The sequence below is a fragment of the Kitasatospora sp. NEAU-CNBT7 genome, assembly GCF_057220535.1.
In genome coordinates this window covers 56,974-114,502 of the sequence record NZ_JBXQQB010000013.1, presented here as the reverse complement: position 1 = coordinate 114,502, position 57,529 = coordinate 56,974, and the positions used below count along the sequence as shown (strand labels likewise).

The following is a 57,529-nucleotide window of genomic DNA, read 5'->3' as shown; positions in this document are numbered from 1 at the left end:
CGGCGGCACTGGCCGCACATTCGCCGATCGGCCATCCTGACCTCCACGTCCACCTAGGCCCAGGTGGACCCGCACTGCGTGCAGCCCCACCGGCCGTCCTGAGTCTGGTAGGTGGCACCGGACCCGCACATCGGGCATGACCGTGCCGCCGATTCGTCCTTCTTCACCGGCAGATTACCCGGGGCGACCGGGCCGTGGGACTGGTTCGACACAGCAGCAGGACCTTCGAGCAGGCTCGCGCTCATAGCGGTTCTCCTCCGAGAGACGGGCTGAGATGCGCCGGCCGGGCACCACCCACACAACTGCCTCGGCCCCGGCCGTGGAACTGTCTCCGGCTCACCTCGCACACCGTGTGCGCGCCTCGCACACGCCGTGCGCTCCCTGCCACGAACCGGCCACTCTCGGTAGCGTGGGACGCATGGCGGCGCCCACCTTCCAGGCCCGGCGACTCGGAGCGGTCATCCGCGGTGCCCGAGCAGCCGAACGCATGACCCAAGCCCAACTCGGCGCTCTGTGCGGCTACTCGTCGTCCGCCGTCAGCCGGCTCGAAGCCGGTACCCTTCGGCCGGGCCGCGACGTCCTGCTCCAGATCGCCGCCGCGCTGCGCCTGGATCCCGCACAACTGGGCGTCACGCTCGCCGCTTCCGACCACCGGCGACACCCAGCCGATACGCTGGCACGGGATGTGACACCTGCTCAGGAGGACGACGTGCTACGCAGGGAACTCCTCACCGGCATGGCCGGCCTGGGCGCAGCGATGTTCACCGGTGCCACGGCCTCGGCCGCGGGCCCGGACCCGGCCGCTGCGCTCGAACACGCCCTCTACACCCCCGCGCCGACCGGGCCCGCCACCAGGCAGCACCTCACCCAGCTCCTCACCGCGGCCCGCCGGGACTTCACCGCCGCCCGCTACACCCGCCTCGGGCAGATCCTCCCCGCCTCGTCGCCACCGCCGAGGCCACCCGCGACACCAGCACCGGCCAGGCCGGCGAGGATGCGCACGCCGCCACTGCTCGCGTCTATGTCCTGGCCACCGAACTCGCCGTCAAGCAGCACGCGGACATCGCCTGGGCCACCGCCGACCGGGCCCTCATCTCCGCACGCGCCAGCGGCCGGGCCGCCGTCATCGGTGAAGCCGCCCGCGTCCTCGCGATCGCCATGCGCCGGGCCGGCCGCCCCGGCGCCGCCGCCGACCTCCTGCGCCGTACCGCCACCAGCCTCACCGCCGAGGCGGAGGCCGACGTCGGTCCCGCGGCTCGCAGTGTCGCCGCGACACTCCTGCTGACCGCGGCATACACCGCCGCGTGCAGCGGGCAACGCTCGGACGCCCTGGACCTGATGGCCGGCGCCGAGGAAGCCGTCCACGGCCTCCCGGCTGCCGAGCCGGGGACGCAGTTGTTCACCGTCGACGCCACCACCGCGCAGGTCGACCTGTACTGGATCGGGGTGCACACAGTCCTCGGCACCCCCGACGAAGGCGTACGGTACGCGGCGCGCATCGACCCCCGGTCCCTGCCCACCGCGGAACGGCGCGCCCGCCTCGCCACCGACACCGCGCGGATGTGGCACCGGCTCGGCGACCCGCAGCGGACCTTCGCCGCGCTGCGCGCCGTCGAGCAGGCCGCGCCCGAGGAGGTCCGCCGACCGGCGCTCCGGGCGATGACCGCCGACCTGCTCTACAGCTCGGCCCCGTTGCCCGGGGTGCGGGACTTCGCGCGCCGCAGTGGGGCACCGGCCGGAGCCTGACCGCCCGGGCCCGGAGGATTGATTCCGGGAGGAGCCGCCGCAGGGTGCTGCCCGCCGCGCCGACCGGGCCGGGCCGCTCCGGGTCAGACCTTGCGGTCGTAGGCCACGGTGACCGGTGCGTGGTCGGACCAGCGTTCGGGGTGGGTGGCGGCGCGTTCGACGCGGGCCTCGGCGGCCATGGCGGCCAGGCCCGGGGTGGCCATCTGGTAGTCGATGCGCCAGCCGGCGTCGTTGTCGAAGGCGCGGCCGCGGTAGGACCACCAGGAGTACGGGCCGGGCTGGTCGGGGTGGAGGGCGCGGACCACGTCGACGTAGCCGGTCTCGTCGAGGACCCGGGTCAGCCAGGCGCGTTCCTCGGGGAGGAAGCCGGCGTTCTTCTGGTTGGTCTTCCAGTTCTTGAGGTCGTCCTCGCGGTGGGCGATGTTCCAGTCGCCGCAGACCAGCACCTCGCGCCCCTCGGCGGCGGCGTCGGCCCGCAGCCGGGCGAGGTGGACGATGAACTCCGCCATGAAGCGTTCCTTCTCGTCCTGGCGGTCGGTGCCGACCTCGCCGGACGGGAGGTAGAGGCTGGCGACGGTCAGCCCCGGCAGGTCGATCTGTGCGTACCTGCCCGAACCGTCGAACTCCTCGGAGCCGAATCCGATCACGGTCCGGTCCGGGACCCGCCGCGAGAGCACGGCGACGCCCGCCCGGCCCTTGGCGGCGGCCGGCGCCCACACCGCGTGCCAGCCCTCGAGCTCCAGCACCTCGGCGGGGATCTGCCCGGGCTCGGCCCGGACCTCCTGGAGGCACACCACCTCGGCCTTGGTGGCGGCCAGCCACTCGACCAGGCCCTTCTTGGCGGCGGCCCGGATCCCGTTCACGTTCACTGTCGATACCACGATCACCCCGCGAGGGTACCGGACCGACGCGAACGACCCGGGCCCCTTCCGGGGGGCGGACGGCCCCCCGCCGGGCCCCGTCATTGGTCTTGACCATCTCGCGCGGCAAGCCCTAGGGTCACTTACTGCAAAGACCTTTAATAAAGAAGGACGGATAAAGCCCGCCCTCCCCACCTGCCGAAACACCGGGGAGGCCAGGGCGGCACTCCTTCAGGGTGGAGGACACGGTGGCTCAAGCGGTGGCTCAAGGACAGCTCGCGGCGGTGCCGGAGCCGAAGTACTGGCACCTTCGCACGGTGCTGGTCCGCACCATCGACGCCGAGTTCTCCACCGGCCAGATCCTGCCCAACGAGCGCGAGCTCGCGGCCCGCTTCGGCGTGGCCCGGGCCACCCTGCGCCAGGCCCTCGACCAGCTGGAGCTGGAGGGCCGGCTGGTCCGCCGCCGCGGCATCGGCACCCTGATCGCCGCCCCGCGCGCCGCCGTCCCGGTCAACAGCAGCGAGGAGGGCTGGCCCGGCACCGCCCGCACCCAGTCCTGGCGCGTCATCGACTGCGCGAGCGCCCCCGCGCCCACCCAGCTGGCCGCGGCGCTCGGCGTCGCCGAGGGCGCGCTCGTGCACACCGTGCGCCGGGTGCGGATGCTCCAGGGCATCGCCGTGGCCACCGAATCCCTGCACGTGCCGGACTCCGCGGTGCCGCGCCTGCCCGCGCTGCCGCACCTGGTCGGCGCCACCGGCGAGGCCGACCGGGCCCGTTCGGTGCTGCGCCAGCTGGAACGGCTCGGGGTCGACGGCGAGTCCCGCTCGGTCGAGCTGGGCGTGGCCGAGGCCGAGCAGGCCGCACTGCTGGAGCGCCCGCCGGGCACCCCGGTGCTGGTGGTCACCACCCAGTACGCGGCCGGCGGCCGGCTGGTCGCGCTGGCCGTCTCCACCTACCGCGCCGACACCTGCAAGCTCACCTTCGGCGAGACCGGCCTGGTCGAGGTCACCCCGGTCCAGTCGGAGACCCCGGTCCGCTCCGCCTCCTGACCGCCCGAAGCCACCCGCGGCCGCCCGGGGCCACCCGCAGCGACCCGACCCAGGCACACCGCCCCGTTCCGGACCGATCCGGGACGGGGCGCCGCCGTACCCGGGCCCGCCCGCGGCGGCAGCCGGTTCAGCGCCCCGGACCGGCCGGCGGGTCGACCGCGAACAGCTGCTCCTCGACGTGGTCCAGCGCCACCCGCAGCGCCCCCATCGCCACCACCTCCGTGCCCAGCGCGGCCGGCGCCACCTCGGGCGCCCGCAGGGTGAACAGCGCCAGCTGCTCGCGCAGCGGCTCCAGCACCCCGTCCAGCCCGGCCGCCCACCCGCCGACCACCACCAGCTGTGGGTCCAGCGCCAGCACCAGCGCCGCCACGTCGTGCACCAGCCGCCGCAGGAACCGGTCGGTGGCCACCTGCGCCACCTCGTCACCCTCGCGCGCGAGGCGCAGCACCCGGGCCACCGCGGCCTCGTCCAGCGGATCCAGCGGCTTGCCGGTGGTGGACAGCAGCCGCTCCGGGGTGGCCTCCTGCCCGAGCAGGTGCAGCGCGCCGATCTCGCCGGCCGCGCCGCCGTACCCGCGGTGCAGCCGGCCGTTGATCAGCGACCCGGCGCCGGGGCTGAGCCCCGCCATCACGAACACCACATCGCCCTTGCCGACCGCCGCGCCCTTCCAGTGCTCCGCGATGGCGGCCAGGTTGGCGTCGTTCTCGATCACCACCGGGCAGCGGAACGAGCGGCGCAGCCGCGCCCCGATGTCCAGCCCCGTCCAGCCGGGCATCGCGGTGCCGAGCTGCACGGTGCCCTCGCGGTCGACGATGCCGGGGGTGCCGACGGCCACCGCCCACAGGCTGTCCCGGGAGATCCCCGCCTTGCGCAGCACCTCGGCGACCATCGTGCGGACCAGCCCGAGGCGTTCCTCCGCCTCCAGCGTCTCGTCCACCGGCCGGGCGTGCGTCCCCTGCACCTCGCCCGCCAGGTCGGCCAGCACGATCCGGACGTCGTGGACCCCGATCTCCACGCCCAGCACGTGCCCGGCCTCGGCCCGGAACCGGAACCAGCGCGCCGGGCGGCCCCGCTGACGGCCGCTCTCCTGGCTGTGCTCGACCTCGGCGACCAGCCCGGCCTCGAGCAGCCCCTCGATCACACCCTCCACCGTCGGCCGGGACAGGCCCGTGTCGCCGACCAGCTGGGTGAGCGTCACCGACTGCCCGTCCCGCAGCGCGCGCAGGGTGACCGCCGCGTTGATCCGACGCAGCAGCGAGGAGTCCCCTCCGGTGAGCCGATCCGCCAAGTCGCTGCCCTTCCGCTTCGCGCGACAGCCTTGGCGCGCGGTGCCGAGTGCGCGGTCCGCCCCGGTGCGGTGGTGTCGCTGCCGGGGATGCCGCGGGAGTCCGCCCCCGGCATGCACGGCACGGCGGCACGGCACGCCCGGAGGCACAGCCGGGAGCCTACTCGGCGGCCCTCCGGCCCGCGAGCGTTTCCGCAGCTCATAACGGCTTCGGTATCGAACCGGTAGGTATCCCGTGATCGCTCTGTGAGGTCGGGGACGCTCAGGGTGACCCCCCGGGCGGGCTCCGCGCCCGCCGCTCCCGGCCCGCGCGGGGCGGCTGACGACCGGCGGGACGTACGGGACCGATCCGTGGGACGGACGGGACCGTACGGGACCGGGCGGCGGCGGCACCGGGGAGCGCGGCGGAAACCGCGTTGCCACCCTCCCGGCCCCGAAACCACAATCGCGACCATGCCCCGAACCTCCGACGACCACCCGGGCGCGGAACCCGTCGCGCCCGGCACCGCCGCAGCCGCCGCCGTCGCCGTCGACCGGCTGCTCGCCGAACTCGACCCGCTCCCGCACCCGCTGCGCCTGCGTCACCTGGCCCGCGCGGCCCACGCCCTCGCCACCGACGGCGGCCTGCCCGCCGCGCTGGCCGAACTCGGCCGCCGGGGCCGGTACGGGCGACGGCTCGCCGCACTGGCCGCCGCCGACGGCCGCTGCACCCCGTACCTGGCCGGGCGGCTGGCCGACCCCGACGACGTGGTGCGCCGCTACGCCCGCCGGGCCCTGCGGCGGCCGGAGTTCCCGCCGGCCGCGATCGAGGCCGCGTTCCGGGACGCCCCGGCGCTGGTCCGCACCGAACTGGCCGGCGCCCTGCTCGCCGCCGGCCGGCCCGCCACGGCCGACCGGCTGGTGCAGCAGGTGCGCGAGTGGTGGGGAGAGCGCGACGCGGCCCGGCTGCTGCCCGCCTGCTCGCCGGAGGCCGCCGCCCGGCTGCTGCCCGGGCTGGCCCACGCCGTCCACCACTGGGGCCGGCTGGGCCGCTACCAGCCGCAGGCCGTCCTCGCCCTCGCCGAACGCGAACTCGCCGACCTGCCCGCCACCCTGAGGTCCAGGTGGTGGGAGCAGCGCGTCCACGGCGTCGCCGCCGCCTGCGCCGCCGACCCCCACCGGGTGCTCACCCTGCTCGAACGGTACGGCCCCGGCCCGCTCGCCGGACCGTTCCGGCGGCAGCTCGCCACCCTCGCCGCGGCCGACGCCGAACGCACCGTCCGCCTCCTGACCGGCCTTCACCCCGCCGCCGGCCTGCTCCCGCTGCACCTGGAGCCCGCGGCGCTGCGCAGGCTGGCCGCGGCCGACCCGCCGTCCCTGCCCGCCCTCGGCCGCCGGTGGCTGGACCACCCCGCCCGGCTGGCCGCGCTGCTCAGCGCGCTGCCCCCGCACCGGCGGGCCGCCTGCTACGACGCCGTGACCGCGGACGCCGGACCCGACGGTCCGCACCGCACCGCGCAGGTCCTGGCCACCCTGCCGTCCGAGCGCCGCCACGCCGAGGCCCGCCGCCAGCTGGCCCGGGCCGGCGCCGGGTCCTGGTCGGCGGCCGAGCGGCTGGCGACGCTGGCCCTGCTCCCGGCCGGCGAGGCCGGGCCCGAACTGCTGGCCGCCTCGCGGGCACCCGAGCCGGCGACCCGTGCGGCGGCCTGGCGCGGCCTGGCCGCCAACGCCGGGTACGCGCGTGACGACGACGCCCGCCGAACGCTCCTCGCGGACCTGGCCGCCCGGCTGCCCGACGAGCGCGACCGGCCCCGGACGGCGGCCCTGGAGGCGCTGGTACGCCTCGCCCGCGGCGCGGCGCCGTTCACCGCCGCGGACACCGGCCCGCTCGACCGCATCACCCGGGACGCCCTGGCGGCCCCGGACAGCTCCGACGCCTGCCGTACCGCGCTGCGGGACCTCGCCGTCACGGTGATCGCGGCCGGCACGGTGGTCGCCGCCAGGCCGGTGACCGCGGCCGGCACCCCGGCGGGCGGGCGGGCCGCGCCGGGCGGGGAGCCGCCCGGCTGGGCCGTCCGTACGCTCACCGAGCTCGCCGGGCGCCCCGGCCCGGACGGCCTCGGACGCCTCGACCGCGCCCTGCGCCGCGGCCAGGAACAGCTGCTCCTCACGGCCCTGCGGCCCCGGCCGGAGACCGCCCCCGGGCAACGGCTGCTGTTCGCGCTCACCGAGGCCCTCGGCCGCCGCGCCCACCGGCTGCCCGAACTCCAGGAGCTGCTGGCGGCGGCGCTGCGCGACGGCGACGACGCGACGTTCCGGGCCGCCGCGCCGCGGTGGCTGGCGGCCCCGGCCACCCGGTCCGGGCGCGTCGCCGAGCTGCTCGCCCGGGAGCCGTCCGCGCTCGTGCTGCCCGGGGTCCTGGTGGAGGTCACCGCCCGCCGCACCGACCTGCTGGACCCGCTGCTCGGCGACACCCCGCCCGTCGGACGGTTCCTCCCGGACCCCGCCCGCAGGCCGCTCCCCGGCCCCCGCCACGCCGACCGCCTGTCGCCCCGCCAGCAGCGGGCCGCCGTCCGCCTCGCCCGGACCGTCGCCGAGGACGTCTCCCGGCCGCCGGCCGAACGGGCCGACGCCCTGCGCACCGCCGCGGCCTGCCCCGACCACGGCCGCGCCCTCCTGCTGGAGTTCGCCGGATCCTCGGACCTGATGCGGCCCGGGACCGCGCTCGCGGGGATCGCCCTGGCCGAGCTCGCCGCGGCCGCCGACCCGACCGCCGCCCTCGCCGCGCTGGCCGCCCACACCGACGACCGGGCGCGGGCCCGGACCGCCGGGCACGCGGCCGACCGGATCGCCGCCCGCACACCGGCGGGCCAACTCAACGACACGCTGGCCGAGTTGACAGCAGCGATCGGCCAGGACGAGATCGCCGCCCGCACGCACGCGGTCCGGCTGCAGGCCCGCTACCTGCCGCCGGACCGCGCGGCCGCCGCGCTGGCCGCCGCCTACCGCGTACCCGGCCAGCACCCGGACGTCCGGAGCCTGATCGTGCGCCGGGCCGTCGGACTGCTCGGCAGCGCGCCGGTCCGGGACCTGCTCGCGGAGGCCGCCACCACCGGGACCCCCCGGGTCCGGCTGGCGCTGGCCACCGACGACCCGCTCGGCCTGCCCGAGACCCACCGGCCGTCCTACGCCCGGCTGGTGGCCGGGCTGGCCGGCGGGCGACCCGACGAGGAGGGCGACGGCGTCCGCCGCGCCGCGGTCCGGGCCATGCGGCACTGGGCCGGCTACGCGCCGGAGACCGCCGACGTCGTCCGACAGACGGTCACCGACCTGTCCCGTAGGTCGGGTTGGCAGTCCGCCGCGCTCGTCCTCGGCGGCCTCGCCGACTCCGGACAGCCGCATCCGCTCGGTGGCGCCGCCCTCGGCAGCCTCCTGCAGCGCACCCTTGCCGAGCTGGCCGCCGCCGCCCTGGCCACGGGCCGCCCGGAGGACACCGGCCGCGACCTGCCCGCCCTGCGCCGCCTCGACCACCTGGTCGAGCAGGGGATCCACCGTCCCGAGATCCTCACCGCCGCCGCCGACCACCTCGCGCACGACCCCGAACTCCTGCCCGCACGCGTCACCTTGCTCCGCCGGGCCGTCGACCCGCACGCGCCGCTCCCCGACCTGACCCGCGCCCTGGCCGCGCTGGCCGCCGCCCACGACGACCGTCCGGCGCTGGCCGCCGAGAGCGCCCGTCAACTCGCCGCCCACCTGGGCCACCACACCCCCTGGCCCGATCCGGACACCGTGCTCGCCGCGGCCGAGCAGCTCACCGCCGACGGCGGACTCGCCGCGGGCCTGCTGGCGACCGCCCTGATCGAGGCCTGCGCGACCGCCTGCGGCCCGTCGCCGCGCTGGCGTGCCGCCCTGGACGCGCTGCGCCGCCACCCCGTCCCCGACGTCCGCTTCGCGGCCAGGAAGGTGTACGCCGCCGCCGACTGACCCGCCCGGCCCGCCCGTCGGCCGCCCGCAACCGCGCGAACGGCCCACGGCCGGGCCGTATGCTGCGGAGATGCCGAACGAGCTTCGCACCTCCCCCCGGATCGACGCAGCGATGTCCGAAGCGGCGGTGTCCGACGCGGCGCAGTCCGACGCGGCCTTCGTCCGGGCGCACACCCGCCCGACCCCCGTCCCGTTCGTCCCCGAGGTCGGCCTGCACATGGCCGACGACGCCATCGCGCTGTGGGAGACCACCGAGTCGGCACGCGGCGAGATCGGTCTGCCGCCACCGTTCTGGGCCTTCGCCTGGGCGGGCGGCGTCGCGGTCGCCCGGTACGTGCTCGACCACCCCGAGCTGGTGGCCGGGCGCACCGTGATCGACCTGGCCGCCGGGTCGGGGCTGATCGGCATCGCCGCCGCACTGCGCGGCGCGCGGTCGGTCCGCGCCGCCGAGATCGACGCCTACGCCGTCGCCGCGATCGGCATCAACGCCGAGGCCAACGGGGTCACGGTCGACGCGGCCGTCGAGGACCTGCTCGACGGCGACGGCGGCCCGGCCGAGGTGGTGCTCGCGGGGGACGTCTTCTACGAGCGGGCGATGGCCGCCCGGTTCCTGCCCTTCCTGGAACGCGCCCGGGCCAGGGGGGCCGTCGTGATCGTCGGCGACCCGGGCCGCGCCTACCTGCCCCGGGAACGCTTCACCGCACTGGCCGCCTACCAGGTCCCGGTGGTGGCCGACCTGGAGGACACCGCCCTCAAGGCCACCACCGTCTGGCAGCTCGCCGCCGCCCGCTGACACCTTCCGCCGCCCGCTGACACCCTCCGCCGCCACCCGTCGCCCGCGCCGTCCGGATGGTGGAATTCCCCGGGCGGCGGGGGTCCGGGCCGGTAGACAGTGCGGCATGGCCGACACCGTGATCCGTACCGCCGTCCCCGACGACGTCCCCGCGCTGCTGGCGTTCTGGGCCCGGGCCGCCGAGGGCACCAGCATCAGCGACGACCCGGCCGGGGTGGCCGCTCTCATCACCCGCGACCCGCAGGCGCTGCTGGTCGCCGAACACGACGGCGCCCTGGCCGGCACGGTCATCGCCGGGTTCGACGGGTGGCGCTGCCACCTCTACCGCCTCGCCGTCGACCCGGACCGGCGCCGCCGGGGCATCGGCGCGGCGCTGCTCGCCGCCGCCGAGACCCGGTTCGAGGCGCTCGGCGGGCGGCGCGCCGACGCGATGGTCCTCGACCACAACGAACTCGGCCGCACCGCCTGGCGGGCCGCCGGGTACCACCCCGAGGAGCAGTGGAGCCGCTGGGTCAAGCCCCTCGGCTGAGAGCTGCCGCCGAACGGGCCGTCACTGGACGACCAGGGTGCCGTGCATGTTCGGGTGGATGGTGCAGATGTAGGCGTAACTGCCGGGCTGGGACGGCGCGGTGATGGTGGCGGAGTCGCCGGGGCTCAGAACGCCGGTGTCGAAGCCGCCGCCCGCGCTGGCGCTCAGCGTGTGCGAGGTGGAGTCCTGGTTGGTCACCGTGATCCGGGCGCCGGGCCCGACGGTGAGCGGCGTCGGGCTGAACGCGAAGTCCTTGATGGTGATGGACGCCGACCCGACCGGCCCCGAGGACGACGCGGAAGCCGACGCGGAGCCCGAGGCGGAACCCGAGGCCGAGGCGGACGCCGAGCCGGACCCGGACGCCGAGGAACTCGGTCCGGACGAGCCCGTGGAACTCGCCGGAGCGCTGGCGGAACCGGACGTGGTGGTCGAACTCTTGCTGCTGGAACAGGCGGCCAGCAGCAGCGCCGCCGCCCCGCCGCCGAAGCCCAGCAACAGCTGCCGCCGGGAGCGGATGGCATCCCCGATCATCGGACCTCGCTTCGTCACGTCCACCCGACCGGAACGGGTGGTGGACGGCCAGCGTCCGCCAGAACGGCCCGTCGGCCACGCGTACACACCCGGCCGGGCCGCACCGGTCACCGGGACGGCCGAGCCGACCGGCCGCACCCACGGGCGCCGGACCGGGGGACGGCCGGGCCGGGGAGACCGGCCGCCCCACCGGGGATCGCGGCGCCGCACGGACGGCGGGGACAGGGGGACCCCACCGGCCGCGCGGCACGAGACGGGCCACCCGGCCACCGCCGGTGCCTGCGTCTCACCTCCTTCAGCGCCGCGCCGCACGGCAGTGTCACACCCTGGCGAAAGATTTTTTCGAGCATCGCGGAGACCGGGCGGGAGCCGGCCATGGGGGGCGGGAGAAGGCGGCGACCGGCGAGGGCGGGCAGGCTGCGGAGCGGTTCGGTGCGGCGACGGGAGCGGGGCCGGGTCGGGTGGTGACGGCACGCCGCGGGCCCGCCCGGATGTGCGCGGCACGTTCGGGCCCGGCGCGGTGACGCCCGCGAGGTCGCCGCTGCCGCCGCGCGGAACGGGCTCCGCAATCGGCGCGGTCACCCCCCCGGCTCGGCCGCCACCGGGCACGGCACGGCATGGCCGTAGCCGCGCCGGATGCCCGCCGCAGGCGGCGGCACCGGCGCCGTGCCGCCGGCCTCCCGCCGGCCGTGGCTACGGCAGCGGCGGGACGAACCGGGCGGTGAAGGACAGGACGTCCCAGGCGCCGCCGAGTTCAGGCGCGAGGGCGGCGTGGGCCAGGGTGCGGAACGGGGCGCCGCCCTCGGCCGCCGCGCCCTGGGGGACGGCGCCGAGCAGGGGCGCCCCGGCGACGGCGGGCAGGTCGGCGAGGTTGCAACGGGCGGCGAGGTCGGGGTCGGTGGGCCAGGAGCCGACCACCACACCGCGGACGGCGAGCCCCCGGGCGGACAGTGCCTCCGCGGTGAGCGCCGTGGTGTTGAGGGTGCCGAGACCCGCCGCGGCGACCACCAGCACCTCGACGTCCAGGCCGAGCGCCCGGGTGGCGAGGGCCATGTCCGCCAGCGTGTGCCCGGCCTCGTCGTAGCGGACCAGCAGCCCGCCGGCGCCCTCGACCAGCACCGTGCCGTGGCCGTCGGCGAGACCGGCCACGGCGTCGGCGACCTCGCGCGGGGCCAGCGTGCCGAGGCCGGCCCGGCGGGCGGCGGTGTCGGGGGCGAGCGGTTCCGGGTAGCGGGCCAGTTCGCGGACGGTGACCTGCGGTCCGGCCAGCCGCTGCACCTCGGCCGCGTCGCCGGGCTCGCCGGGTGCGACGCCGGTCTGCCCGGGCTTCAGGACGGCGACCCGGGGCCCGGCCAGGGCGGCGACGGCCGCGGTGACCACGGTCTTGCCGACCTCGGTACCGGTGCCGGTGATGAACAGGACGCTCATCCGGCCACCGCCGCAGCGGTCACGGCGGCCGTGATCCGGGCCAGGTCCGCGTCGTCGGTGACGTACGGCGGCATGGTGTAGACGAGGTCGCGGAACGGCCGCAGCCAGACGCCCTCGCGGGCCGCGGCCTCGGTCGCGGCCCGCATGTCGACCGGGTGGTCGAGCTGGACGACCCCGATCGCCCCGAGCACCCGGACGTCCCGGACCCCGGGGGCTCCGGACGCCCCGGCCAGGCCGTCGCGCAGCCCGGTCTCGATCCGCTTGACCTCCACCCGCCAGTCCTGGCCGAGCAGCAGGTCGATGGAGGCGCCGGCGACCGCGGCGGCCAGCGGGTTGCCCATGAACGTCGGGCCGTGGGCCAGCACCGGCACCTCGCCGCGGCTGATGCCGTCGGCGACCCTGCCCGTGCACAGGGTGGCGGCCATCGTCAGGTAGCCGCCGGTGAGCGCCTTGCCCAGGCACAGCACGTCCGGCGCGATCTGCGCGTGGTCCGCGGCGAACAGCTCGCCGGTGCGGCCGAAGCCGGTGGCGATCTCGTCGAGGATCAGCAGCACGTCGTGGCGGTCGCACAGGTCGCGCAGCAGCCGCAGGTACGCGGGGGAGTGGAAGCGCATCCCGCCCGCGCCCTGCACCACCGGCTCGACGATCACGGCGGCCAGTTCACCGGCGTGACGCTCGATCAGGCCGGCCAGGTCGGCCGCGTACGCCTCGTCGAGCGGGGCGTCGAAGCCGGCCGGCGGCTCCGCCGCGAACACCTGGTCGGGCAGCACCCCGCCCCACAGGTGGTGCATCCCGCCCTCGGGGTCGCACACCGACATCGGGTGGAAGGTGTCGCCGTGGTAGCCGCCGCGCCAGGTCAGCAGGCGGCGCTTGGCCGGTCGGCCGAGCGACTTCCAGTACTGCAGGCACATCTTCATGGCGACCTCGACCGCCACCGACCCGGAGTCGGCCAGGAAGACGTGCTGCAGCGGCTCGGGGGTGATCTCCACCAGCCGCTCGGCCAGCCGTACGGCGGGCTCGTGGGTGAGCCCGCCGAACATCACGTGGCTCATCCGGCCGAGCTGGTCACGCACCGCCTCGTCCAGCACCGGGTGCCGGTAGCCGTGGATCGCCGCCCACCAGGACGACATCCCGTCGATCAGCTCCCGCTGCCCGCCGGCCTCCTCGGCCAGCCGCAGCCGGACGCCCGACGCGGACTCCACCAGGTACGGGGTGCTGGTGCCCGGCATCGGACCGTACGGGTGCCAGACGTGCGCCCGGTCGAGGCCGAGGAGCTGCTGTGCGTGGGTCGCGGGTGCGTGTGTCACCGGTCCGGGCCTCAGGCGTTCGGGGCCAGCTCGGTGCCGGCGCCGCGGCGGCGGACCTTCACCAGGTCGCTGCGCAGCTCGCCGTTGCCGTCGGTCTCGGTGGCGGCGACGGGCTCGGCGGCCTCGGCGGGCGCGTCGTGGGCGTGGCCGCCGCAGGGGCCGCAGCCGCCGCCGGTGCCGCAGGAGCCGGCCGCCGGGTCGGCGGTGGCGGCCGAACCGCAGCCGCCGGTGACCTGCGAGCGGTGCTGCGGCAGGGTCACCTCGCCGGCGCCCTCGACGGTGAAGCCGGCGTCCTTGATCATGTCGAGGTCGGCCTGGCCGGCCTGGCCCTCGCTGGTCAGGTAGTCGCCGAGGAAGATGGAGTTGGCGATGTGCAGGCCGAGCGGCTGCATCGAGCGCAGGTGGACCTCGCGGCCGCCGGCGATCCGCACCTCGATGTCGGGGCAGACGAACCGGACCATCGCCAGGATCCGCAGGCAGCGCTGCGGGGTGAGGTTCCACTCCTCCGCCAGCGGGGTGCCCTCGAACGGGATCAGGAAGTTGACCGGCACCGAGTCCGGGTCCAGCTCGCGCAGCGCGTACACCACGTCGACCAGGTCCTCGTCGCTCTCGCCCATGCCCGCGATCAGGCCGGAGCAGGCCGAAAGGCCCGCGCCGTGCGCCTTGTTCACGGTGTCCACCCGGTCCGCGTAGGTGTGGGTGGTGGTGATCTCGCCGTACGTGCCCTCGGAGGTGTTGAGGTTGTGGTTGTACGCGTCGGCGCCGGCCGCGCGCAGCCGCTCGGCCTGGTTGTCGGAGAGCAGGCCGAGGCAGGCGCAGATCTCGACGTTCTCGTTGGCGCCCTTGATGGCCGAGATGGTGTCGGCGACCCGGTCGATGTCCCGGTCCGTCGGGCCGCGGCCGCTGGCCACCAGGCAGACCCGCTTGGCGCCGCCGGCCAGGCCCGCGGCGGCCGCCTCGGCGGCCTGATCGGGCTTGAGCCAGGTGTACTTGAGGATCTCCGCCTTCGAGCCGAGCCGCTGCGAACAGTAGGAGCAGTCCTCGGGGCACAGGCCGCTCTTGAGGTTCACCAGGTAGTTGAGCTTGACCCGGCGGCCGAACCACTGCCGGCGGACCCGCCCGGCGGCTGCGACCACGTCCAGCAGCTCGTCGTCGGTGGTGGCGAGGACGGCCAGGGCTTCCTCGCGGGTGGGGAGTTCCCGGCGCAGGCCCTTGGCGGTGAGGGTGTCGAGCAGATCCATGGGCCTGATCCTGCCTGGGGGACCTCGCGTTTCGCCAGAGGGAACCCGCCAGAAGATCCGCTCCGGGGTGTGCGAGTTGTCACAGTGCGGATGCCGCGCGTAGTGGCGGGCGTCACGTGGGTGCCGCCCGGCCCGGCGCCCAGCACACGGACAGGGCGTGCGGGCCCGATCGCGCGCCGCCGATCCGGGCCCATGATCCGATCAGAATTCCGGACTGCTTAGAATCTGCGCCATGACCACGCAGGGGGAGCCCACCCCGCCACCGGCAGCCCACCAGCACCAACCGGCACCCGCCCACAGCCGGGGACCGCGGGTGACCCCGCGCCGGATCCTGCTCTGGGTGGTCCTCGCCGGACTCGCCGCCGGCGGCAGCTGGGTGGTCACCCGGCCGAACCCCGGCGACCTGGTACCCGGCCTCGGCCCGACCAGCACCAAGCCCAGCAGCGGCCCGCCGGTGCCCGGGGTGCTGCCCGCCCCGCCGCAGACCGAGGCCCAGTCCTTCACCGCCGAACGGTACTTCCCCGCCCAGCGCGCCCTCGACCTCGACGGCTACAAGGCCCGCCGCTCCAACGCCGGCCAGGGCGCCGACTGCACCGACACCGTCCAGGACAAGGCCCACGACCCGCTGCGCGACACCGGCTGCCAGGGCTATCTGCTGGTCGCCTTCACCCGCCTCGACCAGCAGGTCACCAGCAGCGTCACGGTGCTGCGCTACGCCGACGAGGCCAGCGCCCGCAAGGCCGAGGCCGCGGTCCGTGAGGGCGCCGCCGCCCTGCTCTTCCTCCCGCCGGAGGGCACCGCCCCCGCCACCGTGCCCGGCCCGTCGGCCTCGGCCGCCAAACAGCCGGTCACCACCCGCAAGGTGGCGGTCGTCGGCCACTACCTCACGGTCACCGTCTCCCGCTTCGCCGACCAGCGCACCGCCGTACCCGAGACGGACCATGCGCTCGACGAGGCCACCCGGAACGTCAGCTACACCGCCGGTCTGCCCTTCGTCTGGATGTGACCCCAGGCCCGTGACCGCAGGCCCCTACGGCGACGGCCGGGCCCCGGACCACCGCGGTCCGGGGCCCGGCCGTCGCCGTCCGGGCGGCGCTCAGCCGTCCAGCCGGTCGACCGCCGTGACCCGCAGCACCGCCCGGCCCTCCTCGTCGGAGCCGTACAGGTCGACCTCCGCGCTGATGCCCCAGTCGTGGTGCTTCTCCGGGTCCTCGAAGATCTGCCGGACCCGCCAGGAACCCTCCTCCGGGTCCTCCTCGATCAGCAGCATCCGCGGCCCGCGGGCGTCCGGCCCGGTGCCCAGGTCGTCGTACTCCTCCCAGTACCCGTCCATCGCGTCCGCCCAGCGGTCGGCGTCCCAGCCGTACTCGCCGTCCAGCTCGCCGAGTTCGCGGTAGTTCTCCAGCGCGGCCAGCTCCACCCGGCGGAACATCTCGTTGCGCACCAGCACCCGGAAGGCACGGGCGTTGGCGGTCACCGGGGCCGGCTTGTCGTCGAGGCGCACCTCGGGGGCCTGCGGGTCGGTCGGGTTGGCCAGCTGCTCCCACTCGTCCAGCAGCGAGGAGTCGACCTGGCGGACCAGCTCGCCGAGCCAGGCGATGACGTCCTTGAGGTCGTCCGTCTTGATGTCCTCGGGGACGGTCTGCTCCAGCGCCTTGAACGCGCCCGCCAGGTAGCGCAGCACGATGCCCTCGGTGCGCGCCAGGTCGTAGTGGCCGACGTAGTCGGTGAAGGTCATCGCCCGCTCGTACAGGTCGCGGACCACCGACTTCGGCTGCAGCGGGTGGTCGCCGATCCACGGGTGCGCCCGCCGGTAGACGTCGTACGCGTGGCCGAGCAGCTCCTCCAGCGGCTTCGGGTAGGTGATCTCCTGGAGCCGCTCCATCCGCTCCTCGTACTCGACGCCGTCCCGCTTCATCTCGCCGATCGCCTCGCCGCGCGCCTTGTTCTGCTGCGAGGCGAGGATCTGCCGCGGGTCGTCGAGCGTCGCCTCGACCACCGAGACCACGTCCATCGCGTACGAGGGCGAGGTCGGGTCGAGCAGTTCGAAGGCGGCCAGCGCGAAGGTGGAGAGCGCCTGGTTGAGCGCGAAGTTCTCCTGGAGGTCCATGGTGAGGCGGACGATCCGGCCCTCGGCGTCCGGCTCCGGCAGCCGCTCCACCACGCCGCCGTCCAGCAGCGAACGGTAGATCGCGATGGCGCTGCGGATGTGGCGGCGCTGGGCGGAGCGCTCCTCGTGGTTGTCGGTGAGCAGCTTGCGCATCGCCTCGAAGGCGTTGCCCGGGCGGCCGATCACCGAGAGCAGCATCGCGTGGCTGACCTTGAACCGGGAGACCAGCGGCTCCGGATCGGCGGCGATCAGCTTCTCGAAGCCCTCCTCGGTCCAGCCGACGAAACCTTCCGGCGCCTTCTTCCGGACCACCTTGCGCTTCTTCTTCGGGTCGTCACCGGCCTTGGCGACGGCCTTCTCGTTCTCGATCACGTGCTCGGGCGCCTGCGCGACCACCTGGCCGACGGTGTCGAACCCGGCCCGGCCGGCCCGCCCGGCGATCTGGTGGAACTCCCGCGCCCGCAGGGTCCGCACCCGGATGCCGTCGTACTTGGACAGCGCCGTGAACAGCACCGTGCGGATCGGCACGTTGACGCCGACGCCCAGGGTGTCCGTCCCGCAGATCACCTTCAGCAGACCGGCCTGCGCGAGCCGCTCCACCAGCCGGCGGTACTTGGGCAGCATGCCGGCGTGGTGCACCCCGATGCCGTGCCGCACGTACCGGGACAGGTTCCGGCCGAACTTGGTGGTGAAGCGGAAGCCGCCGATCAGTGCGGCGATGGCGTCCTTCTCCTCCTTCGAGCACATGTTGATGCTCATCAGGGACTGCGCCCGCTCCACCGCCTCCTTCTGCGTGAAGTGCACCACGTAGACCGGCGCCTGACCGGTCTTCAGCAGCTCCTCCAGGGTGTCGTGCAGGGTGGTGCGGCGGTACTCGTAGAACAGCGGCACCGGGCGGGTCGCCGAGCGGACCACCGCGGTCGGGCGGCCGGTACGGCGGGTCAGGTCCTCCTCGAAGCGGCGGACGTCGCCGAGCGTCGCCGACATCAGCAGGAACTGCACGTGCGGCAGCTCCAGGATCGGGATCTGCCAGGCCCAGCCGCGGTCCGGCTCCGCGTAGAAGTGGAACTCGTCCATCACCACCTGGCCGATGTCGGCCCGCTCGCCGTCGCGCAGCGCGATGTTGGCCAGCACCTCGGCGGTGCAGCAGATGATCGGCGCGGTCGGGTTGACGCTGGCGTCGCCCGTCATCATGCCGACCTGGTCGGTGCCGAAGATCTTGCACAGGTCGAAGAACTTCTCCGAGACCAGCGCCTTGATCGGCGCGGTGTAGAAGGTCCGCTTGCCCTCGGCCAGCGCGGCGAAGTGCGCGCCCGCCGCCACCAGGCTCTTCCCGGAGCCGGTCGGGGTCGCCAGGATGACGTTGTTCCCGGAGACCAGCTCGATCAGCGCCTCCTCCTGGGCCGGGTACAGCGTGATACCGCGCTCGGCCGTCCATTCGGCGAAGGTCTCGTAGAGGGCGTCGGGCGTGGCGGGCTTCGGCATCAGGTCCAGGAGGGTCACCGGCCTATCTTGCCTGCTCGGGATCACCCCGGGCAAAGCCTGGACGCGCCCGGGCGGCCGGGCGCGCGGGCACCCCGGAGGTCAGGCGGGCCGCCAGCCGCCGGGCTCGACACCGCCGGGGACGGCCGACGCGGGACCGTACGGCTCCCGGGTCAGCACGAAGCTCCCCAGGTCGAGGTGGACCGGTGAGCCGTCGGCGGCCCGGACCACCCGCAGCGTCTCCCCGGCGTAGTAGCCGTCCAGGCCGGTCCAGGTGCCGTCCGGCCCGGGCCGGAAACGGCTGCCGGGGCCGCCCGGCGCGGCCATCGGCACCAGCTCCAGCGCCCGCTCGGCGCGCAGCCGCAGGGTGAAGCCCTGGGGACCCCAGTACCAGGGGCCGGTCAGGGCCAGCAGCGCCTCGTCGAGGTCGGCCAGCGGCCGCCAGGGGCGCGGCATCGGCGGCTCGTGCTCCGCCACGATGGCGATCAGGTCGGCGGCGAGCGCGGCCGGGCCCGGCGTGCCCGAGGTGGAGTTGGCGAGCGCGACGGCGGCCACCCCCTCCCGCTCGCCGACCCACAGGCCCGCCCGGAATCCCGGCATCGAACCGGTGTGCCCGAACAGCAGGCCCCCGTCGCGGCGGCGCAGCTGCAGCCCGAGGCCGTACCCGGCGCTCCAGTCCTCCTCCGGGGGCGCGGCCGGGCGGCGCATCTCGGCGACGGTCTCCGGGACCAGGACCCGCGGGTCGCCGTCCGCCAGGAACGCCGCCCAGCGGGCCAGGTCGGCGGCGGTCGACCAGAGCTGACCGGCCGGGGCCATCCGGCCGGTGTCGGTGAGCGGCTCGGGCAGCATCACGTCCGCCCAGGGGTGCACGGCGAAGCCACCCGCGTGCGGCGCCCGCGGCAGCAGACCGGTACGGGTCAGGCCGAGCGGCTCGAGCACCTCCCGCGCCAGTACGTCGCCCCAGGGCGCGCCGCGCAGCCGCTCCACCAGGGCGCCCAGCAGCGCGTAACCGGGGTTGGAGTAGTGGAAGCGGCGGCCGCGGGGGTGCCGCAGCGGCTGTTCGTCCAGCAGGTCGGCCAGCTCCGGGCGGAGCGTGCCCTCGGTCCGCTCCCACCAGGGGCCGGGGGTCTCGGCGGCCAGCCCCGCGGTGTGCGAGAGCAGCTGCGCGACGGTGGCCCCACCGGCGCCGGTGCCCGGCAGGTGCCGCTCCAGCGGGTCGGCGAGGTCGAGCAGTCCCTCGTCGCGCAGCCGCAGTACCAGGACGGCGGCGAAGGTCTTGCTGATCGAACCGATCCGGTACTGCACGTCCGGGGTGGGCGCATGGTCGTCGATCATGCTCCGGGCGCCGGTCCACACCGTCCGCCCGTCCCGCACCACGGCGCCCACCAGGGACGGGGTGCGGCCCTCCGCCTGGGCCGTGGCCAGCCGGTGCAGCAGCGCGCGGCGGGTGGCGGGCAGCAGGTCGTCCGGCTGGTCGGTCATACGCACCTCGGTGTCTCGGACTGGTCGGCCGCGCCGGTGCCAGGACACCGGCGAGGCCAACCTAGCCGCGGCCGTGCGGGTGCGCCCCCGGATTTCCGCCGAAGCCGGTGGGGGGAAGGTGCCCCGGGGGCCGCTCGGGGCCCGCGCCGGCCTCCCGCCGGGCCCGCTCCGAGCGGGCCCGCTCGGCGGCCGCGGGCAACGAGCGGCGCCCCTGGCGCATCCGGTCCCGGATGCTCCCCGCCATCCTGGCGACCGTCTCGGCGCTGGAGCGCCGGCCGTCGCCGACGTCCTCCCGGGGCAGGTCGAACACCGTCCCGCTGGGCAGGCACCAGGTGCAGTTGGCCTCCTCGTCCAGCAGCCAGCCGTCCTCGCACCGGTCCGAGACCTCGCAGTCGGGCAACTCCACCAGCTGCACCGCGATGTCGTCGGCCCGCTCCAGCAGCTCGGGCGCGGACAGGTGGGCGAACCGCTGGTACCAGCGCCGTTCGATCCGCTCCCGCAACTGCTCCGGGGTGCGCCGGCCGAGCTGGCGGACCACCGTGTTGCGGGCCGTGTGCGGGATGCCCCCGCGGCGGTCCAGCGCGATGCGCAGCGGCCGGGGGTAGTGACGGGTGACCCAGTCCACGGGGTTCGAGCCCGGGCCGACGTACGGGGTGGTCATGGTGTGCCTCCGGCGGTGATGCTGCCATCCATGGTCGCAGGGGCGCGGCCGTTCGCGACACCGTCACCCGGCCGGGGGGAGTACGGTCGGCCGGGGTCAGGGGCCGGTGAGGACGACGAGCCGGCGGGTCGCCCGGGTCATCGCGACGTAGTGGTCGACCGCGCCTTCGACGCCCTCGCCGAAGGACTCCGGGTCGATCAGCACGACCAGGTCGAACTCCAGCCCCTTCGACAGCTCCGGGGTCAGCAGGCGGACCCGGGGATCGGCCGGGAGGCCGTCCGGAGCCGCGCCGGCGGCGGCGATCACGCAGGCGGTGCCCTCGGCGTGCTCGGCGAGCCAGCCGTCGAGGATCCCGTCCAGCTCGGAGCGGGTGCCGCGGTGGACCGGGATGCCGCTGCTGCGGATGGAGACGGGCACGTTGGCGTCCGGGAGCGCGGCTCGGACGACCGGCTCGGCCTGGGTCATGATCTCCTGCGGGGTGCGGTAGTTGACGCTCAGCGAGGCCACCTCGATCCGGTCGAAGCCGACCCGGGTCAGCCGCTCCCGCCACGACTCGGTGAAGCCGTGCCGGGCCTGGGCGCGGTCCCCGACGATGGTGAAGCTCCGGGACGGGCAGCGGAGCAGCAGCATCTGCCACTCGGCGTCGGTCAGTTCCTGGGCCTCGTCGACGACGATGTGGGCGAACGGCCCGGTCAGCGGGTCCGCCTCGGCGTCCGGCCGTGTGCCGTCGTCGACCAGGGCGTCCCGCAGGTCCTGGCCGCGCAGCATGGTCACGGCGCCCTCGCCGTCGTCGTCGGCCGCGATCACGCTGTCGATGACGTGGGCCATCCGTTCGCGTTCGGCGGCGACGGCGGCCCGCCGGCGGCGTCGGCGCGCGGACGCCTGCGGGTCGCCGAGCCGCTGCCGGGCGGCGTCCAGGAGCGGCAGGTCGGACACCGTCCAGGCGTGGGCGTCCGCCCGCTGCAGCGCGCGGACCTGGTCGGGGGTTAGCCAGGGCGCGCACCTGCGCAGGTAGGCGGGTACCGACCAGAGGTCGCCGACCAGGTCGGTGGGCTCCAGCATCGGCCAGGCGCGGTGGAGCGCCCCGATCAGCTCCCGGTTCTGCAGCAGGGACCTGCGCAGCAGGTGGGGCGGCGCCTCGCTGTCGTCCTTGTCCGCCAGGATGGTGAGCAGTTCCTCGAGGACCTGGTCGCGCGCCTCGTTGTGCGGGGTGCCCGGTTCGGGGGCGGCGAACGCGGCGGCCCAGTCGTCGGCGTCCAGCCGGAGGTCGGACCAGTGGGTCTCGACCGTCATCCCCTCGGTGGGCGGCTCCTCGTAGAGCCCGACGGCCGGTTCGACGGCCTTCACCAGCTCCGCGGACGCCTTCAGCCGGGCCACCAGGGGGTCGGACTCGACGGCCGCGGAGGGCCCCTCGGCGACCAGGTCGCGCACGGTGCAGGTCCGTACGCCGTCCTCGCCGAGGCTGGGCAGGACGTCCGAAACGTAGTCCAGGTACGGCTGGTGCGGGCCGACGAACAGCACGCCGCCCCGGCGGTGGCCGAGCCGGGGGTCGGAGTGGAGGAGGTAGGCGGAGCGGTGCAGGGCGACGACGGTCTTCCCGGTGCCCGGGCCGCCGTCGACGACGAGGGCGCCGCGGGAGCCCGCCCGGATGACGGCGTCCTGGTCGGACTGGACGGTGGCGAGCACATCGCGCATCCGGGCCGAACGGTCGGCGCCGAGGCTCGCGATGAAGGCGGACTGGTCGTCGAGGGCGGCGTGCCCTTCCAGCGCGTCGGCGGTGAACACCTCGTCCCAGTAGTCGCCGACCCGGCCGCCGGTCCAGCGGTACCTGCGGCGGCTGGCCAGGCCCCGCGGGTCGGCGTGGGTCGCGGCGAAGAACGGTTCGGCCGCGGGGGAGCGCCAGTCGGTGAGCAGCCGGCGTCCCGCGCTGTCGGTCAGGCCGAGCCGGCCGATGTACAGCGGCTCGGGGCTGTCGGCGCCGACGATGCGTCCGAGGCACAGGTCCAGGCCGAAGCGGCGCAGGGCGCGCAGCCGGCCGGTCAGCCGGTGGATCTCGGCGTCGCGGTCCATCGCCTCCCGGCCGGCGCCGCCGGGTGTGCGGCGGGTGGCGTCGAGGTGGTCGGACAGGTCGGCGATCGTCGCGGCGAGGCTCTGTGCGACGGCCGCGAAGTGCCGTTCGTCGTCGGCGATCAGGGCCGGGTCGGCCTTGGCACGCAGCCGCTCGGGCAGGTCGAACGCGCTGGTGTCGGTAGCGGCGGCAGGTACGTCTGAGGACAGGAACGCAGGCACTTCGTCGATCTCCCCGTATCCGCGGTTTCCGGCTTCGGCCAGCGATTCTGCGGTACACCGGGGGCCTTGCCGCAAGGCCCCCGGTGCGCTATCCGTTAGGAGTGGCAAGGAGTGGGTTTCGCTCCTTGCCTTTCGTGTGCGCGGCCTTTCGTTTGCGTGGCCTTCGCGTTCAGGGCCTTTCGTGTGCGCGGCCTTTGGTGTCCGCGCCGTTCGGGGCCGCCCGGTGTGCTCAGACCTGGGCCATGCCGCCGTCCGCGAAGAGTTCGATGCCGGTGACGAAGCTCGCGGCGTCGCCGGCCAGGAAGACCGCGGCCCGGCCCAGTTCGCGCGGGTCGGCGATCCGGCCGGTCGGGTTGCCCTCGCCCATGGACCGGACGGCGGCCTCGACCTGGTCGGCGCCCTGCGCCATCGCCAGCGCGCTGCGCAGCGAGTCGGTGTCGACCGCGCCGGGGCTGAGGATGTTCATCCGGATCCCCGAGCCCTTGACGTCCTGGATCCAGGCCCGGACGAAGGCGCGTACCGCGGCCTTGGAGCCGCCGTACAGGCTCATCCCGCGCGGCGGGCGGATGGAGGCGGTGGAGCCGATGACGATGACGGCGCCGCCGGGCGGCAGCAGCTCCAGCGCGGGCTGGACGGTGAACAGGACGCCCTTGGCGTTGACGTCGAAGGTCCGCTCGAACTGCTCCTCGGTGATCGCGCCGAGCGGGGCGTGCGCGCCGATCCCGGCGTTGGCGACGACCACGTCCAGGCGTCCGTGACGTTCCGTCACCTGCCGGTAGGCGGCCTCCATGTCGGCGAGCCGGGCGACGTCGGCGACGATCCCCGCGCAGGTGGGGCCGATCGCGGCGACCGCCGCGTCCAGCGCGTCCTGCCGCAGGTCGGTGATGACGACGCGGGCCCCGGCGGCGGTGAACTCCTGGGCGATGCCCAGGCCGACCCCGGACGCGCCGCCGGTGATGACGGCGACCTTTCCGTCGAGCGGGAGGGCCGGGGCGGGGGTGGTCGGGAGGGTCGTCGGCGAGGTGGTCATGGGGTGCTCCTGGGAGGGTGGGTGCGTGGCCGGGCGCCGGCAGCTCGAGCGCGGGCGGGCCCTGGAGGGCGGGCGCGGGCAGGCGTGGCCTAGAGTGGAAACGGAGGCGCCTCCGGTTCCTGAACTCTAAGTGGAGGCGCCTCCGGTTAGCAAGCCGGACGACAGGAGACCGCAGATGCCCAGCGAGACGGGCCGCCCGCTGCGTGCCGACGCACAGCGCAACCGGGACAAGATCCTCGCCGCCGCCGTGCGGGTCTTCGCCGAGGACGGACTGGACGCGCACCTGGAGCGGATCGCCAAGGAGGCCGGTGTCGGCTCCGGCACGCTCTACCGCAACTTCCCCACCCGCGACGTGCTCATCGAGGCCGCCTACCGCAACGAGCTCGGCCGGCTCTGCGACGCCGCCCCCGACCTGCTGGCCACGCTCCCGCCGAGGGAGGCCCTGCGCGCCTGGATGGGGCGCTTCATCGACTACGCCACCGCCAAGTTCGGTATGGCCGACGTCCTGCGCGCGCTCGTCGAATCCGGCGTCAACCCCTATGCGCGCAGCCGCGAACTGATGCTGGAGGCGCTCACCTCGCTGCTGGCCGCCGGGACCGAGGCCGGTACCGTCCGCTCCGACGTCGGCGCCGACGACATGTTCGCCGCCCTCACCGGCATCGCCCTCGCCTCCGGCAAACCGGACCAGCGGGCGCAGGCCGAACGCCTGCTCGACCTCACCCTGGACGGCCTCAGCACCGTACGGACCTGACCGGCGCGCCCCCGGTCCGGCCGCCGGTCCGGCGCGTCGCGACCAGTCGAACTCCCGGCGGCGGCGCGGACGGCGACGCAGACATACAATCGGGGTATCCCGCGGCGTGATCCGAACGAACGGCCGCGCGCCCAGGCGATGGGGCGGGCTCGCGCCGGGAAAGGCGCGAAGAGCCGGCCGTGCCGGCGGGATACGGCGGAGCCGAGGGCGACGGCCTCGATCGGCGATCACGCCACTCCGACCACCGGACCAGGGGAGATCTCCCATGAGCCGTGAATCCCTCGCACGCGCCGCACTGGGTGCGGACCCCGAAGCGCTGTCCGCCTCCGTCTCCCTGGCGACACCGCTGACCATGAACCGGCTCGTCGGCCGGGACCGCGCGGCAGCCTTCCTGAGCGAGCTCGCCGGGGCGTTCTCGATCGCGCAGCCCGAGTTCGTCCTGGAAGGCGAGGACCGCGACGTCATCACCTTCGCCGGCTCCGTCGACGGGCATCCGGTAGGACTGCTCGTGGTCCTGGCCCCAGGAGGCGGGGGCACCTACGAGGCGGTGGACGCCTACGCGCGGCCGTGGCCCTTCGTGGCGCTGGCCCGGGAGCGGATGCTCCCCGTCGACCGGGTGCTCGCGGAGGACACCGACGTGTCCACCCCGTACGTCCCGAGCGGCCCCGCCGACGGCTACCTCGGCATTCCCGCCGCCGCGCCCCGGCTCGCCGCCGACGTCGCCTTCCACTCGCCGGTCCTCACCGCCACCGTGTCCGGGCGGGACCGGGTCGCCGCCGTGCTCGGGGCGGTGGAGCAGGTCGGCGGCGAACCCGGCTACCGGATCTTCACCCAGGCCGGGGAGCACGTGGTGGCCGCCTACGACCTGCACGTCCACGGCCATACCTGGCAGGTGGCGGCGGTGTTCCGGTTCAACGGCGACGCGGAGCTCGAGGACATGCGCATCTACAGCAGGCCCTGGCCGGTGAGCGCGCTCTTCCGCGGCGAGATCTTCAAACTCCTGCGCCCGGACTACGGACCGGAATTCTGGCAGGGCGAGAATCCGCTGACCGCCCTCGGCGAGGACCGACGGCGCCAAGAGGACCGACGGCACTAAGGTGTGTGCCGCCCCGCGCACCGCCCCGGTGCCCGGCGGCCCGCCCCGCCCCGACCGAGGAGGCCGTCCTGAACGAGCAGTGGAACGGACCCGCCGCGGACGGTACGGCCCCCGGCAACCCGGGCGTCCGGCGGCTGCTCGCAGGCGCGGCGCCGGTGTCCGACGGCGCCCCCTGCCCGCTGTGCGACCGGCCGGTGGACCCGTCCGGCCCGGCGGCGGCCGACGGGGTACGGATCGACGGGCCGGGCAGCGACCGGCACACCGCGGTGCGCACCCACCCCGCGTGCGGCCCGTCCCGGGTCTGGGCGCCCGCCCAGATCGCCGCGGCCCGGGTACGGCTCGGCCTGCCCGAGGCGGCGGCCTGGCGGCCGGACGACCGGCCGCGCGGCGCGGACCGGCTGGAGCCCGGAATGTCGGGCGTACCGGGCGAGGAACTGCCGTCGCTGCTCTTCCACCCGGGCGCGCCCTACCCCGGCGGGCTGCTCGGCCACCTCGCGGACCGCTGGACCGAGGACCTGCCGCCGCTGGACCTGCTCGGGGTGGTCCCGGCGCAGGAGCTGCCCGGCTGGACCGTGCACACGGCGGCCGGGCGGATCACCGCGATCGGCGGCCCGACGGGCCCCTGGTGGGCCCGCCCCGGGGGCCACCCGACCGGCCACCCCTGGCGGCGGGCCGCGCACGCCGGGCGCCGGGTCCTGCTGGCGGTGCTCCCGCCCGAGGACCCGGCCGCCGGTCCGGGCGGACCGGCGGCGCTCGGCCGGGCGATCCGGGCGGGACTGGTGCTGGGCGGGTTCGCCGCCCTGACCGGGACACTCTTCTGACCGGTCCGATCATCGGCCGGTCACCATTTCGCGGCGGAACGAAATGACCCGCGTGGCGTTACAGCGTGGCACTGCACACCGGGCCCGGGAACTTCTACTGTCGACGGTCTAGAGCGCCTTCGTCGAAGGAGAACCCGATGAGCCGAGTGGTGCGCGCCGCCCTGTTCCAGACCGCATGGACCGGCGACAAGGAGACGATGATCGACGCCCACGAGCGGGCGGCCCGCGCGGCCGCCGCCGAAGGCGCGCAGATCATCGGATTCCAGGAGGTCTTCAACGCCCCGTACTTCTGCCAGGTCCAGGAGCCCGAGCACTACGCCTGGGCCGAGCCGGTGCCGGACGGGCCCACCGTGCAGCGGATGCAGTCCCTGGCCCGGGAACTCGGCATGGTGATCGTCGTACCGGTGTACGAGATCGAGCAGTCCGGCTTCTACTACAACACCGCCGCCGTGATCGACGCCGACGGCTCCTACCTCGGCAAGTACCGCAAGCACCACATCCCGCAGGTGAAGGGCTTCTGGGAGAAGTACTACTTCAAGCCCGGCAACCTCGGCTGGCCGGTCTTCGACACCGCGGTCGGCAAGGTCGGCGTCTACATCTGCTACGACCGGCACTTCCCCGAGGGCTGGCGGGCACTCGGACTGGCCGGCGCGGAGATCGTCTACAACCCCTCCGCCACCAGCCGGGGCCTGTCGGCGTACCTGTGGCAGCTGGAGCAGCCCGCCGCCGCCGTCGCCAACGAGTACTACATCGCCGCGATCAACCGGGTCGGCGTCGAGGAGTACGGCGACAACGACTTCTACGGCACCTCCTACTTCGTCGACCCGCGCGGCCAGTTCGTCGGCGACGTCGCCTCCGACAAGGACGAGGAACTGGTGGTCCGCGACCTCGACCTCGACGTGATCGAGCAGGTCCGCCAGCAGTGGGCGTTCTACCGCGACCGCCGCCCGGACGCCTACCTGCCGCTGACCGAGGCCTGAGAGGGGACCCGATGACCCGCACCGTGATCCAGGGCGGCCTGGTGGTCACCGCCGCCGAGGAGATGCGCGCCGACGTCCTGATCGAGGGCGAGCAGGTGATGGCCCTCGCGGCCAGCGGCAGCTCGGTCGCCGACGGCTGGGGCGCCGACCGCGTCATCGACGCCACCGGGATGTACGTGATCCCGGGCGGCGTCGACGCCCACACCCACATGGAGCTGCCGTTCGGCGGCACCGCCGCCTCCGACACCTTCGAGACCGGCACCCGGGCCGCCGCCTGGGGCGGCACCACCACCATCGTCGACTTCGCGGTCCAGTCCGTCGGCGCCTCGCTGCGGGCCGGCCTGGACACCTGGCACGACAAGGCCGAGGGCCGCTGCTCCATCGACTACGCGTTCCACATGATCATGTCGGACGTGAACGAGTCCACCCTCAAGGAGATGGACCTGCTGGTCGAGGAGGGCGTCACCTCCTTCAAGCTGTTCATGGCCTACCCCGGCGTCTTCTACAGCGACGACGGCCGGATCCTGCGCGCCATGCAGCGCGGCGCCGACAACGGCGGCCTGATCATGATGCACGCCGAGAACGGCATCGCCATCGACGTCCTGGTCGAACAGGCCCTCGCCGCCGGCAAGACCGACCCGCGCTACCACGGCGAGGTCCGCCGCGAACTCCTCGAGGCCGAGGCCACCCACCGGGCCGTCAAACTCGCCCAGGTGGCCGGCTCCCCGCTGTACGTGGTGCACGTCTCCGCCGCGTCCGCCGTCGCCGAACTCGCCGCCGCCCGCCGCGAAGGACTGCCGGTCTTCGGCGAGACCTGCCCGCAGTACCTGTTCCTGTCCACCGACAACCTCGCCGAACCGGACTTCGAGGGCGCCAAGTACGTCTGCTCCACCCCGCTGCGCCCGCGCGAGCACCAGGCCGCGCTCTGGCGCGGACTGCGCACCGACGACCTCCAGGTGGTCTCCACCGACCACTGCCCGTTCTGCTTCGTCGGGCAGAAGGAGCTCGGCCGCGGCGACTTCTCCAAGATCCCCAACGGTCTGCCCGGCGTGGAGAACCGGATGGACCTGCTGCACCAGGCCGTCGTCGACGGCCACCTGACCCGCCGTCGCTGGATCGAGATCGCCTGCGCCGCCCCGGCCCGGATGTTCGGCCTGTACCCGCGCAAGGGCACCATCGCCCCCGGCGCCGACGCCGACATCGTGATCTACGACCCGACCGCCCGGCAGACCATCTCCGCCACCACCCACCACATGAACGTCGACTACTCGGCCTACGAGGGCCGGGAGATCACCGGCAGGGTCCGCACCGTGCTGTCCCGCGGCACCGTGGTCCTGGACGGCGAGGCCTGGCTCGGCCGCGCCGGACACGGCCGCTACCAGCCCCGTGCCACCTGCCAGTACCTCGGCTGACACCCTAAGGAGAAGCGTGGACATCGGACTCGTCCTCCAGACCGACCCGCCCGCACGGCTGCTGATCGACCGGATGAAGCGCGCCGAGGCGGCCGGCTTCAGCCACGGCTGGACCTTCGACTCCGCGGTGCTCTGGCAGGAACCCTTCGTCATCTACAGCCGGATCCTCGCCGAGACCGAACGGCTCACCGTCGGCCCGATGGTGACCAACCCCTCCACCCGCACCTGGGAGGTGACCGCCTCCCTGTTCGCCACCCTCAACGACATGTTCGGCAACCGCACCGTCTGCGGCATCGGCCGCGGCGACTCCGCGATGCGGGTGGCCGGCCGCAAACCCGCTACCCTGGCCCGGCTGAGCGAGGCGATGCACGCGATCAAGGAGCTGGCCGAGGGCCGCACCGTCGAGGTCGACGGCACCGAGATGCACCTGCCCTGGGTACGGCCCGGCGCCGAACTACCGGTCTGGATGGGCGCGTACGGCCCCAAGGCGCTCGCCCTGACCGGCCGCCGGGCCGACGGCTTCATCCTGCAGCTGGCCGACCCGTTCCTGACCGAGTGGATGGTCAAGGCGGTCCGCGACGCCGCCGCCGAGGCCGGGCGCGACCCCGCCTCCGTCACCATCTGCGTGGCCGCGCCCGCCTACGTCACCGCCGACGACTCGCCGCAGGCCCTCGCCCACGCCCGCGAACAGTGCCGCTGGTTCGGCGGCATGGTCGGCAACCACGTCGCCGACCTGGTCGGCCGCTACGGCGAACACTCCGGCATGGTCCCCGAGGAGCTCACCGCCTACATCAAGGAACGCCAGGGCTACGACTACAGCCACCACGGCCGCGCCGGGAACCCCGACACCACCTTCGTCCCCGACGAGGTGGTCGACCGGTTCTGCCTGATCGGCCCGCCCGAGGCGCAGCGCGCCAAGCTGGCGCACCTGCGCGAGCTCGGCGTCGACCAGTTCGCCGTCTACGCCATGCACGACGCCGTCGAGACCACCATCGACGCCTACGGCGAGCAGGTCATCCCGACGCTGGCCTGACCCCCGCGTCCCGACCCCGCGTCCCGATCCCGCGTCCCGATCCACCGCCGCCCGACTCCGACTGCTCCCGGCGGCCACCCCTCGTACGGGTGGCCGCCACCCCCACACCCGGAGGCAGCCGCCCATGTCCACGCCCACAGCGCAGACCACCCAACCGGACGGCCGGGTCGAACTCGCCGACGGCGCCGACCTCTCCGACCACCGCTTCGCCAACGAGGACCTCCGCCCGGTCCCCGTCGCCCGCCGCCGGTGGACCACCTACAACTTCATCGCGCTCTGGGTCGGCATGGCCCACAACATCCCGTCCTGGACCCTGGCCTCCGGCCTGGTCGCGCTCGGCATGGACTGGAAGCAGGCGGTGTTCACCATCGCCCTGGCCAACCTGATCGTGCTGGTCCCGATGATCCTCACCGGCCACGCGGGCACGAAGTACGGCATCCCGTTCCCGGTCTTCGCCCGCGCCTCGTTCGGGCTGCGCGGCGCCAACCTCCCGGCCATGATCCGGGCGGCGGTGGCCTGCGCCTGGTTCGGCATCCAGACCTGGATCGGCGGCGAGGGGATCTTCCTGCTGGCCGGGAAACTGCTCGGCCACGGCTGGCAGACGGCCGCCGAAATCGGCGGGCACCCGTGGACGCAGTGGCTCTCCTTCCTGCTCTTCTGGGCGATCCAGATGGCGATCATCGCCCGGGGGATGGAGACCCTGCGCCGGTTCGAGAACTGGGCGGCGCCGGTGGTGATCGTCGGCGCCCTCGCCCTGCTGGCCTGGATCACCGCGAAGGCGGGCGGACTCGGGCCGCTCCTGGACCAGCCCTCGGAGCTCGGCTGGGGCAGCGACTTCTGGAAGGTCTTCTTCCCGGCCCTGATGGGCATGATCGGCTTCTGGTCGACGCTCGCCCTGAACATCCCGGACTTCACCCGTTTCGGTGGCAGCCAGCGCGCCCAGATCCGCGGCCAGGCACTCGGACTGCCCACCACCATGACCCTCTTCGCCTTGCTCTCGGTCCTGGTCACCTCCGGCTCCCAGGCCGTCTACGGCGAGGCGATCTGGGACCCGATCGCGCTCGCCGCCAAGATGGACAGCACCGCCGGGATCCTGTTCGCCCTCTTCATCGTGCTGATCGCCACGCTGTCCGTGAACATCGCCGCCAACGTGGTCAGCCCCGCCTACGACCTCGCCAACCTGCTGCCCCGCTACATCAACTTCCGCACCGGCGCGCTGACCACCGGCGTGATCGGGATCCTGATCTTCCCCTGGAAACTGATCGAGGACCCGCAGATCTACATCTTCACCTGGCTCGGCGTGGTCGGCGGCCTGCTCGGCACCGTCGCCGGCATCCTCATCGCCGACTACTGGCTGCTGCGCCGCACCGCCCTCGACCTCGCGGAGCTCTACCTCCCCGGCGGCCGCTACTGGTACGCCGCCGGCTGGAACTGGCGGGCCGTCACCGCCCTGCTGGTCGGCGGCGTCCTGGCCGTCGGAGGCTCCCACGGCGGCCCCTTCCCGGCCGACGGCCTGATCCCCGCCCTGAGACCCCTGGCCGACTACGGCTGGGCCGTCGGATTCGCCTCCGCGCTGCTGCTCTACACCGCCCTCACCGCCGGTTCCCGGCAGCGCGGCGCCGACAGCTGACCCCGCACCGCGGCAGGGTACGGACAGGGGCCGCCCCCATCCCGGGTGGGATGGGGGCGGCCCCTGGTGACTCCGCGGTGACCGGTCTGCCGGTCTACTGCCGGACGAAGGGCTCGCTGTCCTCCGGGGCGTAGGCCAGGTCCAGGTGCGGCTGACCTTGATCCGTGGAGTACAGGAAGAACAGGTCACACGTCGGGCCACCGGCGGCGGCCGTCAAGGTGACCTCCGTCGCCGGCCCGACGGAGTCCAGATGCGAGGGGCGCCAGGTACCGGTGAACTTCGTGTCGGCCGGCCACGACCCCTTGTGACACAGGGTGGGAGGCAGGCCCACCTCTCCGAGCGCACCGTTGTCGAGGAACTGGACCGAGCCCAGGTTCGGCGACTTCCAGGACCCGACGACCTGCCGCGCCCTGTCCTCGTCCGTCTGCACGCTGCAGGACACCGCCAGCGGCAGGACGGCCACCAGCGAGCCGACCAGGGAACGGACGCCCCTCCGGCGTGACCCCACGGGGCCGCTCATCCGACATCTCCCTTCCGGATCGGGTTACTCGAAGTCATTGGGTCGGGCATAGTTCCCACCGGTCATGTAGTTCCTTGCCTCCCTGGTGATCGCATCCCTGAGCTGGGACTCCGAGGCACCGGGGTTGGCTGCGGCGATCTTCGCGCCCATCTGGCGGCCGTACTCGTTGTTCACGAGGTCCGAGAGGTGGTCGGCATAGTTGTGGCCTTCCCGCTCGCCGTACGCCTCGTGGGCGTCCGCGACCATCTCGGCGGTCTGGGCCCCGTACTTGGCCGTGATCATGGCCTGCCAGGTGAAGTGCCGGAAGGCGTTCTGTCCCTCGTTCTCCTTCCCAGGGTAGGCGTCCGCCGCCACGTTCGCGGACCAGCCGGTGATCTGCTTCACGTCGTAGCAGTCGGCCACGCCGATGTACGCACAGACCATCAGCTCCGACTTCTTGGCCTTGCCGGTCGCGATCTCGTCGTACGGCTCGGCCCCGGGGATCTGCTTCTGCCCGGGCACCGTCTCGTACTTGAAGTTGGTGTTCTGGCGGTACTCCCGCTCCAACTGCTCGCCGTAGGCCCGGCGCGCCTTCCTCATCTCGTCCGCGACGTTGGTCGGCAGGCTGCCGGTCCACCCGGCCGGCTTGACTCCCACGCTCACCAGGTACGCGGCCAGTGCGGCCTTCCGGTACGGTTCCTCGGCCTTGTTCTGCGCGACGATCGCCTGGTACCTCGGGCCCTCGCCGAGGACCTCCGTCCCGCCCCGGCAGCGGTACATCCCGCTGGCGCACTCCTCCAGGGCCAGCCCCGACGGGTCGCTGTACCTGAGCGGGTTGTTGTCGCTGTAGGTGTAGGCGGCCAGGGACTGGGGGTCGGTTGCGGCGAAGAGCGGGTCGGCCGAGATGAAGCGGCCGGTGGTGCGGTCGTAGTCGCGGGCTCCGAGGTGGGTGAGGCCGGTGGCCTCGTCGACGCCGCCGAGGAAGCCGCGGGTGCCGGACCAGCTGGCCGGGGCGGTGCCACGGGTGTCGCCGAACGGGGTGGTGCGGCGCTGGTTGAGGGTGCCGGTGGTGGCGTCGATGGTGAGTTCGGCGGTGCCGTGGTGGTCGTTGACCTGGAAGGTGACCTTGTTGTCGTCGGTGCGGACGGCGGTGGCCGTGGCGCCGAGCGGGTAGTAGCGGGTGGCGGTGGCCTTGGCCGCGCCCTTGACGAGGTTGAGCTCGGTGGTGCCGAGGTGGAGCGTCCAGTTCTCGGCGGCCGGGTTGGCGGTGTCGAGGGTGTGGCCGATCAGCCGGTTGCCCGAGGTGTCGTAGAGGTAGTCGGTGGTCCTGGTGGTGGTGGTCGCACCGTTCTTGACGGTGTCGGCGACCTGGGCGAGCCGGCCCTCGGTGTTCCAGGTCAGGACCTGGTCGCTGGTCCGGGTGCCGCCGGGCCTGAGGTGCCGCTCGGTGGTGTTGCCGGAGTCGTCGTAGGCGTAGGCCTGGGTGACGGGCGTTCCGGTGCCGCCGGTGACGGTGCTGGTGCCGGTCAGGGTGTGCGGCCGGGCGGCAGTGGGGGCCGGGTAGGAGTAGGCGGTGGTGGCGTTGTTGGCGGTGTTGCCCGCCGGGTCGTGCCGGGTCTCGGTGGCCCGGGTGCCGTTGGTGTTGTAGGTCCAGCCGGTCCAGTACGGAGCCGGGCCGCCGAGCGTGGCGCCGGTCGGCGAGGCCGGGCAGGAGCTGCCGGTCGGGGTGAACGCTTCGGTGAGGCGGGTGAGGTAGTCGTAGGTGAAGCACTGCCGGTCGGTGCCGGAGCGCGAGGTGTCGGTGACCGAGGTGACGTTGCCGGCCTGGTCGTAGGTGTAGGCGGCGGCGCGGGCCGCGCCGGTGACGCCGTACTGGTCGGTGCGGCTGGAGGCCAGCCGCTGGGTGCCCCACTCGTAGCCGAGGGTGACGTAGGTGTCCTTGTCGGCGGTGCCGTTGCTCAGCGTGGACTGCAGCGGCTTGCCGGTGAGGCTGTAGCTCTGGGCGGTCAGGTACTTGCTCAGGCCCTCGGCCGCGGTCATCCGGCGGAGGCCGTCGTAGGTGAACGCGACCGACTCGGAGGCGAGGTTGCCCGCGGCCGGGTAGGCGACGGACTTCACCAGCCCGTCGAGGCGGTAGGTCGTGCCGCTGGTGTACGAGCCGGCAAGGTTCTCCTGACCGGGGACGGACGGGACGGTGACGGTGGTCCGGGTCGGTCGGGACAGCGTGTCGAACAGCGAGTAGGTGGTCCTGTACTCGTAGGTGGCCGCGCCGACGGTGCTGAACCGTGAGGCCGTCGACAGTTGGCCCTTGTTGCCGGACGGGTCCCAGGTCTGCGAGGTGAGCAGCGGTCCGGTGGCCGGGCCGTCGTGGGTCTCGATGAGGCGGCCGAGGTTGTCGTAGACGCTGGAGACGGTCTTGCCGCGGCCGTCCGTGGTGCTGGTGACCTCGCCGCGGGCGTTGTACGCCTTCGTGGCGGTGCCGCTGTCGGGGTCGACGGCCTTGGTCTGGCGGCCGAGCTGGTCGTAGAGCCAGGTCCACACGGTGCCGGACGGGTCGGTCAGCTTGTTCAGGTGACCGGCCGGGTCGTAGCCGTAGGTGGTGGCGTCGTACGCGCCGGTCGGGGTGGCCGACTTGTACTGGCGCAGCTCGGTGGTGCGGCCCGCGGCGTCCGTGATGGTGGTCGTCGGGATGTCGCCCTGCGGCGGGGTGACGGTGACGCGGTCGCCGCCGTACTCGGTGAGCGTGGTGGACAGCGGCGTGCCGACGCCGTTGCCGGCGAGGGTGGTGGCCTTCACCACGCGGCCGAGGCCGTCGTAGGTGTTGGCGGTCTGGGTCTCGACGCCGGTGGCGTCGTCGACCTTGAACAGGGTGGTCGACGGGGCTCCGGTGGCGTAGTAGGCCGCGTAGGTGAGGGCGGCCTGGCCGCGCTCGTCGTAGAAGGTGTCGGTGAGGATCCGGCCGCCGTTGTCACCCGGGGCCTGGGTCTGCCGGACGCGGCCGAGGCCGTCGTACAGGGTGTAGGTGGTGGCCTGCGAGCCGTCGGCGTTGAGGGTCTTGCTGGTGACGGCGGTGATCGCCCCGGCCGCGATCGCGTACGCGAACTCGTGGTTCGGGGTCTGCCCGCTCGACTTGAGGCGGTCGGGCCGCCAGACCTTCAGGGAACGGCCCAGGGCGTCGTACGTGAGATCGCTGCGACGGCCGGTCGCGTCGATGGTGCTGGTGCTCAGACCGCGCATCAGGTCGTAGTCGACCGTGGTGGTCTGGGCGGTGGCGCTGTTGCCGGCCGTGGCCGGAGGTGTGGTGAGCGTGGACCTGGTCGCCCGTCCGGTGGCCGGGGTGTAGGCGTTGGTGGTGGTACGGGCGTCGGTGGACGCGGTGGTGACCGGGCCGGTCGCACCGGTGGTGTCGAACACGGTGGCCGAGACCAGCGCGGTGTCGGTCAGCTTGCGGCCGTACAGGTCGAACGTCGCGGAGCTGTCCAGGTAGGTCGCGCTGGTGCCGGTCTGCGACTTGAGCGTCTCGGTGAGCGTGACGTCGCCCTTGACGGGTGCGGCGCCGTACGCCTGGCCGTCGTAGCGGAGCCGGGTGTCGGCGAGGACGACGGAGGTGCCGTCGGCTCGCGTCCCACGGCTGACGCCGGTCGCGCAGTCGGCGGCCACGGCCTCGGTCCGGGTGACTCCGTTGAGGATCCAGGACGAGGTGTTGTCCGCGTACGTGGTGCGGGTGCACTTGTCGTCGGTGGCCACGGCGACGTCGCCGAGCTCCTCGATCTGGGTGGTCCGGCCGTAGGTGTCGAACGTGGTGTTGCTGCGGGTCTCGCGCCAGGCGTTTCCTGCGCCCTTGTCGAGCGAGGTGAAGGAGCGGGTCGCCGCGGTGCCGGTGAGGTTGGCGGTGGTGGTGCCCCAGTCGCGGACGCGGGTGGCGGTGGTGCGCTTCCAGGGGGTGTTGACGGCCTTGGTGAGGATCGTGCCGCCGGGCTTGTCGTACTGCTCGGTGCGGTACTCGACGCCGGCCCAGGCGTCGTCGTCGGTCAGGGTGGTGCCCTGGCCGTCGTCGACGGTGACGGTGCGCTTCTTGGACTTGTCGGCGGGGTCGTTGCGGTCGCCGTCCATGCCGCGCAGGTAGTAGTGGTCGGCCTGGGTGGACATCGCGGAGACGCCGCCGGTCTCGACCTTCACGTGGGCGTAGCCGCGCCACTGGGACCAGGTCTTGAGTTTCTCCTTGGTGATGCCGTCCTCGTCGTCGAAGTGCCAGGCGGCATCGCCGAGGTAGGTGTAGTGGGTGACCATGTCGGGTGCGCCGCCGGTGCGGTCGGTGGCGATGACCGCGTCGACGACGTACTTGTTGAACCACTCGGTGGTGACGGGGGTCTCGTCGGAGGCCTGGTACTGCTGGGGGAAGCAGCGGGTGGTGTTGGTCTGCGGGGTGGGGAGGCTGTTCCAGTCGCAGGCCGGGGCGCTGTAGTTGACGTCGGTCTGGCCGCCGAGTTCGTCGGTGATGGTGCCCAGGCGCTGCTTGATGAAGGGTGCGCGGCCGTCGCCGACCTTGTCGAGGCGGTTGGCGAGCTGCTTGTAGGCGAAGGTGGTCTTCGGCAGCGTGATCGACGGGGTGGCGGAGGAGCCGGTGTGCTGGACGGAGTCGAGCAGCAGCTGGTAGTCGAAGTCGGCGGTGCCCCACTTGTGGGTCAGCGCCCAGCTGTCGACGGCCGCGTAACTGCCGTCCGCCTGGAGGGTCTTGGCGGTGACACCGGTCAGCCGGGTGCGGGTGAAGAAGGTCGGCGAGAACTGGCCGCTGCAGTCGGTCCCGGCCTTGCAGTTCCGGTCCCAGGGGGGTGTCGTACCAGTACTGCCGCTTGGCGTCGATCTGCGCCGGGTCGCAGTTGGCGGCCGTGGTTTCCAGGCAGCGCTCGGCGGTGACGAACTCCACGCGCCCGCCGGGCTTGACGGTGGCGGAGTACAGGTCGCTCTGCCGCTGGCCGTACTCGATGTGCTCGAGCGAGCCGCCGCGCACATAGGGGGTGCGGTCGGTGGACTTGAGGTTGCGGCCGTAGTTGTTGGTCTCGGGGGTGTACCAGTAGGTGATGTCGTTGCCGTGGGCGTCGACCACCAGGTCCAGGTTGAACCGCCAGCCCTGCTGGCACCACGAGGACGCGAAGTCGGCGCCGTTGCACGGCTCGCCGGCGTTGTTGCCGAACACCGGCACGGTGTAGACGGACTTGGTCTCGGGCTTGCCGCTGCTCCAGTTGGGCAGGCGGTTGTAGCCGAAGTAGTAGCTGGTGCCGTCGGTGGTGGTGGCGCGGAAGTACTCGCCGTCGTTGTCGCCGTTGCCGCGGGCGCCGTCGCGCAGGCGGACGACCTTGGTGTTGTCGTCGCCCTTGAGCCGGAACTCGTCGCCCGAGACCGGGATCAGTTCGCCGGAGTGCCCGGCGAAGCTGATGGTGGCGTTGTCGGTGGCCCAGCACAGGTCACCGGGCTTGTTGTTGTTGGTCTTCGGCGCGCCGTCGTCCGCGCACGGCTTGTAGGTCCGCTCGACGAAGCCGGGGGACAGGTCGAAGCCGTCGCCGGCCCAGGAGGCCTGGTTGTTGGTGTTGGCGGTGCGGCCGTCGACGGATCCGGAGCTGTAGGACAGCCCGACCTTCGGGGTCAGCCCGCCCGGCATCGCGGTCAGCGGCATCTCGTAGGACCAGCTGAACGAGCCGCTGTTCAGGGAGGTCGACCAGGACGACGCGGAGGACAGCGGGGTCGCCTTGTAGTCGCCGACCGGACCGGAGGTGGTGGCCGTGGCCGCCAGGACAGTCAGCGGGCCGGAGGTCGCCCGGAGGCGCATGGAACCCGCGGGCTGCGGCTCGGCCAGCGTCACCGCGTCCGCGGTGACGGTCTGCTGCTCGACGTTGTTGCCGCCCGGCAGCGGCGTCGGGGTACGGCACGCCTCCAGCTCGGGCGTGGTCAGCACGCACGCCGGCAGCTGCACCAGGCGCAGCCGCGAGCCGTACCCGGCGCCGCCGGCCTGCGCGAACGCGCTGTAGTCGACGCCGATCTTCGCGGTCGTGCCCTCGGTGCTCTGCGGCGCGGAGACGCTCAGCAGCACCCCGGATATCCCGGCCTTGCGCGCGATGTCCTGGCCGAGGACCTCGACCTTGGCCGCCACCGGCGCACCGGACGCGGCGGTGACCGGCTCCAGGGAGACGGGCAGCTTGCCCGCCTTGACGGCCCTGCCCGCCTCCGCGGGCAGCGTGACCGTGGCGCTGTCGGCGCCGGGCCAGGTGGTCCGCCCGTCCTGCGGCCTGCTCACCGTGGTGTCGGCCTTCGCGGCCTTGACCTTCCCGGTCGAGCCCTTCACCGGCTTCTCCGGGGATGCCGCCGACGGCTTGGTCCAGTCGGCGGCCGACGCGGTGGCGGCCAGCGGCAGTGTCGGCAGCAGCGACCCGACCAGCGCCGCCGCCACCAGGGTGGCGGCTCTGGCCCGGGGCCGTCGTGCGGCTGCCCGTTCCGTACTCATTCGTGTGCTTCCTTCGGTGTCTCGAACAACAGGAAAATCAGGGGAAGTCAGGGGAAGTCAGGGCGGCGGGTACGCGGGTGGCGGCCCGGTGGGCGCGCTCGACCGGGCCCCGGGGTACGCCGGTTCGGTGGTGCGGGGTGCGGGGTGCGGGGTGCGGCCGCTACGGCCGGTGGACCCGGATGCCGGCGGGGTCGCCGGAGCGGAATCCGCCCTGGGCCGAAGGGCCGGCCGTGGAATGCCGGTGCTCCACGGCGGAGCCGCTCACCGTCGTGGTTGGCCGGGTGGGGGAGATGTCGGCCCAACTGCCGTTCTCGCGGGCCTGCTTCGGTGCGACGTGGGCCGTCGGCCCGGGTGGGCGGCCGCGGTGGCCGGATTCCCGGGCCGGTCCGAGGGCGGCGACGTGGGCCCGACCGGATCGCCTGCAGAGGATCCCGGCGCGAAAGTCACGGGTTTCACGGGGAGTACGGCGGGTGTGGTCACCGCTGTGCTCGGCCGGGCGTGTGCGGCCCTTCTCCGTCTGACTCGTACCGACGATTCCATGGCCCCCGCCCCCGTGATTTGATCATCGTGCGGGAGTCATTCTCATGGAATATTAAGGTATGTCAATGCGCCAACGGGTAGTAATGGGTGGGTCAACACGCTGCCGGGCGTGCGTTTTCGCCATCGGCGTGATGAACGCGGACATATACCCCTCGGCTGCTGTGATGCAGATCACCGGAAGGGTTGGGGCGGTGGGCGCGTGCCGCGCGCTGCGGCCGGTGTCGCCGGGTCCGCAGTCGGACGGCCTCCGCCGGCGCATGATCCGCGCCGCCGAAGGCCGTGGGCCGGGGGCGATGAGGTGCGTCATCGACTCCCGGGAGGTGAAGGTTTCCGCGAACGCCCCCGCCGCGGTGGACCTCGGGGGTGAGGCGCCCGGTCAGAGCCCGAAGCGGTCGCGCTGCGCGGCCGGCACCAGGTCCGTGTAGTCCGGGTGCTTGCCGATCCAGCCGCGGATGAAGGGGCAGTAGGGGAGCACCGCGAGGCCCTGTGCGCGGGCGGTGTCGAGGGCGGCCCGGGCGAGCTGCCCGGCGAGTCCGCGACCGCCGAAGCGGGGGTCGATCTCGGTGTGGATGAAGGCGATCTCGTTCTCGTACCGGTGGTACTCGGCGAAGCCGGCGAGTTCGCCGTCCTCGGAGATCTCGAACCGGGAAGCGTCCTGGTTGTCCGTCACATCGGTGGCCATGGGTACTCCTTGCTCGGGGCGGTGCGGAGGTCCGGCGCCGCTTCGAGAGGTAGTTTATAATTGAACCAATGATTGATCAACCACCGCCCGCTCAGGCGACCGCCGGGGCCGCGCAGGCGCGGGAGCGGGCGGAGGCGAGCACCTCGAAGGACTCGGGGGCGCGGGCCACCGCCTGGCCGATCGCGATGTGCTCGCGGATGACGCACTCGCGGATCCAGTCCTCCAGGTACTGGTCGGCGACCGCGCCCGCGCTCGGCCGGATCTCCAGGCGCAGCCGCTCGGTGGGCTGGCCGCGGTCGACCACGACCGGCTCGACGTCCTCGACCTCCGCGAGGCGGCGGACCAGGGCGACCAGTTCGGCCCGCGACAGCCGGGCGCCGCGGAAGCCGAGGACGTCCCCGGCGGCGTCCAGCAGCCGCAGGGCCGGGGCCGGGTCGCCGCACGAGCAGGCGGTGAACTCGCCGTAGGCGCCGGTGCGGTAGCGCAGGACGGGGGCGACCTGGCTGTCGTGGACGGTGGTCACCAGCACCTCGCCGCCCCAGATCTCGACGTGCTGGTGGCCGAACGGGTGGAAGGTGTTGCGGTCGCAGCCGGGGCCGTTGTGCCCGATCGCCCAGGCCTCGGGCGAGCCGTAGAGGCTCCACACCTCGGCGCCCGGGAGGGTGCGGCGGACCAGCTCGGCGGTGCCGCTCTCCAGGCCGGAGTCGACGCAGATCACGGTGCGGGCCCAGGTGAGCGGGTAGCCGATGTGGTGGCAGTAGGTGAGCAGGGCGCGGATGGTGGCGGAGTCGGCGGCGACGGCGGTGCCGCCGAAGCCCTCCAGTAGGCCGAGCCACTGGGCGAACTCGTGCTCGCGGAAGGCCTGGAACGGGATGGCCGAGGCGCCGGCCCGGGCGGCGAGCGCGTTGCACAGGTCGTAGCCGGGCCAGGTCCGGCTGCCCGGGCAGAGGTTGATCAGGACGTCGCGGCGGCGCAGGGGCCGCCAGGCGGCCATGATGTCGGCGGCGAACAGGCTCGGCGGCACCAGGGTGACGGTCGGCCGGCCGAGCGTGCCGCCGCCCACGTAGAGCGCGGCGCCGCTGTCGTGCAGGAAGCCCTCCTGGACGCGGTCCCAGATGGCTCGGCTGAGTTCCTCCCGGGACAGCGGCGGGATGTCCCGCAGGTCGGGGGCCGGGTGGGTGCGCAGGGGCTCGTACTTGGTGCGCAGGCGGCCGAACCCGCGGGCGCGGTCGAGGGCCTGGCGCAGTTGCCGGGCGCTGGGCGGGCCGGGGCGGCCGGCCCGGCCGGGACGGGGGCGGGGGTCGTGGAGGTCTGCCGCCGGGAAGCCGCCGAGTGGTTCGCCGCCGGTCACCGCTAGTGGGCGCGTCATGGTTCCTTCCAATCCGGAGATGAGGGTGAACCCGCATGCCTTGCAATGGGGTTCGGTGGGGTGGAGACTGTCGGACCAGGCGGTGGCGCAGGTGTTCGGCGCGTGTGGTCGCCGACCCGTGACCGGCCGCGGTTCAGGGCCGGGCGTGCGGCTGCCCGGGCGGTGTCCGCCCTCCCCGATGCGACAGCTGTGGCAGTACCCCGGATCTCACGTCCTGCTCATGGAACATCACTCTCACGCATCGGCCTGGCGATATCTAGGGGAAGTTTTTCCTGGTAGAACAGCCCGAGCGTCGGTGAAACATGAATTGACTGTGACCTGACACGAGTGGTGGCCGAGCGGTCCTGCGCCCGGCGGTCGACCGGTCCGCGAGCCGCCTGCGAGCCCCCCGCCGCCCGCCGTCAGTCGTCGAAGCGGAAGGTCATGATCATCAGGCGTGAGCCGGGGGAGCCGAGCGGCTGCGCGGTCGCCATCCGCAGCCGGCCTGGGCCGAACTGGGCGTGGACGATGGGCCGTTCGTCGCCGTCCGGGTGGATGTAGGCGTCCAGCGGGCCGTCGTAGATCGGCCCGGCGCAGGGGTCGGCCTTGACCTCCGCGTCCAGCCGGGCCAGGTCCTCGTTCTCGGGGTAGGTGGCGTGCGCGGCCCGCAGCTGGGAGAGGATCGCCGGGGCCCAGGTCCGCTCCCAGTCCGGCAGTGAGAACTCCCGGGCCTCCTGGTCGAGGGCCATCCAGCGCATCACGTTGGCGGGCATCTGGCCGCGCGGGAACATCGCGGCGGCCGCCGCGTTGTGGGCCACCACGTTCCAGCCCGCGTCGTTGACGTACGCGATGTGGGTGATGCCGTCCACCACGCCCCGCCAGACGTCCGGCAGCGGATCGGTCTTGGCCGGCGCGAGGGCGCACGGCGGCTGGTGGCCCGCGCCGTACAGCCACAGGGCGGTCCACTCGCGTTCGCTCATCTTCAGGGTGCGGCCGACGTCGCGCAGGAACTCCAGCGAGGGGTTGTCGAGGTCCCCGCGCTCGAACCGGCCGTACGTCCCCTCGGCGCGCATCAGCAGCCGGTCCATCTGGTACTGGGAGAGGCCGACGGCGCGGCGGCCGCGCCCTTCCCGGCGCTCGAAGCCGTACGCGGACGGGTCCACCCGGCCGCGGCATGCCGTGAGCAGTTTCTGCAGTGCCTTTCGATCCACCTTGGAGTCCCCACCTTCTGCGATCCGACGCGGTGTCAGCCGACCTGTTCGACCCGGTCCCGTCTTCGCGGCCCCCGCCGGGAGGGCCTTCGGGATCCGGTCCTCGGGGCTGCGTCGCGCCGGGGGTCGGGTGTGGCGGATTCGTGATGCCGACGTGTCGATACTATGGCGTTGGAGGTGGGGGAGGGTTCGGCGGCCGGGGTCCGGGCGGCGGGCGGTGGAGGGGGTGCCGCCGGGCGGGGGGCCGGGGCGCCGTGGGGAGCCGGGCGCACGATTCCTCCCCTCGGCGCGGTGCCGGCGTCTGCCCGGGACCGCTGTTGACGATGCGTCAGAAAGTATTCATATCAGTTTGGATAACGTCAAGTTTCCCCAAACGCAGCTCATACCTCCAGGTCCGGGCGGTCGGCGGCCGGTCCGCGGACCCGACGCCGAAGGGCGGGCGCCCGTGGAGGCGCCCGCCCGTGTCCTGCCCGGTCCGTCCGGTCCGGCCGGTTCAGCCGATGGTCAGCACGGCCTTCCCGGCCACTGCGCGCTCGCGCACCGCGGTGAGTGCCTCCTCGATGTGGGCCCAGTCCTTGGTGAAGGAGACCCCGACGTCCAGCCGCCGGTCGGCGACCAGCCGGGCGAGGGCCGCGAGGTCGGGGCCGACCGGTGCGCCGGTGACGAACACGAAGTGCCGCAGCACGGCCTGCTCGTGGCCGCCGAAGAACTGGAAGAAGTCCACCGGGGTGCTCTCCCCGGAGGAGTTGCCGTAGCTGAAGACCGTCCCGCCCGGGCCGACCAGGTTCAGCGCCGACGCCAGCGAGGTGCCGCCCACCGACTCGTAGACGGCGTCGAACGGGCCGTCCGCGGCGGCGATCTCGGTGACCACGGCGGCGGCGCCCAGCTCGTTCAGGCCCTTCGCCCGTACGGCGTCGCGGGCCACCGCGGTGACCTCGGCGCCCGCCGCGGACGCCAGCTGGACCAGGATCCGGCCGACCCCGCCCGCCGCGCCGGTCACCAGGACCCGGCGCCCCAGCAGGGTGCCGGACTCGCGGACCAGCCGCAGCGCGGTGAGCGCCGCGACCGGCAGGGTGGCGGCCTCGGCGAAGCCCACGGCGTCCGGCAGGGCGGCCACCGCCTCGGCGGGGACGGCGATCCGCTCGGCCCAGCTGCCGTCCGCCAGCGACAGCGCGACCACGCGCTGCCCGGCCGTGAAGCCGTTGGAGCTCTCCAGGACCACACCGGCGACGTCCCAGCCGGGACGCCAGCCCTCGGGGCTGCCGGGGAGGTTGAGGATCTCGCCGCGGTTGACCGAGACGGCCTTGACCTCGATCAGGACCTCGCCGTCGGCGGGCAGCGGCTCGGCCACCTCGGCGAAGGCGACGCCGCCGGTGGCGGGGGTGTTGACGATGGCTCGCATGGGATTCCTTCGGATCGGTGGAACGGGAGGTGTCGGTGCGCCGGGGCCGGCGCCGGGAGCGGCCGCCGGGCCCGGTCCGGGGAGCGGGCCCGGCGGCCGGTGGCCCGCTCAGCTCTCGCGGCGGTCCGCGAAGCCGGCCAGGTAGGTGGCGGAGAGGTCCTTGTCGCCGTGGCCCTGCTCGACGGCGCGGGCGAAGCGCTCGGCGACGGCGGCCGCCATGTCCAGCCGCAGCCCCGCCCGGACCGCCTCGTCGACGATCAGGCGGGCGTCCTTGGCGGCCGTGGCCAGGGCGAACTGCGGCGCGTAGTCGCCCTTCAGGATGGCCGCGGACTTGCCCTGGAGGTATCCGCTGTCCAGGCCGCCGCCCGCGATGGTGTCGGTGAACAGCCGGGGCTCCAGGCCCAGGCCCTCGGCGAGGGCCAGTGCCTCGGCGGCGCCCGTCACGGTCGCCAGCACCCAGCTGTTGACGACCAGCTTGAGCCGGGTGGCGGTGGCGGTGGCCGCGTCGGTGCCCAGCCACAGGGTGCGGGCGGCGATGGCGTCCAGCACCGCGGCGGCCTGCTCCCGGGCCTCCTGCGGGCCGGTGCCGAAGACCAGCAGCTGGCCCTGTTCGGCGGGCTGCCGGGTGCCGAGCACCGGTGCGTCGATCAGCCGCAGGCCGGTGCCGGCGGCGAACGCGGCCAGGCCGGCCACCGCGCCGACCCCGACGGTCGAGGTCTGCAGCCACACCTGGCCGGCCGTCAGGCCGGGCCGGGCCGCCTCCATCGCGGCCAGCACGGCCGGACCGTCGGTCACCATGGTGATCACCACATCGGCGCCGCGCACGGCGTCGGCGGCGCTGTCGGCCACCACGGCTCCGGCCGCGGCCAGCGGTTCGGCGGCGGCCCGGGTGCGGTTCCAGACCCTCAGCTCCAGTCCGGCACGCCGAAGGCTTCGCGCCATGCCCGCGCCCATGATTCCCGTACCGAGGAGCGCGCAGACGGGCGCCTTCACAGCACGCCCTTGTCCGAGCCGCCCTCGTGCAGCTGGCTGAAGGTGGAGATGTCCAGCGGCTGGGCGAGCAGGTCGCCGATCTGCTCGGCCAGCTGCTGCAGGTGGGGTGTGGCGAGGTGCCGCTCCAGGGCCTCGGCGCTGGTCCACCGCTCGACCGCGACGAAGGTGTCGGGGTCGTCGATGCCCTGGTGCATGGAGTAGTGCAGGCTGCCCTCCTCCTCGTGGGTGGGGGAGATCACCGCGCGCAGCAGCCGCTCCACCTGGTCGCGCTTGCCGGGCTTGGCAACCGCCCGTCCGACCACGGTCACTTCGGTCATGTTCCTCTTCTTCCAGGCGTGTTGGGTCGAACCATCAAAGGTCTGTGTGTGGGTACAGACCTTATCAATGTTCGATCTCTTATAGTAGGCCGCCGGTGGCCGGGCCGGCCGCCGGGCGCGGTCCGAACAGGGTGCGGAGCTCGTCCTCCAGCCGGTCCAGGTCGCCGCCGTGCCCGTGCGCCTGGACGTGCCCGTCGGGGCGGACCAGGTGGTAACCGGGCCGGCCGCAGGCGCCGTGCGAGGTCAGCGCCGCGCGCTGGACCGTCACCAGGCGCAGCTGCGCCCGCTGCCCGGCCAGCCGTTCGGCGCGCCGGAGCCAGCCGTCGGCGCCCGGTCCGGGGGTGACCACCAGGTGCCAGCGGTCGGGGTCGGCGTCCGGTCCGGCGATGGCCAGCGGGACGGCGACGGCCCGGGGGAAGACCGACCCGACCCGCACCCGGCCGGGTATCCGCGCGGCGAGCCGGCAGCCGGTCCGCCCGCCGGGCAGCTGGTCGGCGCGGTGCACCGGGTACGCCAGGCGCCGGCCCGCCATCACCGGCCCGTACAGCCGCTCGGCCAGGCCCGAGCGGTCGCCGAGCCGGAACGCCGCGTCCCGCAGCCCGGTGCGCAGCGGCCCGGAGGTGAGCCAGGCGCGGGTCTGGGTGTCGGTGTCGCGGACCACCCGGCGGGCGACGGCCTGCCGCTCTCCCGCGTACTCGGCCAGGGCCGCGCCGGTCAGCCGGCCGCCGAGGTGGGCGGCGATCCGCCAGGCCAGCGCATGGGCGTCCTGCAGGCCGGTGTTGAGGCCCTGCCCGCCCGCGGGGCTGTGCACGTGGGCGGCGTCCCCGGCCAGGAAGACCCGGCCCAGGGCGAAGTCGGCGGCGTGCCGGGCGTGCACCCGGAACACCGACTGCCACACCACGGGTTCGGTGATCCGCACCCCGCGGGGGCCGCGCTCGTCCACGATCCGCTGCATCCGTTCGACCGAGACGGGCTCGCCCGGCGGCAGTGAGCTGAAGAACCGGAAGACCCCGTCGGGCAGCGCGACGATCACCAGGGCCCCGTCCGCGGACTGGTAGTACAGCGCCCGGTCGCCCGGCAGTTCGCCGTCGATGTGGGCGTCCACCAGGGCGAACGCGGTCTCGTAGGTGCTGCCGGAGAATCCGGTGCCGATCTGTCCGCGCACCGCGCTGCCGGCGCCGTCGGCGCCGATCACGTACGGCGCGCGGAAGCGCTCCAGGCGGCCGCCGGCGTGCTCCAGGACCGCGGTCACCCCGGTGGTGCCGTCGATCCGGCCGGAGAAGTCCAGGCCCTCGAGGGCCAGCAGCCTGACGCCGTGTTCGACCTTGCCGCCGAGCCCGGTGAGCCTGGCCCGGATGATCCGCTCGGTCTCGTTCTGCGGCAGGCACAGCGGGGTGAGGTCGCCGGGGAACCGGAAGGTGGCCAGCGGGCGGCGCTCGGAGAAGTAGCTGAACGCGGTGATCGGCACCGCGGCCCGGCGCAGCTCGGCGAGGATGCCGAGATCCTCCAGCAGGTCCAGGCTGCGCGGCCACATCAGCAGCGCCTTGGGGAACGAGGTGGTGTCCGGCGAGCGGTCGACGATCCGGACCCGTACGCCGCGGCGGAGCAGTTCGGCGGCGGCCAGCATGCCGACCGGTCCGGCGCCCACCACGAGGACGTCGACGTCGTGGTGTTGTCCGTCAACTCCGTTGCGCTGCAGGTCGGATGACGTGTCGATCGGATCTGGGGCGGGGTGCTGCCCGGTCGGCCTCGTGGTCATCGTGACTACCTCCTGTGTCGGCTTGACGCGAACCATTCGACATCTTATGGTCATGCAAGGCCGTACATCAATCCGACCACTGACAGGGGGTGTTGGGGTGAGTGCCGTCGCACAGGCCTCACAGGCCGCGGCACATCCGGACGGACGCCGGAGCGGGAGCGCGCCGACGCTGGTCGCCGTCGCACTGGCCAGCGTGCTGCTGCCGCTGACCGTCACCGGTCCGGCCGTCGCACTGCCGGAGCTGGCCGCCGCCGTGCACGCCGGGAACGGCGCGGCGCAGTGGGTGCAGAACGCCTACGGCGTCACCTTCGCCGCCTGCCTGCTGGCGGCCGGGGGACTGGCCGACCGGTTCGGCCGCCGCCGGGTGCTGCTCTGGGGGATCGTCACCTTCATGGCGATGTCCGCGGTGGCCGCCGCGGCCGGTGACATCCTGGTCATCGACCTCGCCCGGGCCATCCAGGGGGTCGGCGCCGCCGGCATCCTCACCTCGGGTGCGGCGATCTTCGGGGCCTCGTTCACCGGCCGGGCCAGGGCCCGCGCCTTCGGCATCCTCGGCGCCTCGTTCGGCTTCGGCCTCGCACTCGGCCCGCTGGTGGCCGGGGCGCTGGTCGCGGCGACCGGCTGGCGCAGCGTGTTCTGGATGAACGTGGTGCTGGGCGCCCTGGTGCTGTTCCTGGTCCCGAACATCGCCGAATCCCGGGACCCGGACGCCCAGCGGGTGGACTGGGCGGGGCTGACCACCTTCAGCGCGAGCCTGTTCTGCGTCGCGATGGTCTTCGTCCAGGGCCCGGAGCACGGCTGGGCCTCGGCCCCGACGATCGGGGCCGTGCTCGCCGCCGTGTTCTTCATGCTGCTCTTCGTGGTGGCCGAACTCCGGGTCGAGCGGCCGATGTTCGACCTGTCGCTGTTCCGCCGCCCGACCTTCGTGGTGGTGGTCTGCCAGCCCTTCACCATCACCTTCGGCTTCGTGGTCCTGCTGGTCTACCTGCCGCAGTACTTCCAGGGGGCCGGCGAACGCAGCACCACCGTCTCCGGCGCCCTGCTGATGCCGCTGACCCTGCCGGTGCTGGTCCTGCCGCTGCTGCTCAGCCGGGTGGCCGACCGGTTGCCGCTGCGGGTGATGCTGGCCGCCTCCTCGGTGCTGATCACCGTCGGGTCGCTCTGGCTGCTGGTCCTGCAGCCGCACCAGAGCGCGGTCCAACTCATCGGCCCGCTGCTGGTGTTCGGCATCGGGGTGGGCAGCGCCTTCGGCATCATGGACAACGCCGCGGTGTCGGTGGTGCCGCCCGCCCGCTCCGGGATGGCCTCCGGGATCTTCAACACCATGCGGATCACCGGCGAGTCCATCGCCATCGCCGCGGCCGGCGGCTTCCTCGCCAGCATGACCGCCTCCCGGCTCGACGGCCGGACCGCACAGGCACCCGCCCGGCTGGCCGGCGACGCCGTCCAGGGCCGGATCGACCCGGACCCCGCGGTCCGCGCCCTGCTGTCGGACGCCCTCACCTCCGCGATGCACACCGCCTTCGTGATCCTCGCCGTGCTGGCCCTGGCCGGCGCCGTCGTCACCTTCCTCGCGATCCGCGAGAAGGACCTCCAGCACCCCTGACACCCCGACAGCCGTACACCCCGGCACCCGCACACCCCGACACCGGTGCACACCGGCACCGGTCACTCTCCGAAAGGCATCACCCTGTGAAGACCCGTCCCTTGGGCAGCACCGGCTGGAACGTGGGCGAGATCGGCCTGGGCTGCATGGGCATGAGCTTCGCCTACACCCCCGGACTGCGCGACGACAGCGAGTCCGAGAAGGTCGTGCACCGCGCGATCGAACTCGGCGTCACCCTGATCGACACCGCCGACGTGTACGGCCCGCACACCAACGAGGTGCTGGTCGGCCGGGCCCTGCGCGGCCGCCGCGACGACGTGGTGCTGGCCAGCAAGTGCGGCCTGGTGGTCCGGGACGGCGACATCCTGCCCGACGGCCGCCCCGAGCACATCCGGGCCGCCGCCGAGGGCTCGCTGACCCGCCTCGGCGTCGAGACCATCGACCTCTACCAGCTGCACCGGGTCGACCCGGCCGTGCCGGTCGAGGAGACCTGGGGCGCGATGGCCGAACTGGTCACCGCCGGCAAGGTGCGCCGGATCGGGATGTCCGAGGCGACCGTCGCCGAACTGACCGCCGCCCACGCGATCCACCCGGTCTCCACCGTGCAGAGCGAGCTGTCGCTGTGGAGCCAGGACCAGCTGGACGAGGTGGTGCCCTGGTGCGCCGCCAACGACGCCGCCTTCATCGCCTACGGCCCGCTCGGCCGCGCCTTCCTGACCGGCGCCATCGAGGCCGGCCACCAGCTGGAGGAGGGCGACTGGCGCCGCGGCAACCCGCGCTTCCAGCCCGAGACGATCGCCGCCAACCAGCACGTCGCCCGGGGCGTCGCCGCGGTGGCCGCCGCCCACGGCGCCACCGCTGCGCAGGTCGCCCTCGCCTGGGTGCTCGCCCAGGCCGGGCACATCGTGCCGATCCCCGGCACCAAGCGCACCGCCTACCTGGAGCAGAACGTCCGGGCCGGTGAACTCACCCTCACCGCCGAGGAGGTCGACGCGCTCACCGCGCTCGGCCGCTCCACCGCCGGCACCCGCTACTGAGCCCCCGCCGACCCCAACCAGAGAGGTTCCCCCCATGCGATACCGCTATCTCGGCGACACCGGCCTGGCCGTCTCGGAACTGTGCTTCGGCGCCATGACCTTCGGCGGCGGCGCCTCCTTCCTCGGCGCCCCCGACCGCAACTGGTCCGAGTTCGGCACCGTCGACGACCAGAACGTCGTACGGATGATTGAACTCGCCCTCGACGCGGGCATCAACTTCTTCGACACCGCCGACGTCTACAAGAACGGCAAGGGCGAGGAGTTCTTCGGCCACACCCTCAAGAAGGTCCGCGACAAGGTCATCATCGGCACCAAGGGCCGCTGGCGGGTCAGCGGCGACGGCCCGAACGACTTCGGCTCCACCCGCCACCACCTCTACGAGGCCGTCGAGTCGAGCCTGCGCCGCCTGCAGACCGACTACATCGACCTCTACCACCTGCACGGCTTCGACCCGCGGACCTCGCTCGACGAGACCCTGCGGGTGCTGGACGACCTGGTCCACCAGGGCAAGATCCGCTACCTCGGGGTGTCCAACTTCGCCGCCTGGCAGCTGATGAAGGCGCTCTCCGTCTCCGAGCGCCGCAACCTCAACCGCTTCGTCTGCTACCAGGGCTACTACAACCTGGCCGCCCGCGAGCTGGAGTACGAACTGGTCCCGCTCGCCGTCGACCAGCAGGTCGGCATCACCGCCTGGAGCCCGCTCGCCGGCGGCTTCCTGACCGGCAAGTACCGGCGCGGCGAGGGCCGCCCGGCCGGCAGCCGGCTCTCCGAGGCCACCCCGGCGGAGTCCGCGCCGCTCACCGACGAGGAGCAGGCGTACGACATCGTCGACGCCATGCAGGTGATCGCCGACGAGCGGGGCGCCAGCGTCGCCCAGGTCGCCGTCAACTGGGTGCTGGCCAAGCCCGGCATCACCTCCGCGGTCATCGGCGCCACCAAGCCGCACCAGCTGGAGGACAACCTCAAGGCGATGGAGTGGACCCTGACCGCCGACGAGGTCGCCACCCTCGACAAGGTCAGCGCCACCCGTGCCCCGTACCCGTACTGGCACATCGCGACCGTCGGCGCCGACCGGAAGCTCCCGGGCGACGTCTACCCCGCCTGAGCGGGTCCCGAACGACCGCCGGGCGCCTCGGCGTCCCCCCGTGCGGCGGGCGCCCGGCGGTCCCCTCTTCCCAGGCCGAAGGAGCCGGTATGACTGTCACCGAAACCGATCAGCTCAGCTTCTCCCGTACCGTCAACCGTACGCTGGTGCACCGTGACTCGATCGGCGAGGTGTTCCTCACCGACCTCCGCTCCACCGGCGAGGACAGCTACGCCGTCGCGGCCATGCTGCCCCGCTCGCACGCCTACTACGGCGACCACCTGCTGCGGCCCGGCCGCTACGACCCGGTCCTGCTGCTGGAGGCCGGCCGGCAGGCCTGCCTGGCCGGCGCGCACGCCTTCTACGACGTGCCGCTGACCGACAAGTTCATCCTCACCTTCCTGCGGATCAGCCTGATCCGGCCGCAGCTGCTGGTCGTCGGCAGCCGGCCGCTGCGGGTGACGATGAAGGCGACCGTCACCGACCGCCGCCTGCGCGAGGGCCGGATCACCGGGCTGGACACCAGCATCGAGCTGTCGGTCGACGGCACGGTGATCGGCTGGACCGGCGTCGGGCTGCGCTTCCGCGACCCGTCCGCCTACGCCGACCTGCGGGCCAAGAACCGGGACGGCCGCCCGCTGCCCAGCACCGCCGAACTGCCGGTCGCCCCCGCCCGCAGCCTCACCGACCCGTACCTGGTCGGCCGGGCGGCCGCCGCCAACGTGATCCTCTCCGACGCGGTCAGCGGTGACGGCGTCGCGCGGGCCGCCCTGCACGTCCCGCCGGAGCACCCGAGCCTGTTCGACCACGCCCAGGACCACCTGCCCGGCATGGTGCTGACCGAGGCCGCCCGCCAGCTCGCGGTGTTCGCCGCGATGGAGGCCCGCGGACTGTCCCCGGCCAAGGTGTACCCGACCGAACTGTTCGTCACCATGACCCGGTTCGGGGAGCTGGAACCGGCCACCGTGCTGACCGCCAAGGTCTGCGAACCGCAGACCGGCGCCCAGGAGCAGCCCGGCACCTTCTACACCCAGGGCGGCCCGTTGCACCTGCCGGAGCCCGACGAGCCCGCCCTGCGGGTGCCGGTCACCGTGACGGCGGCCCAGGACGGCGCCGAGCTGGCGACCTTCGCGATCACGCTGGCCACGGTCACCCAGTAGGCGCGGGCCCGCCCCCGACCCCGAACCAGCCCCGACCACCCATGAGGAGGACCCGTGCGCGCGGCATTCTTCGACGTCGACGAGACGCTGATCCACCCCAAGTCGATGTTCAGCTTCCTGGAGTTCTACCTGTGGTGGCGCGGCCGGCCCGAGGAGACGTACCAGCGCCTCGCCGGTGAGCTGCGGGCGGCCGCCGCCCAGGGCGTCCCCCGGCAGGAGATCAACCGCCGCTACTACCGCTACTACGCCGGCGAGAGCGCCGAACGCCTCACCGCGGCCGGCGAGGCCTGGTTCGCCCGCGAGGTCGAGCGCGGCCTGTTCGTCCCGCGCACCGTCGCGGAGTTCGCCCTGCGACGCGGCGCGGGCGCCCGGACCGTCCTGGTCTCCGGCTCGTTCTTCGCACCACTGCAGCCCATCGCCGCCCAGCTGCAGGCCGACTGGACGTTCTGCACCCGGCCGGTGATCCGCCGCGGCGAACTCACCGGCGAGGTCACCGTCCCGGTGATCGGCGAGGTCAAGGGCCGGATCGCCCGGCACGCCGGCACCATCCTCGGCATCGACCTGGCCGCGTCCTGCGCCTACGGCGACCACGCCAGCGACCTGCCACTGCTGGAGGCCGTCGGCCACCCCGTGGTGGTCGGCGACGACCCGGTGCTCACCGCCCGCGCGGAGGCCGCCAACTGGCGCCGGCTCTCCATCACCGAAGTGCCGGCCGGCTGAACCGGCCGCCGTCAGGAGGAACCATGAGCATCGGCATCGTCGGCACCGGCTCGTACCTGCCCGAGACCGTCATCGGCAACGACGAGATCGCCGGGCCCGCCGGGGTCACCCCGCAGTGGATCACCGACAAGACCGGCATCAGGGAGCGGCGGCGCGCCGCCCCGGGCGAGGCCACCTCGGACCTCGCCGCCGAGGCCGGCCGCCGGGCCCTCGCCCAGGCCGGCATCCGCGCCGAACAGCTGTCCTTCATCATCGTCGCCACCTCGACCCCGGACCACCCGCAGCCCGCCACCGCCGGCATCGTCCAGCACCTGCTCGGCGCCCGCAACGCGGCCGCCTTCGACCTCAACTCGGTCTGCTCCGGCTTCACCTTCGCCCTCGGCGTCGCCGAAGGACTGCTCGACCGCCGCGACCCCCACCGGGTACCGCACGGCCTGGTCATCGGCGCCGACGTCTACTCGCGGATCCTGGACTACACCGACCGGCGCACCTGCGCCCTGTTCGGCGACGGCGCCGGCGCGGTGGTCCTCGGCCCGGTCGCGCCCGAACTGGGTTTCGTCGACACCGAACTGACCACCCGCGGCGACGCCCACGGCCTGATCGGCGTCGCCGCCGGCGGCAGCCGCAGCCCCGCCTCCGCGCAGACCCTGGCCGAGGGCGGCCACTACTTCCGGATGGACGGACGCGGCGTCCGGCAGTTCGTCCACGCGGAACTCCCCGAGGCCGTCGCCGCCCTGCTGCGCCGCTGCGGCACCCCGCCGGAGACCGTCCGGCACGTCGTACCGCACCAGGCCAACGGCGCCATGCTGGCCGACCTGTGGCCCAGCCTCGGCCTGCCCAGGGCCGAACTCCACCTGACCGTCGAACGCTACGGCAACACCGGCGCCGCCTCCGTCCCGATCACGCTGGACCACGCCCACCGGGCCGGCCGGCTGCGCACCGGCGACACCGTCCTGCTGACCGCCTTCGGCGGCGGCATGAGCGTCGGCACCACGCTGCTGCGCTGGGCCGCGGCACCCGTCCCGGGGCCGCAGGCCGTCCCGCAGCTGACCGGCGCGCACGCCTGACGCCGGTCGCACCCCCGAACCGCCGCTCCCGCAGCGGCACCACCCACCCCTGAAGAGGAGAACCCCGATGAAACTCCGTACCGCACTGCTCCCGGGCGCGCTGCTTCCGAGTGCGCTGGCCGCCGCCCTGCTGCTCGCCGCGCCCGCCGCCACGGCGGCCCCGCTGCGCCCCGGGCAGACCGAGCCGAGCCGCGGCGACCACGGTGTGGCGTACCTGGTGATCGACTCGTTCGAGAACATCCCGGCGGCCGGCCGGGCGGCCTTCCTGGCCGCCGCCCAGCAGGACGGCTACGACTCGCTGAAGCACGAGCGCGGCACCCAGAGCTTCCACGTGGTGCCCGACCCCGGGAACCCGTCCCGGCTGGTGGTCGCGATGACCTTCGCCAACCGCAGAGCGTTCGAGGCCCACGAGCACGGCCGGTACGAGCACAGACTGCGCGCGCTCGCCGCCCGGGACCACGTCACCGGTCCGAACCGGACCATCAGCGGCACCTCCCGCCCGCTGGAGATGAACGGCAGCCGGGCCGACTCGCGCGGCGACGCGGGCGTGGTCTTCACCGTCGTCGCGGAGTTCGACAACGTGCAGCCGCAGTTCCGGGACGAGTTCATCGCGATGGCCCAGACCGACGGCTACCGGTCGCTGACCGAGGAGCCGGGCACGCTGGGGTACCACTTCGTGCCCGACCCCAAGGACCCGACCCGGGTGGTCTTCCTGGAGACCTTCACCGACCAGGCCGCCTTCGACGCGCACAAGAACGGTCCGGCGGCCACCGACTTCCTGGCCCTGGTCGCGCGTGCCCACATCACCGGGCCGAGCTTCTTCGTCACCAACCGCGCCGACGGCTTCTCGGCCCCGGGCGGTGTCTCGGTGCCGAACCAGGACGGCTGATAACATCTAACCGATGAACTGCATCTGATTGGCGCTGGTCATCCGAGTGCAGATGAATGTAAGAGGTCTGAGAGGTGCTCCAAGCATGAGGCTTCCGATCGAGCGCCGGCTGGGTCACCATCTGAAGCGCGCCGAGCAGGAACTGATCGCCGCGAAGCATGCTGCCCTCAGGCCGTTCAACCTCAACCCGGCCCAGTACACCGTCATGCTGGCCATCTTCGAGGAGCCCGGACTGTCCGGCGCGGCGCTGGCCCGCCGCTGCCTGGTCACCCCGCAGACGATGTCCTCCGTGCTGAACACCCTGGAGGGCCGCGGACTGGTGGAGCGCAAGCCCCACCCGGTCCACCTCCACATCCTGGAGGCCAGGCTCACCAGGAGCGGCCGCGCGCTGCTCAGCAAGGCCGACGAGGAGGCCGTCGCCGTCGAGGAGTCCATCGCGGCGGAGTTCGACGACGAGGAGCGCGAGCAGCTGCTGAAGTTCCTCGAACGCTGGTCCGCCGTCCTCAACCGGTAGGCCCGCCCGGCAGGTCCGCCCGGCAGGTCCGGGAGCGGCCGACGCCCCGCCCGCACCCGAGCGCCCCCGCGCCCGGTGCGGCCGGGGCGTCGGCGTGCCCGGCCCCGAGCGGGTGTCAGAGCGCCTGCCAGGCGGGCTTGGCCGCGTAGGTGTCGCGGTAGTACCCGGCCAGCTTGAGGCCGGAGGCGGCGGCCTCGTCGACCACCACGGTGGCGTGCGGGTGCAGTTGCAGTGCGGAGGCGGGCACCACGGCGGCCAGCGGGCCCTCGACGGCGAGCGCGACGGCCTCCGCCTTGGCCTCGCCGGTGGCCAGCAGCACCAGGTGGCGGGCCTCCAGGATGGTCCCGATGCCCTGGGTGATGACGTGGTGCGGCACCTCCTCGAGGCTGTCGAAGAAGCGGGCGTTGTCCTCCCGGGTCTGCCGGGTCAGGGTCTTGATGCGGGTCCGGGAGGCGAGCGAGGAGCACGGCTCGTTGAAGCCGATGTGGCCGTCGGTGCCGATGCCCAGCAGCTGGAGGTCGACGCCGCCGGCCGCGGCCAGCTCCCGGTCGTAGGCGGTGGCGGCCGCGGCGATGTCCTCGGCGTTGCCGTCCGGGCCGAGGAAGGAGTCCTCGGTGAGGCCGAGCGGCTCGACCACCTCGCGCAGCACCACCGAGCGGTAGGACTCGGGGTGGCCGGCCGGCAGGCCGACGTACTCGTCCAGCTGGCAGATCCGGGCCCGGGAGGCGTCCAGCGCGCCGCTGCGGACCCGGGCGGAGAGTGCCTGGTAGATCGGCAGCGGGGTCGAGCCGGTGGCGACGCCGAGCAGCGCGTCGGGCTTGACGGACAGCAGATCGGCGATCGCCGCGGCGATGAGCTCGCCGCCGGCGGCGGCGTCGGGGACGATCACGATTTCCATACTGGTCCACCGTTTCTGGAACGATTTAGAGGTCTAGACCAGTCTGCCGTGAAGACACCCCTCAGGTCCACCCGGTCCGGCACCCGGAACGCGCCCGCCCCCGCGCCGGCCACCGGCCGCTCACCGCCCCGGCAGCCGCAGCGCGGCCGTGGGGTCGCCCAGGACCACCGTCGCCGCCCGGTCGTAGGCGGTCACCTTGCTGTACAGCGCCAGGTCCAGCGCGGTCCTGGCGGCCTCCCGGACACTGGTGCCGTACGCGCCCGCCGCCCGCGCGTACTGCAGCAGCAGACTGCCGACCGGCTCGTAGTACGGCGCCATCGCCAGCCCCACCGGCAGGCCCAGGCAGAGCCCGCGGTACAGCGCGGCCTCGACCAGCTGGGAGGTGAGCCGCTGCCGGTTGGGCGGGAACGCCATGGTCCAGTCGAAGGCCGGCTCGACCTGCCCGACGAACGCCCGGGCCGGCCGCTCGGCACCCAGCAGCGCCCGCGGCAGCGGGGCGACGGCCGCGCCCGCCCCCGCGACCCCGTCCAGCGTCCGGTCCACCGGCGACCCCGGCTCGAACAGGCCGTGGTACGCACTCGGACTGTCCGACCCGGCCGAACAGCAGGCCCGCGCCACCCACACCACGCCGTCCGGCTGCCACCCGGCGAGCAGGTCCTGCGGCCGCACCGGCGTACGGTCCTGGCCGACCGGCAGCCCGAGGCCCGCGCGCAGCCGCACCGGGTCCTCCACCGGGCCGGTCAGACCGTGGCTGGTGGTCACGGCCAGCGCCGGACGGGCCGAGGCCAGCGCCTCGCCCAGCGCCGCGCCGTCCGCACCGGTGGCCGACCCGTCGACGAACACCGCCGCCGGCATGTCCGGGTCCGCCGCCAGCAGCGCGTACAGCGGCGCACCGACCGCGTCCCGCATCAGCGTGGTGATGTCCTGCGGACCCTCGCCCAGGTCGACCGACCAGACCACCGGCGCCTCGTAGCGCACCGCCGAGCCGGACCACCCGTCGAGCAGCGCCTCGACGTACCGCGCCAGCGCCTCCCCGGTCAGATCGAGCCGCCCGACGTGCCGCACCGGGTTGAGCGCGTACTGCACCTGCCACGGGATCTGCTCGGGCGTGCCGTGGATCAGCAGGTACATCGGGAGTTCCAGCGGGCCGGAGCCGGCCGGCGAGGCCGCGGTCAGCAGATCGCCGCCGCCGGCCAGGTCGCGCAGCGTCCAGTCGGCGTACCCGCTGCCCGCCCGGTACCGCAGCACCCGCCCCCGCCGGGCCGCCACCAGCCGGCGCAGCGGCGGCTCGGCGTCCTCGGCCCGGGCCAGCGCGTCCGGGTCGAGCCCGGGGGAGTCCGGCAGCACCAGACCCCAGCCGACCCTCGGGTCGCTCCAGTCGGCCGGGTCGGGCGCGGACGGCACCAGCCGCCGCGCCGCCCCCACCTCGACCGAGGTCAGCGCCCACCTGCCGTACGCCTGCGCCAGCGGACCGGCCACCGGCCCGGTGCCGGAGAAGGCGTCCGTCACGGTGTCGGCACCCGGCACCGGACCGGCCGCCGGGCCGCTCACCGGTGCTCCAGCAGCCCGGCCAGCTCGCCGAGCCGCTGCTCGGCCTCGGCGCGCAGGGCCGGCGGGGCGCTGGGCGGCAGCTGGGCCAGCAGGCCCTGGAGCGCCTCGATCTCCTTGCGGGCCGCCCGCAGCGTCGGCGGCCCGCCGTCCCCGTCACCGCCGTCACCGGTGTCGGCAGTCGGCGGCCGGCCGCCCGGCCGGGCCGGGCCCTGGCCGTGGGGATGGCGCAGATACACCGCGGGCA

General features: G+C 74.0%; 47 protein-coding genes and 1 pseudogene (2 of these 48 running past the window's edge). 24 read left to right on the top strand and 24 right to left on the bottom strand.

Annotated elements, in window-relative coordinates:
* Window positions 1-35, bottom strand: the start of a protein-coding gene (locus AC2TEW_RS19040) for a hypothetical protein (RefSeq protein WP_484624544.1). Its footprint begins 181 nt before the window's first position; 35 of the gene's 216 nt are visible here — the first part of the coding sequence; it begins with the start codon at window positions 33-35; its stop codon lies off the left edge, out of view.
* A 239-nt stretch (window positions 36-274) separates the two neighbouring features.
* On the opposite strand from AC2TEW_RS19040, the pseudogene AC2TEW_RS19035 reads away from it, so the two are divergent.
* Together AC2TEW_RS19035 and AC2TEW_RS19030 are read left to right on the top strand one after the other, a co-directional pair.
* Window positions 275-565 (top strand): annotated as a pseudogene (locus AC2TEW_RS19035) (helix-turn-helix domain-containing protein); the annotation flags it as partial.
* Window positions 566-1,158: 593 nt separating this feature from the next.
* Window positions 1,159-1,746 (top strand): hypothetical protein, encoded by a 588-nt coding sequence (locus AC2TEW_RS19030; RefSeq protein WP_484624610.1) that lies wholly within the window; start codon window positions 1,159-1,161, stop codon window positions 1,744-1,746.
* Between the two features lie 83 nt (window positions 1,747-1,829).
* On the opposite strand, the gene AC2TEW_RS19025 is transcribed toward AC2TEW_RS19030, so the two are convergent.
* Entirely contained in the window at window positions 1,830-2,633 is an 804-nt protein-coding gene (locus AC2TEW_RS19025) for an exodeoxyribonuclease III (RefSeq protein WP_484624543.1), read from the bottom strand.
* Window positions 2,634-2,866: 233 nt separating this feature from the next.
* Here AC2TEW_RS19025 and AC2TEW_RS19020 point away from each other — a divergent pair, with 233 nt between their 5' ends.
* Window positions 2,867-3,655 carry a GntR family transcriptional regulator gene (locus tag AC2TEW_RS19020; RefSeq protein WP_484624606.1) on the top strand — a complete coding sequence of 263 codons (789 nt, stop codon included), beginning with the start codon at window positions 2,867-2,869 and terminating at the stop codon, window positions 3,653-3,655.
* A gap of 127 nt (window positions 3,656-3,782) precedes the next feature.
* Here the strand turns inward: AC2TEW_RS19020 and AC2TEW_RS19015 are convergent, their stop codons facing one another.
* Window positions 3,783-4,943 carry an ROK family protein gene (locus AC2TEW_RS19015; protein WP_484624542.1) on the bottom strand — a complete coding sequence of 387 codons (1,161 nt, stop codon included), beginning with the start codon at window positions 4,941-4,943 and terminating at the stop codon, window positions 3,783-3,785.
* A 450-nt stretch (window positions 4,944-5,393) separates the two neighbouring features.
* Here AC2TEW_RS19015 and AC2TEW_RS19010 point away from each other — a divergent pair, with 450 nt between their 5' ends.
* The 3 genes from AC2TEW_RS19010 (at window position 5,394) to AC2TEW_RS19000 (ending at window position 10,225) form a co-directional block, all read left to right on the top strand.
* Window positions 5,394-8,903: a hypothetical protein gene (locus tag AC2TEW_RS19010; RefSeq protein WP_484624541.1), complete on the top strand. Its 3,510-nt coding sequence runs from the start codon at window positions 5,394-5,396 to the stop codon at window positions 8,901-8,903.
* A 70-nt stretch (window positions 8,904-8,973) separates the two neighbouring features.
* Window positions 8,974-9,696, top strand: coding sequence for a class I SAM-dependent methyltransferase (locus tag AC2TEW_RS19005; RefSeq protein WP_484624540.1), 723 nt, complete (start codon window positions 8,974-8,976; stop codon window positions 9,694-9,696).
* Window positions 9,697-9,802: 106 nt separating this feature from the next.
* Window positions 9,803-10,225 carry a GNAT family N-acetyltransferase gene (locus tag AC2TEW_RS19000; RefSeq protein ID WP_484624539.1) on the top strand — a complete coding sequence of 141 codons (423 nt, stop codon included), beginning with the start codon at window positions 9,803-9,805 and terminating at the stop codon, window positions 10,223-10,225.
* A gap of 21 nt (window positions 10,226-10,246) precedes the next feature.
* Here AC2TEW_RS19000 and AC2TEW_RS18995 read toward each other — a convergent pair whose 3' ends face one another.
* The 4 genes from AC2TEW_RS18995 to bioB form a co-directional block, all read right to left on the bottom strand.
* On the bottom strand, window positions 10,247-10,756 hold the full coding sequence (locus AC2TEW_RS18995) for a cupredoxin domain-containing protein (RefSeq protein ID WP_484624538.1): 510 nt from the start codon (window positions 10,754-10,756) through the stop codon (window positions 10,247-10,249).
* A gap of 693 nt (window positions 10,757-11,449) precedes the next feature.
* Entirely contained in the window at window positions 11,450-12,184 is a 735-nt protein-coding gene (gene bioD / locus AC2TEW_RS18990; protein WP_484624537.1) for a dethiobiotin synthase, read from the bottom strand.
* Window positions 12,181-13,491: an adenosylmethionine--8-amino-7-oxononanoate transaminase gene (locus AC2TEW_RS18985; protein WP_484624536.1), complete on the bottom strand. Its 1,311-nt coding sequence runs from the start codon at window positions 13,489-13,491 to the stop codon at window positions 12,181-12,183. Before AC2TEW_RS18985 ends, bioD begins: the two co-directional genes overlap by 4 nt.
* An 11-nt stretch (window positions 13,492-13,502) precedes the next feature.
* Window positions 13,503-14,732, bottom strand: a complete 1,230-nt coding sequence (bioB, locus tag AC2TEW_RS18980) for a biotin synthase BioB (RefSeq protein WP_484624535.1) — start codon at window positions 14,730-14,732, stop codon at window positions 13,503-13,505.
* Between the two features lie 232 nt (window positions 14,733-14,964).
* Between bioB and AC2TEW_RS18975 the strand changes: the two genes are divergently transcribed.
* Window positions 14,965-15,738: a hypothetical protein gene (locus AC2TEW_RS18975; protein ID WP_484624534.1), complete on the top strand. Its 774-nt coding sequence runs from the start codon at window positions 14,965-14,967 to the stop codon at window positions 15,736-15,738.
* A 90-nt stretch (window positions 15,739-15,828) separates the two neighbouring features.
* On the opposite strand, the gene AC2TEW_RS18970 is transcribed toward AC2TEW_RS18975, so the two are convergent.
* The 5 genes from AC2TEW_RS18970 to AC2TEW_RS18950 form a co-directional block, all read right to left on the bottom strand.
* Window positions 15,829-18,327: a DEAD/DEAH box helicase gene (locus tag AC2TEW_RS18970; protein ID WP_484624605.1), complete on the bottom strand. Its 2,499-nt coding sequence runs from the start codon at window positions 18,325-18,327 to the stop codon at window positions 15,829-15,831.
* Between the two features lie 99 nt (window positions 18,328-18,426).
* Window positions 18,427-19,806 carry a serine hydrolase domain-containing protein gene (locus AC2TEW_RS18965; RefSeq protein WP_484624533.1) on the bottom strand — a complete coding sequence of 460 codons (1,380 nt, stop codon included), beginning with the start codon at window positions 19,804-19,806 and terminating at the stop codon, window positions 18,427-18,429.
* A gap of 61 nt (window positions 19,807-19,867) precedes the next feature.
* The gene (locus tag AC2TEW_RS18960) at window positions 19,868-20,467 is read right to left on the bottom strand and encodes a hypothetical protein (protein ID WP_484624532.1); all 600 of its coding nucleotides are present in this window, start codon (window positions 20,465-20,467) and stop codon (window positions 19,868-19,870) included.
* Window positions 20,468-20,563: 96 nt separating this feature from the next.
* Window positions 20,564-22,756, bottom strand: coding sequence for an RNA polymerase recycling motor ATPase HelR (gene helR / locus AC2TEW_RS18955; protein ID WP_484624531.1), 2,193 nt, complete (start codon window positions 22,754-22,756; stop codon window positions 20,564-20,566).
* Window positions 22,757-22,985: 229 nt separating this feature from the next.
* Window positions 22,986-23,786, bottom strand: a complete 801-nt coding sequence (locus tag AC2TEW_RS18950; RefSeq protein WP_484624530.1) for an SDR family NAD(P)-dependent oxidoreductase — start codon at window positions 23,784-23,786, stop codon at window positions 22,986-22,988.
* Between the two features lie 175 nt (window positions 23,787-23,961).
* Between AC2TEW_RS18950 and AC2TEW_RS18945 the strand changes: the two genes are divergently transcribed.
* The 7 genes from AC2TEW_RS18945 to AC2TEW_RS18915 all read left to right on the top strand — a co-directional run bounded on the left by AC2TEW_RS18945 (window position 23,962) and on the right by AC2TEW_RS18915 (window position 31,509).
* On the top strand, window positions 23,962-24,537 hold the full coding sequence (locus AC2TEW_RS18945; protein ID WP_484624529.1) for a TetR/AcrR family transcriptional regulator: 576 nt from the start codon (window positions 23,962-23,964) through the stop codon (window positions 24,535-24,537).
* 265 nt (window positions 24,538-24,802) lie between these two features.
* Window positions 24,803-25,633 carry a hypothetical protein gene (locus tag AC2TEW_RS18940; protein ID WP_484624528.1) on the top strand — a complete coding sequence of 277 codons (831 nt, stop codon included), beginning with the start codon at window positions 24,803-24,805 and terminating at the stop codon, window positions 25,631-25,633.
* Window positions 25,634-25,638: 5 nt separating this feature from the next.
* The gene (locus AC2TEW_RS18935) at window positions 25,639-26,454 is read left to right on the top strand and encodes a hypothetical protein (RefSeq protein ID WP_484624527.1); all 816 of its coding nucleotides are present in this window, start codon (window positions 25,639-25,641) and stop codon (window positions 26,452-26,454) included.
* Window positions 26,455-26,591: 137 nt separating this feature from the next.
* Entirely contained in the window at window positions 26,592-27,434 is an 843-nt protein-coding gene (locus AC2TEW_RS18930) for a nitrilase-related carbon-nitrogen hydrolase (protein ID WP_484624526.1), read from the top strand.
* A gap of 11 nt (window positions 27,435-27,445) precedes the next feature.
* The gene (hydA, locus tag AC2TEW_RS18925) at window positions 27,446-28,846 is read left to right on the top strand and encodes a dihydropyrimidinase (RefSeq protein WP_484624525.1); all 1,401 of its coding nucleotides are present in this window, start codon (window positions 27,446-27,448) and stop codon (window positions 28,844-28,846) included.
* 16 nt (window positions 28,847-28,862) lie between these two features.
* Complete coding sequence (locus AC2TEW_RS18920; protein WP_484624524.1) at window positions 28,863-29,879, top strand: TIGR03842 family LLM class F420-dependent oxidoreductase; 1,017 nt, start codon at window positions 28,863-28,865, stop codon at window positions 29,877-29,879.
* Between the two features lie 124 nt (window positions 29,880-30,003).
* Window positions 30,004-31,509, top strand: a complete 1,506-nt coding sequence (locus AC2TEW_RS18915) for an NCS1 family nucleobase:cation symporter-1 (protein WP_484624523.1) — start codon at window positions 30,004-30,006, stop codon at window positions 31,507-31,509.
* 94 nt (window positions 31,510-31,603) lie between these two features.
* Here the strand turns inward: AC2TEW_RS18915 and AC2TEW_RS18910 are convergent, their stop codons facing one another.
* Together AC2TEW_RS18910 and AC2TEW_RS18905 are read right to left on the bottom strand one after the other, a co-directional pair.
* Window positions 31,604-32,029 carry a hypothetical protein gene (locus tag AC2TEW_RS18910; protein ID WP_484624522.1) on the bottom strand — a complete coding sequence of 142 codons (426 nt, stop codon included), beginning with the start codon at window positions 32,027-32,029 and terminating at the stop codon, window positions 31,604-31,606.
* A gap of 24 nt (window positions 32,030-32,053) precedes the next feature.
* Window positions 32,054-37,021, bottom strand: coding sequence for an RHS repeat domain-containing protein (locus AC2TEW_RS18905; protein ID WP_484624521.1), 4,968 nt, complete (start codon window positions 37,019-37,021; stop codon window positions 32,054-32,056).
* 767 nt (window positions 37,022-37,788) lie between these two features.
* Here AC2TEW_RS18905 and AC2TEW_RS18900 point away from each other — a divergent pair.
* Both AC2TEW_RS18900 and AC2TEW_RS18895 read left to right on the top strand, forming a co-directional pair.
* Window positions 37,789-38,034, top strand: coding sequence for a hypothetical protein (locus AC2TEW_RS18900; protein WP_484624520.1), 246 nt, complete (start codon window positions 37,789-37,791; stop codon window positions 38,032-38,034).
* Between the two features lie 21 nt (window positions 38,035-38,055).
* A complete protein-coding gene (locus tag AC2TEW_RS18895; RefSeq protein ID WP_484624519.1) occupies window positions 38,056-39,069 on the top strand; it encodes a hypothetical protein in 1,014 nt (337 codons plus the stop codon).
* A gap of 354 nt (window positions 39,070-39,423) precedes the next feature.
* On the opposite strand, the gene AC2TEW_RS18890 is transcribed toward AC2TEW_RS18895, so the two are convergent.
* From AC2TEW_RS18890 to AC2TEW_RS18860, 7 genes are all read right to left on the bottom strand, one after another.
* Window positions 39,424-39,729: a GNAT family N-acetyltransferase gene (locus AC2TEW_RS18890; RefSeq protein ID WP_484624518.1), complete on the bottom strand. Its 306-nt coding sequence runs from the start codon at window positions 39,727-39,729 to the stop codon at window positions 39,424-39,426.
* 91 nt (window positions 39,730-39,820) lie between these two features.
* Window positions 39,821-41,098, bottom strand: coding sequence for a phenylacetate--CoA ligase family protein (locus AC2TEW_RS18885; protein WP_484624517.1), 1,278 nt, complete (start codon window positions 41,096-41,098; stop codon window positions 39,821-39,823).
* Between the two features lie 401 nt (window positions 41,099-41,499).
* A complete protein-coding gene (locus tag AC2TEW_RS18880) occupies window positions 41,500-42,288 on the bottom strand; it encodes an MmyB family transcriptional regulator (RefSeq protein ID WP_033822532.1) in 789 nt (262 codons plus the stop codon).
* A 493-nt stretch (window positions 42,289-42,781) separates the two neighbouring features.
* Window positions 42,782-43,690, bottom strand: coding sequence for a zinc-binding dehydrogenase (locus tag AC2TEW_RS18875; RefSeq protein WP_484624516.1), 909 nt, complete (start codon window positions 43,688-43,690; stop codon window positions 42,782-42,784).
* A 108-nt stretch (window positions 43,691-43,798) separates the two neighbouring features.
* Window positions 43,799-44,683 carry an NAD(P)-dependent oxidoreductase gene (locus AC2TEW_RS18870; RefSeq protein ID WP_484624515.1) on the bottom strand — a complete coding sequence of 295 codons (885 nt, stop codon included), beginning with the start codon at window positions 44,681-44,683 and terminating at the stop codon, window positions 43,799-43,801.
* Entirely contained in the window at window positions 44,680-45,000 is a 321-nt protein-coding gene (locus tag AC2TEW_RS18865; RefSeq protein WP_484624514.1) for a putative quinol monooxygenase, read from the bottom strand. The genes AC2TEW_RS18870 and AC2TEW_RS18865 overlap by 4 nt, the downstream gene beginning before the upstream one ends.
* Window positions 45,001-45,079: 79 nt before the next feature.
* The gene (locus tag AC2TEW_RS18860; protein WP_484624513.1) at window positions 45,080-46,759 is read right to left on the bottom strand and encodes an FAD-dependent monooxygenase; all 1,680 of its coding nucleotides are present in this window, start codon (window positions 46,757-46,759) and stop codon (window positions 45,080-45,082) included.
* 97 nt (window positions 46,760-46,856) lie between these two features.
* Between AC2TEW_RS18860 and AC2TEW_RS18855 the strand changes: the two genes are divergently transcribed.
* The 8 genes from AC2TEW_RS18855 (at window position 46,857) to AC2TEW_RS18820 (ending at window position 54,836) form a co-directional block, all read left to right on the top strand.
* Entirely contained in the window at window positions 46,857-48,365 is a 1,509-nt protein-coding gene (locus tag AC2TEW_RS18855) for an MFS transporter (RefSeq protein WP_484624512.1), read from the top strand.
* 86 nt (window positions 48,366-48,451) lie between these two features.
* A complete protein-coding gene (locus AC2TEW_RS18850) occupies window positions 48,452-49,402 on the top strand; it encodes an aldo/keto reductase (protein WP_484624511.1) in 951 nt (316 codons plus the stop codon).
* Window positions 49,403-49,436: 34 nt separating this feature from the next.
* On the top strand, window positions 49,437-50,507 hold the full coding sequence (locus AC2TEW_RS18845; RefSeq protein ID WP_484624510.1) for an aldo/keto reductase: 1,071 nt from the start codon (window positions 49,437-49,439) through the stop codon (window positions 50,505-50,507).
* 89 nt (window positions 50,508-50,596) lie between these two features.
* Window positions 50,597-51,646 (top strand): ScbA/BarX family gamma-butyrolactone biosynthesis protein, encoded by a 1,050-nt coding sequence (locus AC2TEW_RS18840; protein ID WP_484624509.1) that lies wholly within the window; start codon window positions 50,597-50,599, stop codon window positions 51,644-51,646.
* Between the two features lie 54 nt (window positions 51,647-51,700).
* Window positions 51,701-52,366, top strand: coding sequence for an HAD family hydrolase (locus AC2TEW_RS18835; protein ID WP_484624508.1), 666 nt, complete (start codon window positions 51,701-51,703; stop codon window positions 52,364-52,366).
* 23 nt (window positions 52,367-52,389) lie between these two features.
* The gene (locus AC2TEW_RS18830; RefSeq protein ID WP_484624507.1) at window positions 52,390-53,433 is read left to right on the top strand and encodes a 3-oxoacyl-ACP synthase III family protein; all 1,044 of its coding nucleotides are present in this window, start codon (window positions 52,390-52,392) and stop codon (window positions 53,431-53,433) included.
* Between the two features lie 67 nt (window positions 53,434-53,500).
* Window positions 53,501-54,322 (top strand): putative quinol monooxygenase, encoded by an 822-nt coding sequence (locus AC2TEW_RS18825; protein WP_484624506.1) that lies wholly within the window; start codon window positions 53,501-53,503, stop codon window positions 54,320-54,322.
* An 85-nt stretch (window positions 54,323-54,407) separates the two neighbouring features.
* Window positions 54,408-54,836, top strand: coding sequence for a MarR family winged helix-turn-helix transcriptional regulator (locus tag AC2TEW_RS18820; protein WP_033822524.1), 429 nt, complete (start codon window positions 54,408-54,410; stop codon window positions 54,834-54,836).
* Window positions 54,837-54,951: 115 nt separating this feature from the next.
* Here AC2TEW_RS18820 and AC2TEW_RS18815 read toward each other — a convergent pair whose 3' ends face one another.
* From AC2TEW_RS18815 to AC2TEW_RS18805, 3 genes are all read right to left on the bottom strand, one after another.
* Entirely contained in the window at window positions 54,952-55,734 is a 783-nt protein-coding gene (locus AC2TEW_RS18815) for a glucosamine-6-phosphate deaminase (protein ID WP_484624505.1), read from the bottom strand.
* Between the two features lie 120 nt (window positions 55,735-55,854).
* Window positions 55,855-57,285, bottom strand: coding sequence for a hypothetical protein (locus AC2TEW_RS18810; RefSeq protein ID WP_484624504.1), 1,431 nt, complete (start codon window positions 57,283-57,285; stop codon window positions 55,855-55,857).
* Window positions 57,282-57,529: the 3' end of a CHAT domain-containing protein gene (locus AC2TEW_RS18805; protein WP_484624503.1), read on the bottom strand. 1,165 nt of this gene lie beyond the right edge of the window; only the last 248 of its 1,413 coding nucleotides appear in the window; its start codon lies off the right edge, out of view — the gene reads right to left on this strand; the stop codon is at window positions 57,282-57,284. The genes AC2TEW_RS18810 and AC2TEW_RS18805 overlap by 4 nt, the downstream gene beginning before the upstream one ends.

Coding starts and splice junctions, on each gene's coding strand:
- AC2TEW_RS19000 (WP_484624539.1), top strand. CDS start 9,803: ATGGCCGACACCGTGATCCGTACCGCCGTCCCCGACGACGTCCCCGCG.
- AC2TEW_RS19030 (WP_484624610.1), top strand. CDS start 1,159: ATGCGCCGGGCCGGCCGCCCCGGCGCCGCCGCCGACCTCCTGCGCCGT.
- AC2TEW_RS18965 (WP_484624533.1), bottom strand. CDS start 19,806: ATGACCGACCAGCCGGACGACCTGCTGCCCGCCACCCGCCGCGCGCTG.
- AC2TEW_RS18825 (WP_484624506.1), top strand. CDS start 53,501: ATGAAACTCCGTACCGCACTGCTCCCGGGCGCGCTGCTTCCGAGTGCG.
- AC2TEW_RS18995 (WP_484624538.1), bottom strand. CDS start 10,756: ATGATCGGGGATGCCATCCGCTCCCGGCGGCAGCTGTTGCTGGGCTTC.
- AC2TEW_RS18830 (WP_484624507.1), top strand. CDS start 52,390: ATGAGCATCGGCATCGTCGGCACCGGCTCGTACCTGCCCGAGACCGTC.
- AC2TEW_RS18945 (WP_484624529.1), top strand. CDS start 23,962: ATGCCCAGCGAGACGGGCCGCCCGCTGCGTGCCGACGCACAGCGCAAC.
- AC2TEW_RS18890 (WP_484624518.1), bottom strand. CDS start 39,729: ATGGCCACCGATGTGACGGACAACCAGGACGCTTCCCGGTTCGAGATC.
- AC2TEW_RS18970 (WP_484624605.1), bottom strand. CDS start 18,327: ATGCCGAAGCCCGCCACGCCCGACGCCCTCTACGAGACCTTCGCCGAA.
- AC2TEW_RS18940 (WP_484624528.1), top strand. CDS start 24,803: ATGAGCCGTGAATCCCTCGCACGCGCCGCACTGGGTGCGGACCCCGAA.
- AC2TEW_RS18975 (WP_484624534.1), top strand. CDS start 14,965: ATGACCACGCAGGGGGAGCCCACCCCGCCACCGGCAGCCCACCAGCAC.
- AC2TEW_RS18905 (WP_484624521.1), bottom strand. CDS start 37,021: ATGTGCGCGGCGGCTCGCTCGAGCACATCGAGTACGGCCAGCGGCAGA.
- AC2TEW_RS18875 (WP_484624516.1), bottom strand. CDS start 43,690: ATGCGAGCCATCGTCAACACCCCCGCCACCGGCGGCGTCGCCTTCGCC.
- AC2TEW_RS18930 (WP_484624526.1), top strand. CDS start 26,592: ATGAGCCGAGTGGTGCGCGCCGCCCTGTTCCAGACCGCATGGACCGGC.
- AC2TEW_RS19010 (WP_484624541.1), top strand. CDS start 5,394: ATGCCCCGAACCTCCGACGACCACCCGGGCGCGGAACCCGTCGCGCCC.
- bioB (WP_484624535.1), bottom strand. CDS start 14,732: ATGGATCTGCTCGACACCCTCACCGCCAAGGGCCTGCGCCGGGAACTC.
- AC2TEW_RS18815 (WP_484624505.1), bottom strand. CDS start 55,734: ATGGAAATCGTGATCGTCCCCGACGCCGCCGCCGGCGGCGAGCTCATC.
- AC2TEW_RS18845 (WP_484624510.1), top strand. CDS start 49,437: ATGCGATACCGCTATCTCGGCGACACCGGCCTGGCCGTCTCGGAACTG.
- AC2TEW_RS18840 (WP_484624509.1), top strand. CDS start 50,597: ATGACTGTCACCGAAACCGATCAGCTCAGCTTCTCCCGTACCGTCAAC.
- AC2TEW_RS18865 (WP_484624514.1), bottom strand. CDS start 45,000: ATGACCGAAGTGACCGTGGTCGGACGGGCGGTTGCCAAGCCCGGCAAG.
- AC2TEW_RS18950 (WP_484624530.1), bottom strand. CDS start 23,786: ATGACCACCTCGCCGACGACCCTCCCGACCACCCCCGCCCCGGCCCTC.
- AC2TEW_RS19005 (WP_484624540.1), top strand. CDS start 8,974: ATGCCGAACGAGCTTCGCACCTCCCCCCGGATCGACGCAGCGATGTCC.
- AC2TEW_RS18885 (WP_484624517.1), bottom strand. CDS start 41,098: ATGACGCGCCCACTAGCGGTGACCGGCGGCGAACCACTCGGCGGCTTC.
- AC2TEW_RS18915 (WP_484624523.1), top strand. CDS start 30,004: ATGTCCACGCCCACAGCGCAGACCACCCAACCGGACGGCCGGGTCGAA.
- AC2TEW_RS18960 (WP_484624532.1), bottom strand. CDS start 20,467: ATGACCACCCCGTACGTCGGCCCGGGCTCGAACCCCGTGGACTGGGTC.
- AC2TEW_RS18910 (WP_484624522.1), bottom strand. CDS start 32,029: ATGAGCGGCCCCGTGGGGTCACGCCGGAGGGGCGTCCGTTCCCTGGTC.
- AC2TEW_RS18860 (WP_484624513.1), bottom strand. CDS start 46,759: ATGACCACGAGGCCGACCGGGCAGCACCCCGCCCCAGATCCGATCGAC.
- bioD (WP_484624537.1), bottom strand. CDS start 12,184: ATGAGCGTCCTGTTCATCACCGGCACCGGTACCGAGGTCGGCAAGACC.
- hydA (WP_484624525.1), top strand. CDS start 27,446: ATGACCCGCACCGTGATCCAGGGCGGCCTGGTGGTCACCGCCGCCGAG.
- AC2TEW_RS18820 (WP_033822524.1), top strand. CDS start 54,408: ATGAGGCTTCCGATCGAGCGCCGGCTGGGTCACCATCTGAAGCGCGCC.